52 protein-coding genes, 1 tRNA gene and 1 pseudogene (1 of these 54 cut by a window edge) are annotated in these 57,025 nt (G+C 71.5%); 13 read left to right on the top strand and 41 right to left on the bottom strand.

Annotation, left to right across the window (positions count from 1 at the left end; translation table 11 throughout):
- Window positions 1-416 precede the first annotated feature (416 nt).
- The 7 genes from IM697_RS42520 to IM697_RS42550 are packed head-to-tail and all read right to left on the bottom strand — an operon-like array spanning window position 417 to window position 5,532.
- Window positions 417-611, bottom strand: coding sequence for a (2Fe-2S)-binding protein (locus tag IM697_RS42520; protein ID WP_194042687.1), 195 nt, complete (start codon window positions 609-611; stop codon window positions 417-419).
- Window positions 598-1,272, bottom strand: coding sequence for an HAD family hydrolase (locus IM697_RS42525; RefSeq protein WP_228044391.1), 675 nt, complete (start codon window positions 1,270-1,272; stop codon window positions 598-600). Before IM697_RS42525 ends, IM697_RS42520 begins: the two co-directional genes overlap by 14 nt.
- On the bottom strand, window positions 1,269-2,255 hold the full coding sequence (locus tag IM697_RS42530; RefSeq protein ID WP_194042691.1) for a nucleoside-diphosphate kinase: 987 nt from the start codon (window positions 2,253-2,255) through the stop codon (window positions 1,269-1,271). The genes IM697_RS42525 and IM697_RS42530 overlap by 4 nt, the downstream gene beginning before the upstream one ends.
- Complete coding sequence (locus tag IM697_RS42535; protein ID WP_194042693.1) at window positions 2,252-3,025, bottom strand: alpha/beta hydrolase fold domain-containing protein; 774 nt, start codon at window positions 3,023-3,025, stop codon at window positions 2,252-2,254. The genes IM697_RS42530 and IM697_RS42535 overlap by 4 nt, the downstream gene beginning before the upstream one ends.
- A complete protein-coding gene (locus tag IM697_RS42540; RefSeq protein ID WP_228044392.1) occupies window positions 3,022-3,753 on the bottom strand; it encodes a hypothetical protein in 732 nt (243 codons plus the stop codon). Before IM697_RS42540 ends, IM697_RS42535 begins: the two co-directional genes overlap by 4 nt.
- Window positions 3,753-4,436, bottom strand: a complete 684-nt coding sequence (locus IM697_RS42545) for a hypothetical protein (protein WP_194042695.1) — start codon at window positions 4,434-4,436, stop codon at window positions 3,753-3,755. The genes IM697_RS42540 and IM697_RS42545 overlap by 1 nt, the downstream gene beginning before the upstream one ends.
- 19 nt (window positions 4,437-4,455) lie before the next feature.
- Window positions 4,456-5,532 carry a hypothetical protein gene (locus IM697_RS42550; protein ID WP_228044393.1) on the bottom strand — a complete coding sequence of 359 codons (1,077 nt, stop codon included), beginning with the start codon at window positions 5,530-5,532 and terminating at the stop codon, window positions 4,456-4,458.
- 442 nt (window positions 5,533-5,974) lie between these two features.
- Between IM697_RS42550 and asnB the strand changes: the two genes are divergently transcribed.
- From asnB to IM697_RS42570, 4 genes are read left to right on the top strand one after another with little or no spacing between them, the layout of a single operon-like run.
- Complete coding sequence (gene asnB / locus IM697_RS42555) at window positions 5,975-8,170, top strand: asparagine synthase (glutamine-hydrolyzing) (RefSeq protein ID WP_194042699.1); 2,196 nt, start codon at window positions 5,975-5,977, stop codon at window positions 8,168-8,170.
- Between the two features lie 47 nt (window positions 8,171-8,217).
- Entirely contained in the window at window positions 8,218-9,042 is an 825-nt protein-coding gene (locus IM697_RS42560) for a hypothetical protein (protein ID WP_194042701.1), read from the top strand.
- Window positions 9,043-9,330: a PqqD family protein gene (locus IM697_RS42565; protein ID WP_194042703.1), complete on the top strand. Its 288-nt coding sequence runs from the start codon at window positions 9,043-9,045 to the stop codon at window positions 9,328-9,330.
- 38 nt (window positions 9,331-9,368) lie between these two features.
- Complete coding sequence (locus IM697_RS42570) at window positions 9,369-10,451, top strand: diiron oxygenase (RefSeq protein WP_194042706.1); 1,083 nt, start codon at window positions 9,369-9,371, stop codon at window positions 10,449-10,451.
- A 30-nt stretch (window positions 10,452-10,481) separates the two neighbouring features.
- Here the strand turns inward: IM697_RS42570 and IM697_RS42575 are convergent, their stop codons facing one another.
- The 13 genes from IM697_RS42575 to IM697_RS42635 form a co-directional block, all read right to left on the bottom strand.
- Window positions 10,482-11,756 carry an ATP-grasp domain-containing protein gene (locus IM697_RS42575; protein ID WP_194042708.1) on the bottom strand — a complete coding sequence of 425 codons (1,275 nt, stop codon included), beginning with the start codon at window positions 11,754-11,756 and terminating at the stop codon, window positions 10,482-10,484.
- 72 nt (window positions 11,757-11,828) lie between these two features.
- Window positions 11,829-12,590: a PIG-L deacetylase family protein gene (locus IM697_RS42580; protein WP_194042710.1), complete on the bottom strand. Its 762-nt coding sequence runs from the start codon at window positions 12,588-12,590 to the stop codon at window positions 11,829-11,831.
- A complete protein-coding gene (locus tag IM697_RS42585; RefSeq protein WP_194042712.1) occupies window positions 12,583-13,926 on the bottom strand; it encodes an MFS transporter in 1,344 nt (447 codons plus the stop codon). The genes IM697_RS42580 and IM697_RS42585 overlap by 8 nt, the downstream gene beginning before the upstream one ends.
- Window positions 13,923-15,302, bottom strand: a complete 1,380-nt coding sequence (locus IM697_RS42590) for an ATP-grasp domain-containing protein (RefSeq protein ID WP_194042714.1) — start codon at window positions 15,300-15,302, stop codon at window positions 13,923-13,925. The genes IM697_RS42585 and IM697_RS42590 overlap by 4 nt, the downstream gene beginning before the upstream one ends.
- A complete protein-coding gene (locus tag IM697_RS42595; protein ID WP_194042716.1) occupies window positions 15,302-16,387 on the bottom strand; it encodes a pyridoxal phosphate-dependent aminotransferase in 1,086 nt (361 codons plus the stop codon). The genes IM697_RS42590 and IM697_RS42595 overlap by 1 nt, the downstream gene beginning before the upstream one ends.
- Window positions 16,384-17,250, bottom strand: a complete 867-nt coding sequence (gene dapF / locus IM697_RS42600) for a diaminopimelate epimerase (protein ID WP_194042718.1) — start codon at window positions 17,248-17,250, stop codon at window positions 16,384-16,386. The genes IM697_RS42595 and dapF overlap by 4 nt, the downstream gene beginning before the upstream one ends.
- Before the next feature lie 34 nt (window positions 17,251-17,284).
- Window positions 17,285-18,370: an iron-containing redox enzyme family protein gene (locus IM697_RS42605; RefSeq protein WP_194042720.1), complete on the bottom strand. Its 1,086-nt coding sequence runs from the start codon at window positions 18,368-18,370 to the stop codon at window positions 17,285-17,287.
- 21 nt (window positions 18,371-18,391) lie between these two features.
- Window positions 18,392-19,081: a 2OG-Fe dioxygenase family protein gene (locus IM697_RS42610; protein ID WP_194042728.1), complete on the bottom strand. Its 690-nt coding sequence runs from the start codon at window positions 19,079-19,081 to the stop codon at window positions 18,392-18,394.
- 30 nt (window positions 19,082-19,111) lie between these two features.
- Window positions 19,112-20,125: a 2,3-diaminopropionate biosynthesis protein SbnB gene (gene sbnB / locus IM697_RS42615; RefSeq protein ID WP_194042730.1), complete on the bottom strand. Its 1,014-nt coding sequence runs from the start codon at window positions 20,123-20,125 to the stop codon at window positions 19,112-19,114.
- 28 nt (window positions 20,126-20,153) lie between these two features.
- Window positions 20,154-21,131, bottom strand: coding sequence for a 2,3-diaminopropionate biosynthesis protein SbnA (gene sbnA / locus IM697_RS42620; protein ID WP_194042732.1), 978 nt, complete (start codon window positions 21,129-21,131; stop codon window positions 20,154-20,156).
- The gene (locus IM697_RS42625) at window positions 21,128-22,108 is read right to left on the bottom strand and encodes an ornithine carbamoyltransferase (protein ID WP_194042734.1); all 981 of its coding nucleotides are present in this window, start codon (window positions 22,106-22,108) and stop codon (window positions 21,128-21,130) included. The genes sbnA and IM697_RS42625 overlap by 4 nt, the downstream gene beginning before the upstream one ends.
- Window positions 22,109-22,129: 21 nt before the next feature.
- Window positions 22,130-23,047, bottom strand: coding sequence for a diiron oxygenase (locus IM697_RS42630; RefSeq protein ID WP_194042736.1), 918 nt, complete (start codon window positions 23,045-23,047; stop codon window positions 22,130-22,132).
- 17 nt (window positions 23,048-23,064) lie between these two features.
- Window positions 23,065-23,664, bottom strand: a complete 600-nt coding sequence (locus IM697_RS42635) for a LysE family translocator (RefSeq protein WP_194042738.1) — start codon at window positions 23,662-23,664, stop codon at window positions 23,065-23,067.
- Between the two features lie 419 nt (window positions 23,665-24,083).
- Between IM697_RS42635 and IM697_RS42640 the strand changes: the two genes are divergently transcribed.
- The 4 genes from IM697_RS42640 (at window position 24,084) to IM697_RS42655 (ending at window position 28,309) form a co-directional block, all read left to right on the top strand.
- Entirely contained in the window at window positions 24,084-24,926 is an 843-nt protein-coding gene (locus IM697_RS42640; protein WP_228044395.1) for a formyltransferase family protein, read from the top strand.
- The gene (locus IM697_RS42645) at window positions 24,923-26,239 is read left to right on the top strand and encodes an aminotransferase class III-fold pyridoxal phosphate-dependent enzyme (protein ID WP_194042740.1); all 1,317 of its coding nucleotides are present in this window, start codon (window positions 24,923-24,925) and stop codon (window positions 26,237-26,239) included. Before IM697_RS42640 ends, IM697_RS42645 begins: the two co-directional genes overlap by 4 nt.
- Window positions 26,239-27,402, top strand: a complete 1,164-nt coding sequence (locus IM697_RS45795; RefSeq protein WP_194042742.1) for an HAD-IA family hydrolase — start codon at window positions 26,239-26,241, stop codon at window positions 27,400-27,402. The genes IM697_RS42645 and IM697_RS45795 overlap by 1 nt, the downstream gene beginning before the upstream one ends.
- 265 nt (window positions 27,403-27,667) lie before the next feature.
- Entirely contained in the window at window positions 27,668-28,309 is a 642-nt protein-coding gene (locus IM697_RS42655; RefSeq protein WP_228044396.1) for an isocitrate/isopropylmalate family dehydrogenase, read from the top strand.
- On the opposite strand, the gene IM697_RS42660 is transcribed toward IM697_RS42655, so the two are convergent.
- Window positions 28,303-29,895, bottom strand: a complete 1,593-nt coding sequence (locus IM697_RS42660; protein ID WP_194042746.1) for an MFS transporter — start codon at window positions 29,893-29,895, stop codon at window positions 28,303-28,305. The two genes, IM697_RS42655 and IM697_RS42660, sit on opposite strands and share 7 nt — an antisense overlap.
- 131 nt (window positions 29,896-30,026) lie before the next feature.
- On the opposite strand from IM697_RS42660, the gene sigJ reads away from it, so the two are divergent.
- Complete coding sequence (sigJ, locus tag IM697_RS42665; protein ID WP_194042748.1) at window positions 30,027-30,914, top strand: RNA polymerase sigma factor SigJ; 888 nt, start codon at window positions 30,027-30,029, stop codon at window positions 30,912-30,914.
- Between the two features lie 118 nt (window positions 30,915-31,032).
- Here sigJ and IM697_RS42670 read toward each other — a convergent pair whose 3' ends face one another.
- From IM697_RS42670 to IM697_RS42680, 3 genes are read right to left on the bottom strand one after another with little or no spacing between them, the layout of a single operon-like run.
- Window positions 31,033-31,443, bottom strand: coding sequence for a cation:proton antiporter domain-containing protein (locus IM697_RS42670; RefSeq protein WP_194042751.1), 411 nt, complete (start codon window positions 31,441-31,443; stop codon window positions 31,033-31,035).
- Window positions 31,440-31,775, bottom strand: coding sequence for a hypothetical protein (locus IM697_RS42675; protein ID WP_194042753.1), 336 nt, complete (start codon window positions 31,773-31,775; stop codon window positions 31,440-31,442). Before IM697_RS42675 ends, IM697_RS42670 begins: the two co-directional genes overlap by 4 nt.
- Before the next feature lie 26 nt (window positions 31,776-31,801).
- Window positions 31,802-32,002, bottom strand: coding sequence for a hypothetical protein (locus IM697_RS42680; RefSeq protein ID WP_194042755.1), 201 nt, complete (start codon window positions 32,000-32,002; stop codon window positions 31,802-31,804).
- On the opposite strand from IM697_RS42680, the gene IM697_RS42685 reads away from it, so the two are divergent.
- From IM697_RS42685 to IM697_RS42695, 3 genes are read left to right on the top strand one after another with little or no spacing between them, the layout of a single operon-like run.
- Window positions 31,985-32,275, top strand: coding sequence for a tryptophan 2,3-dioxygenase family protein (locus tag IM697_RS42685; protein ID WP_194042757.1), 291 nt, complete (start codon window positions 31,985-31,987; stop codon window positions 32,273-32,275). The two genes, IM697_RS42680 and IM697_RS42685, sit on opposite strands and share 18 nt — an antisense overlap.
- Before the next feature lie 50 nt (window positions 32,276-32,325).
- The gene (locus IM697_RS42690; RefSeq protein WP_194042759.1) at window positions 32,326-32,553 is read left to right on the top strand and encodes an MbtH family protein; all 228 of its coding nucleotides are present in this window, start codon (window positions 32,326-32,328) and stop codon (window positions 32,551-32,553) included.
- A gap of 3 nt (window positions 32,554-32,556) precedes the next feature.
- The gene (locus tag IM697_RS42695) at window positions 32,557-33,168 is read left to right on the top strand and encodes a flavin reductase family protein (RefSeq protein WP_194042761.1); all 612 of its coding nucleotides are present in this window, start codon (window positions 32,557-32,559) and stop codon (window positions 33,166-33,168) included.
- Between the two features lie 364 nt (window positions 33,169-33,532).
- On the opposite strand, the gene IM697_RS42700 is transcribed toward IM697_RS42695, so the two are convergent.
- From IM697_RS42700 to bldG, 11 genes are all read right to left on the bottom strand, one after another.
- A tRNA-Thr gene (locus tag IM697_RS42700) sits at window positions 33,533-33,606 on the bottom strand.
- Between the two features lie 95 nt (window positions 33,607-33,701).
- A complete protein-coding gene (locus IM697_RS42705) occupies window positions 33,702-35,330 on the bottom strand; it encodes an alpha/beta hydrolase (RefSeq protein WP_194042763.1) in 1,629 nt (542 codons plus the stop codon).
- A 133-nt stretch (window positions 35,331-35,463) separates the two neighbouring features.
- Window positions 35,464-36,669, bottom strand: coding sequence for a DNA polymerase III subunit delta' (locus tag IM697_RS42710; RefSeq protein ID WP_194042765.1), 1,206 nt, complete (start codon window positions 36,667-36,669; stop codon window positions 35,464-35,466).
- Between the two features lie 218 nt (window positions 36,670-36,887).
- The gene (gene tmk / locus IM697_RS42715) at window positions 36,888-40,082 is read right to left on the bottom strand and encodes a dTMP kinase (protein ID WP_194042767.1); all 3,195 of its coding nucleotides are present in this window, start codon (window positions 40,080-40,082) and stop codon (window positions 36,888-36,890) included.
- 167 nt (window positions 40,083-40,249) lie between these two features.
- Window positions 40,250-43,087 carry a type I DNA topoisomerase gene (gene topA, locus IM697_RS42720; RefSeq protein ID WP_194042769.1) on the bottom strand — a complete coding sequence of 946 codons (2,838 nt, stop codon included), beginning with the start codon at window positions 43,085-43,087 and terminating at the stop codon, window positions 40,250-40,252.
- Window positions 43,088-43,335: 248 nt separating this feature from the next.
- A complete protein-coding gene (locus IM697_RS42725; protein WP_194042772.1) occupies window positions 43,336-43,533 on the bottom strand; it encodes a hypothetical protein in 198 nt (65 codons plus the stop codon).
- Window positions 43,534-44,109: 576 nt separating this feature from the next.
- Complete coding sequence (locus tag IM697_RS42730; RefSeq protein ID WP_194042774.1) at window positions 44,110-45,639, bottom strand: DUF7059 domain-containing protein; 1,530 nt, start codon at window positions 45,637-45,639, stop codon at window positions 44,110-44,112.
- Window positions 45,640-45,675: 36 nt separating this feature from the next.
- Window positions 45,676-46,272, bottom strand: a complete 597-nt coding sequence (locus IM697_RS42735; RefSeq protein WP_407699587.1) for a small secreted protein — start codon at window positions 46,270-46,272, stop codon at window positions 45,676-45,678.
- A 214-nt stretch (window positions 46,273-46,486) separates the two neighbouring features.
- Window positions 46,487-48,892: a sodium-translocating pyrophosphatase gene (locus IM697_RS42740; RefSeq protein ID WP_194042778.1), complete on the bottom strand. Its 2,406-nt coding sequence runs from the start codon at window positions 48,890-48,892 to the stop codon at window positions 46,487-46,489.
- Between the two features lie 334 nt (window positions 48,893-49,226).
- Window positions 49,227-49,664, bottom strand: coding sequence for an ATP-binding protein (locus IM697_RS42745; protein ID WP_194042780.1), 438 nt, complete (start codon window positions 49,662-49,664; stop codon window positions 49,227-49,229).
- A 123-nt stretch (window positions 49,665-49,787) separates the two neighbouring features.
- Window positions 49,788-50,129: an anti-sigma factor antagonist BldG gene (gene bldG, locus IM697_RS42750; protein WP_003975386.1), complete on the bottom strand. Its 342-nt coding sequence runs from the start codon at window positions 50,127-50,129 to the stop codon at window positions 49,788-49,790.
- Window positions 50,130-50,212: 83 nt separating this feature from the next.
- On the opposite strand from bldG, the gene IM697_RS42755 reads away from it, so the two are divergent.
- Window positions 50,213-52,852, top strand: a complete 2,640-nt coding sequence (locus tag IM697_RS42755) for a DEAD/DEAH box helicase (RefSeq protein ID WP_228044397.1) — start codon at window positions 50,213-50,215, stop codon at window positions 52,850-52,852.
- Between the two features lie 110 nt (window positions 52,853-52,962).
- Here IM697_RS42755 and IM697_RS42760 read toward each other — a convergent pair.
- The 6 genes and pseudogenes from IM697_RS42760 to IM697_RS42785 all read right to left on the bottom strand — a co-directional run.
- Window positions 52,963-53,427, bottom strand: a pseudogene (locus IM697_RS42760) (Rv3654c family TadE-like protein); the annotation flags it as partial.
- On the bottom strand, window positions 53,424-53,825 hold the full coding sequence (locus tag IM697_RS42765) for a TadE family type IV pilus minor pilin (RefSeq protein WP_194042782.1): 402 nt from the start codon (window positions 53,823-53,825) through the stop codon (window positions 53,424-53,426). The gene IM697_RS42765 and the pseudogene IM697_RS42760, both read right to left, overlap by 4 nt.
- Window positions 53,812-54,036 (bottom strand): DUF4244 domain-containing protein, encoded by a 225-nt coding sequence (locus IM697_RS42770; RefSeq protein WP_194042784.1) that lies wholly within the window; start codon window positions 54,034-54,036, stop codon window positions 53,812-53,814. The genes IM697_RS42765 and IM697_RS42770 overlap by 14 nt, the downstream gene beginning before the upstream one ends.
- 132 nt (window positions 54,037-54,168) lie before the next feature.
- Complete coding sequence (locus tag IM697_RS42775; protein ID WP_194042792.1) at window positions 54,169-54,978, bottom strand: type II secretion system F family protein; 810 nt, start codon at window positions 54,976-54,978, stop codon at window positions 54,169-54,171.
- Window positions 54,975-55,835: a type II secretion system F family protein gene (locus IM697_RS42780; RefSeq protein ID WP_194042802.1), complete on the bottom strand. Its 861-nt coding sequence runs from the start codon at window positions 55,833-55,835 to the stop codon at window positions 54,975-54,977. The genes IM697_RS42775 and IM697_RS42780 overlap by 4 nt, the downstream gene beginning before the upstream one ends.
- A protein-coding gene (locus tag IM697_RS42785) for a TadA family conjugal transfer-associated ATPase (RefSeq protein WP_228044398.1) crosses the window boundary here: on the bottom strand, window positions 55,828-57,025 show its 3' portion. 164 nt of this gene lie beyond the right edge of the window; the window shows 1,198 of its 1,362 coding nt (coding positions 165-1,362); its start codon lies off the right edge, out of view — the gene reads right to left on this strand; it ends in the stop codon at window positions 55,828-55,830. Before IM697_RS42785 ends, IM697_RS42780 begins: the two co-directional genes overlap by 8 nt.

The raw sequence follows: 57,025 nt of genomic DNA on the forward strand, positions 1-57,025 counted from the left end.
GCTGAGTCTGACCTGCCTCTGACGGACCGCCAGCGAATACACGCGCTCCGGATCCGCCTCGTCCTCCGACGTGGCATCAGCAACCGCTATTTGGTTTAGTGGTGAATTACTCACACAGTCCCCCTCCGCGCTGACACGCGCAACCAGATCAGCCATCGTGGCCCTCGATGAACTGATCCCTGTCTCCACACGAGGATATTGCGGACGACGGACCTGGCCACATCACAGGATCCGCGCTAAGCCCCCCGGAATTGTCGTCGCCGCTTGCCGCATTCGGACACTGCCGAATTGGGCAAGCGGAGAGTAAGCGTATGGTCCCTACAGGCACTCGGCAGTACGGTTTTGAGACACAGTTCAAGCCAGGACGACTGAATTCGGCCCTATGCCCGAGAGGGTGCGGGCAGCGGCCCGGCGGGTCAGGCGCGCGTGGCGGAATCCGTCCAGGCGATGAGGTCCTCGACTTCCACCACGCAGTCCCCGCAGCCGGATCCGGCGCCCGTCTCGTCACGCACCGCCGCCGCGTCGCGGTGGCCCGCCCGGATCGCCGCCATGATCTCGCTCTCGGGCACCCGCACGCACAGGCAGATCAGCGGATCGTCACTGCCGGACACCGTCGCCCAGTCCTTCCGCCCAGCGGACGAGTTCGGCGTCGGCGAGTGAGGCGGCCAGCCAGTCGTGGTCCAGCGCGGCGCCCGGCAGGGAGGGCACGGTGACGACGTAGAGGCCGGCCGCCCGGGCCGACGCGATGCCGGTGGCGGAGTCCTCGAAGGCGACCGAGCGGCCCGGGAGGGCGCCCAGCGCCTCGCAGGCCACCAGATAGAGGTCGGGGGCCGGCTTGGCCCTGGTCACCTCGTCGGCCGCGAAGGACACCGGGAAGTAGTCGGCGAGGCCGGAGGAGGTGAGCGCGGTGTCGAGCAGTTCCCGGGGGGAGTTGCTGGCGACCGCCACCGGAAGGGCCGCGGCGCAGCGCTTGACGAGTTCGGCGGCGCCGGGCAGCGCGTCGGCCCCCTGCGCCAGCTCCTCGCGTACCAGACCGAGCAGTTCGGCGGCGAGCTCACGGCCGGCTCCGGGCCGGCCGAAGTACTCGGCCATCGCCTCGCCCGCGCCCTGCAGCGTACGGCCGATGACCAGGGCCTTCTGCTCCGGTCCGAAGTCGTGGCCATGGGCGGCGAAGATCTTGGTCTCGGCCCTGGTCCAGCAGACCTCGGTGTCGACCAGGAGTCCGTCGCAGTCGAAGACGACGGCCTGCGGGGCGGGGGGAAGGGCGCTCACTCTTCGTTCCTCCAGTCGGCGGCCGCGACGGTGGCGAGCAGCGGCGCGACACCCGGTTCGTTGCAGTCGATCCATTCTGTCAACACCGACAGGATGTCCCAGCGGGCGGCTCCCGGGGGCAAGTCCGTGTCGCTCAGGGCCGTCAGCCAGTGCCGGACCGCGTCGCGTGTGCGGTGCTCGCGGGCGAGCGCGCCCCACCGGTCGGTGCGCCCGGCGAGCCGGCCGAGGCTCGGCTCCGCCGCCAGGTCGTGCAGCGGGACGTCCCGCTCCAGCTCGGCGACCAGGCTCCGGGCCGGGCACGGCTGCCCGTCGGCGGGCGGGCTCTGCGTGAGCGCGCTGCGCAGCCAGGCGGTCCCCGTGCGGTAGGTGAACAGCCGCAACTCCCGCACCAGGTCGGCGGGTTCGTCGGGGGTGTGGACGAAGTTGAACAGCCCGTTGACCCGGTCGAACCGGGTGCGCAGGTCACGGCCATGGGCGGAGGCGGGGTCGGCCGCTCCCTTGGCGGCGGTCAGCCGTACGCTCGCGGGGAGGCCGGATCCCGCTCTGCGCGTGTCACACAGCAGGACGAGCGCGGACGGACCGGAGCCCAGCAGGTGGTCGACCACCGCGATGCGCTGCCGTGAGGCGGCGTTGAACTGGTAGCGCCAGATCTCCCTGGTCAGCACCGGGTCGAAGTGGAACGGCCGGGCCGCGAAGGGCTTCCAGCCCTCCTCCTCCAGGATGTCCAGCACCCGCGGACCGCGCCGGCCGGCCAGGGCGTCCGGCTTGAGGACCACGAAGGTGTTCGCGTGCAGCCAGGCCCGCGCGCTGGGGGAGGCGAACAGCTCCAGTCCCTCCCGCGCGTAGGTGTCCAGGCGGTACAGGTCCCGCTTGCGCGGGTCCACGGTCAGGGAGTCGAACGCCCGCGGCAGGACGGCCGAGCGGGTCCTGCCCGGCACGTGGAGGTCCGCCGGCGCCGGGGCGGCGGTGGTCGTCGTGGTCACCTGTCCTCTTTCCTGACGGTCGCGGCACCGCCGCCGATGAGCTCCAGCACGGTCCGGCAGGCGGGGCGCTGCGGGTTCACCAGATGCATGTGGCGTGCGCCGGGCACGGACACCGTTGTCAGCCGTGGTCCGTCCTGCGGCCAGTGGTCCAGCTGGTGGCGGGTGAGTTCCGCCGGTACGGCCTGGTCCTCCTGCGCGCTCACCACCGTGACGGAGGCCGCGTCGGCCGGCGCGAGCACGGGCGTCGCCTCCCGGTGGGTCCCGCCGGCGGCGAGGTGCTCGGCCAGGAAGACCTCCACGGCTCCCTCGCCGACCCCGAGGCGGGCCGCCTCGGCGAGGTCGGTCACCGGGGCGAGCAGCACGACGCGGGCCCCGCGGGCCTGCCCCTGGAGGGCGGCGAGCAACAGGTGGGCGCCTGCGGAGTGGCCCACGAGCACGGCGCCGTCCCAGGTGCCGTCCTTCTGCCCGAGCAGGTGCAGGGCGGCCCGGCAGTCCTTGGCGGCGCCCGGCCAGGCCCCGCCGTCCCAGCTCGGCCGGTACTCCAGGACGGCGACCCGGTGGCCGAGTTCGGCCAGGGCGAACGCCAGCGGCTCCAGATCCTGCGCCGTACGGTCGTGCCGCCAGAAACCGCCGTGCACCAGCACCACCGGTGCGGCCTGCGGGGTCTCGGCGACGGGCACGTCACCGTCCTCCGGTTCCGCCGGCCCGTACAGGTCGATGCGCTGCCACCCGGAGGGTCCGTACCGGAGGTGGCCGAAGGCCGTACTCACAGGAGGCCGAACGCTTCGAGTCGCGACAGCCAGTGGTGCATGCGCTCGTCGGACATGCGCACCTCGGCCCGGCGCTCCGCGGACTCCTCGGCGGCGCCCAAGCGGTACCAGACGGTCCCGTCGTCGCGGCGGATCATGAAGGCGCGCTGCTTGCGGGCGGGGCTCTGGATCATCAGCGAGATCGTCTCCGGCTCGGTGATGGTGGTGTGCAGCTGCTCGTGGTCGAGGGTGATGCACCGGCCGGCCGGCTCCTCGCGCACGAAGTACGGCCAGAAGCGGGAGACGTCGGCGCTCTCGTCGAGCGGCTGGTCGGTCGCGTACAGGGTGTGCTGGTACGCGCCGTGCAGGATGTAGGCGGTGAAGCTGTAGCGGTGGTTGTGGACCCGCTCGTACTGGTCGGTGTTGGCGAGCCGGAGCCGGATGCGCAGGCCCTTGTCCTGGTCGTCCCAGATCACGATCTTGTCGTCGAGCGCGTGGCACTCGAACTTCTCGCGCAGCTCCGGGGTGCGCAGCGCGCGGCCCACGAGGGTGCGCAGCAGCGCCCGGTCGTCGCCGAGCCGGCGGGCGATCGCCTCGGTGATCTCCGCCGCCGCCTCCAGGTCGTCCCAACGCACCTTGGGCAGCGAGGCCATGAGCGCCTCGGCCTTGGTGACGTCCTGCTCGGAGGGCGTGTTCAGCAGGATCGACGGGGTGAGATCCAGCAGGTCATCGCCGGGGCGGGTCACCATCACAGCACCTCCATGGCCCGCAGACGGCCGGTGAGTTCGTCGAAGTAGTCCTTGCTGATGCGCTTGCTGCCGCGGCGCTCGGCCTTTTCCTTGTCCTCACCGAAGCGCCACCAGACACGGCCGGTCTCGCGCTCGGTGATGATCGAGCGCTCCTTCTCGGCGGGGCCGCGCAGGAAGAGCGAGACGGTGTCCGGGGTGGTGTACGTGGTGTGGATCTCGCTGTGGTGGAGCGTGTAGCAGTTGCCCGCCTGCTCGTGGGTGACGAACCGGGGCACCACGCGCAGGTCGGTCGGCACGGCGTCAAAGTCGTCCTGGGCGCTGCGCGGAATGTCCTCCTCCGAGAGCCGCCCGGTGAGTTCGTGCCGTACGTGCTTGTACTGGCCGCGCATGATCAGCGAGGTGAAGGTGAACCGGTGGTCGTGCGGCCGGTCGCGGTGGTCCTCGGTCGAGACGTGGACGCGGATGCGGAAGCCGCGGTCCAGGGCGTCGTAGATGACGAGCTTGTCGAGCAGCCGGTGGTGCTCGCACTTGTCGAAGAGGTCCTCCTCCTCGCGCGCCCGCTCCAGCAGCTGCGTCAGAGCCGCCTTGTCCTCGGAGAGCGCGGTGAGGATCTCCTTGGTCTGCGCGCGGGCCTTGGGGAGATCGGACCAGTCGACGACCAGCCGGTCGAGTGCGTCAAGCATGTGGGGCTCCTTCTTCGGATTACGCGACGGGGAGGCGGGCTTCCGACCGGACGGGCAGTCCGAACACCCGGTGCGCGGTGCCGGCGGCGAGGGTGCGGACGTCCTCGAGGGACAGGCCCTGCGACTGCGCGTTGGCCATCTGACGGGCCAGCGGCACGGAACCGGCCGCGACGATCCCGTCCTGCTGGTACCAGAGCGCGTTGTCCACGCGGTGGTGCAGGTCCTGGCCGCCGAGCCGTGCGGAGTCGCAGCGGTCGGTCATCATCATCGAGTTCTCCACGCCCATCAGCTGGACGGCGCGGGTCGCGATGGCCAGGTCGACGTGCTCCCCGTCGAAATTGATGCAGGCACCGATACGGCCGGCCGCCGCCTGGCGCATGATGGCCGCCGGGACCGGTCCGACGATCCGCGCCATCTGGTCGAGGGTCCAGCCGGGCAGGTCGTAGGACGCGATGACGGCGTCCCGCTCGGCGCGCGCCCGGGCACTGCGGAAGGCGTGCCGGATGAGCAGCGGCATGTCGTTGAACAGGTGGTCGGTGACGACGCGGACGCCGGTGCCGGACCACTCGCTCTGCCAGGCCATCTCGACGATCTCGTCGACCTGTTCCGCGCTGCGCAGCGGGTCGGCACGGGTGAAGTGGCCGAGCGCGGGCCGGATTCCGTGGGCCATCAGGAGCGGGATGAGCCAGTCGAAGCCCGTGTCGCGGGCGGCGGGCTCGTCGTGGAGTTCGGAGGCGGGCGAGAACGCGTCGGGCGACAGGACGGTGTACGTCAGTCCGTACGGTCCGAGGGCCGCGAGGCGTTCCCACTCGTGCCTGCTGGGGGCCCAGACCGTCGACGCGGGAGTACCGCCGTGGCTGGCCAGGAGCGGCCCTTCCAGGGCAATGCCGGCGACGTGCGGCAGCAGTCCCTCGCCCCGCATGCGGTGGTACTCGTGCACGAAGGCCTCGAACTCCGCGAGCTGCTCCCGGTGGAGGTACATCGTGGGCAGGCTCAGGACGCCCTCGCTCGCGCACCAGGCGTCGAGGCGCGCGAGGTCGACCTTGGTGAAGTCCGAGAAATCGACGTCACCGAACCCATGGCAATGGACTTCCACGGGCGGCAGCCCACTCCATGGATTCGCCATAGGCGACGTAGACCTGCTCGCTGCAGTGGATTCCACGAGACAACTCCCAATCCAATAAGTTGACCTTAGAGATTGTCGTTCACCGCACTACGCTGCTACCAGTCCGCATTGAGCTCAGCATCATGCATTGCAGGATGGTGAAGGTGCACTGATCGGCTCCGGCGGCTTAGTGTCGTTTCAGCGATCCGCCGGGCTCCTCATCACCGGGGCCTGCCGGCTCGCCTATTCCCCAGGAGAAGGAGGTGATTTCACATGAAGCAGTACACCAAGCCGGCCACCAAGAAGGTTGCCTTCGGGACCGTTCTGAAGGCGGTCGTGTGATGTGAGCGCCGGGGCGCCGAGGTTCTCTGGACCACGGCGCCCCGGCGCAAATCAGTTTTCTTGAAATACTCCGAGATCGAGTGAGGTGGATATGTGCGGCCTTGCAGGGCTGGCCCGCACCGATGGGCAGGTGCTCTCGCCGGACACTGACGGTCTGCTGCGTCGCATGGCGCGGGCCGTGGCCCATCGAGGCCCCGATGATCAGGAGTTGTTGCGTTCCGGGCCGGTCGGCCTGGCTTTCCTGCGACTGTCCCTCGTGGATCCGGCCACCGGCGGCCAGCCGATCCACAGCCCGGACGGCGACGTGGTCCTCATCGCCAACGGGGAGGTCTACAACCACCGCGAACTGGCCGCGACCCTGCCTTCCGGCGTCCGCCTTCGCACCGGTTCCGACTGCGAAGTGCTGGTCCATCTGTACCAGCAAAAGGGCCTTCGGTTCCTGGACGACGTCCGGGGCATGTTCGCTTTCGTGCTCTGGGATCGCAAGAAAAACCGCCTTCTTTTCGCGCGCGACCGGTTCGGCATCAAGCCGTTGTTCTATCACCGGAACAGCGAGCGCGTTGTCTTCGGCTCCGAGATAAAGACTCTCTTCGAAGATCCGGCCTGCCCGCGTGATCTCGACTGGGACAGCGCCCTTTCCGACCAGGCGCTCACCGGAGCGCCGGATTTCGTCGAAGGTGCACCCAATACCTGGTTCCGCGGTATCGAACTGGTGCCGGCCGCGACCATCGTCGCCATCGACCTGCGCGACGGAAGTACCGAGAATCACCGCTATTGGTCTTTCCCCCGCACCGCGGATCTGCGTGACGAGCTCTCCCCCGCCGAGTTCACCGAGCGGTACGCGCGGCTGCTCGCCGATTCGGTGCGCGAGTGCGAGACCTCGGACACCGAGCTGGGCCTGTTCCTCAGCGGTGGCGTCGACTCCGCGTCGATCGCCGCCCTCAGCAGCATCCGCCCCCGCACGTTCACCGCGCTGAACGGCAGCACCCTCGCCAACCAGGACTCCGAGTACGGGCATCGCGTCGCCCGGCACTACGGACTCGACAACCACCAGGTCCTCTTCGACGTCTCCCAGGTGCCGGCCGCGCAGGAGTGGAAGAACCTGCTGTGGCTGCTGGAGAGCCCCCAGTGCGGTCCCGAGGTCTTCTACAAGCGGGAGCTGTACCGCTTCGTCAAAGCGAGTTTCCCGGAGATCAAGGGCATGCTGCTGGGCGGCGGCAGCGACGAGTTCAACGGCGGCTACACGGCCAGCTTCGGCGACGACTGGGCGGAGTTCGCGTCCGGCGTCGACGGCATGGCGCTGCGCGACGACCACCACCGCCACCGCGGTCTCGCGGCCTGGTGGGAGCAGTCCCCGCGGCCGCTGGTGCGAGCCGAGGTGCTGCGCCGCGGGACGCCCGCCGAGGACCCCTATGAGCGCTACCTGCGCTGGAAGTACCGCGACGTCCAGCAGTACAACTGCTGGCACGAGGACCGGACGGCCGCCGGCAGCGGCATCGAGGCCCGTGTCCCCTTCCTCGACCACCGTCTCGTCGAACTCTCCGCCTGTGTCCCGCCGTCGCTGCGCTCCCGGCTCACGTGGGACAAGCGCCTGCTCCGCGACGGACTGGACGGGGTGCTCCCACCCGAGTTCGCCGAGCGGACCAAGGTCGGGTTCTTTTACGGCGATGGCATCCGCCACACCTACCGCACCTTCGCGGGCATGCTCGCGGCGGACGGCGACGCCCTGCTCGAAGAGGCCCTGTCCAGTCCGCGGGCCAAGGAGTACCTCGACGCCGACAACGCGCGTGCCACCTTGCGCGCCCTTCTGCAGGACCCCTCCTCCGGGCATGTGGAGTTCCTGCTCCGCGTGGTCAACCTCGGACTGCTGGAAGTGATGCTCCAGCAGCCGCCCACGCCGCCGGTGGAGGCCACGCCCGCTCCCGTCCCGGTCGAACTGATCATCGGGGACTGGGAATCGGAGCGTGTCGGCATCGAGGCCCGGGTGCTGCGACGGCCCGACCTGCACGATGCGCTCGTGCCCTCGCTCGACGACTCGGTTCTGCTGCTCACCGACCAGAAGGACCCGCTACTGCGCTACCTGGTCACCGACGGCGAGATCCGGTTCGTGGTCGATGGCGAGGAAATGCCGCAGTGGCAGCGGCTGCTCGACGGCATCGACGGACAGCGCACCCTCGGCGACCTCCTGGCGGCCGCGGAGTGCGAACTCTCCGACGTCGAGGAACTGCTGTTCCAGTCGGCCGAGTTCGGCCTGCTCACCCTCTCCAAACCGGCGACGGGCGAGTAACCGGGCCACCGGCCTGCCACCGGCGTGTGCGGTGGCAGGCCACCGCCATGTACAGCCCCCTCTCGACCGCGCTCCGGAAGGCCAACGCCCGCATGACTTTCGACTTCACCCGCTCCCTGGACGAACTGGCCGGGCGCGATCTGCTGCCCGACAGCCACGACTCCGCGTTCGTCGTCGGCTCCCTCGCCCGCGGCTGGGGCAACGACCTGAGCGATCTCGACATCTACCTGGTGAGCGAGAAGCCGTGGGCCGGCAGTTCCTCCGGTACGATCCGCGTCCCGCTGAGCCATCCCGACGTGCCCACGGAGTACTTCCACACCGAGGAGCGGCGCTGGGAGGTCAAGTACTGGACGGCCGGCCAGGTGGAGGAGATCCTCGCGAAGGTGTCCTGGGCGGAGTTCGACCAGGGCGGGACCATCGGCCAGATGCTCACCCGGGACGAGGAGCAGTTGCTGGAGCGGCTGCTGGTCTGCCACCCGCTGGACGGCGAGGAGTGGGTGCGCCGGCAGCAGCGGCTGATCGAGGAGTCGGCGTTCCGGGCGGCCGTGGTGACGCACTGCCTGACCAACGCCGACGACTTCGCGGAGGACGCCCTCGGGCAGCTGGCCGCGGGTGACGAGGCGAGCGCCGTGCTGTCGGTCCGCCAGGCGTTCGGACACGCGGTGGACGCCCTGGTCGCCGCGCACGGGGAGTGCGGCCGGCTGGTGAAGTGGCGGGCCCGGCGCATGAAGGCGGCCGCTCCGCAGGCGCTGTCGTACGAGCGTTATTGGGCGGTCGAGACGATGCGCGACTTCGATCCGGACGACCCGGCCACCTGGGTCCGTGACGTGATGTACCTGTGCAAGCTCCTTTCCATGAGGGTGGAGATCTGAATGTCCCTGACCACCTCGACGGCCGATGTCGTGCCCCGGCTCGGCCTGGCCGCACGCTTCCGCAGGTTCCGTGACAAGACGCTCATCGCCGTCGGGCCGAACGCCATGGAGCTGTCCGACTCCGCGGCCTTCATCCTGGCCTGCGTGGACGGGCAGCGCTCGGTGGCCGGTATCGGGGCCCTGCTCGCCGAGGAGTACGGCATCGACGTCGACGAGGCGGTCGCGGACACCGCGGACCTGATCGGCCAGCTCGCCGAAGTCAGGGTCCTGGACCTGCCGAACGCCTGACCCCTCCACCACCTTCACCAACGATTGGGAACCATGCGATGTGCGGGATTGTCGGGCTCTTCGTGGGGTGCTCCGCCCTGGCCTACTGCCCCCGCAAAGCACTCGCCCCGGCCGGCGCGACGACGGCCGCCGGTGCCGCACCGGCCGCCGGTGCCGCACCGGCCGCCGGTGCCGGGGCGGACGGGAAGCAGGCCGACGTGTCGTACAGCTCCCCCTTCGCCCGCTGGTCGGAGAGAGCGACCGTCCGCCGGTCGCCCCGGCGTGAGCTGAGCGCGCCGAACTCCGACGCCTCCCGCTACTTCTCCCCCGAGCTGGTGCCGGTCGCGCGCCACCCGCTCATCGCCGAGCTGCGCCCCGAGCTGTTCGACACGGTGCTCGTCCAGCACCTCTACCGCTACCTGGACTTCACCGCCAAGCTGGAGACGCTGGTGGTCAACCGCACCGCGCTCGGCATCGCGCAGGGCAGCGTCGGCGTCGAACTCCCCGAGGAGATGCGCTTCGACGCCTACAAGATCTACTGCGACGAGGCCTACCACGCCCTGTTCTCGGTGGACTTGATGCGCCAGGTCCGCGACACCACCGGCATCGCCCCGGTGCTGCCCGAGCAGCCCTACTTCCTGCGGCGGCTGGAGGAGATCCAGCAGGAGCTGCCGCCGCACACCCGGGCCCTGGCCGAACTGCTCTTCGTGACCGTCTCGGAGACGCTGATATCGGCCAGCCTCGCCGAGCTGCCGGTCGACAGCGAGATCGTGCCGGCCGTGCGGGAGACGATCCGCGACCACGCCGCGGACGAGGGACGCCACCACGTGTACTTCGCCGCCTTCCTGCGCTACCTGTGGGCCGCCCTCGACCCCGCGGCACGGCGGGAGGCGGCGCTGCTGGTGCCCCGGCTGATCGCGGCCTTCCTGCGGCCCGACACCGACGCCGTGCGCGCCGAGCTGCTGGGCTACGGGCTCACGCGCGACGACGCCGAGCAGGTCCTGGCCGAGGTGTACGACGAGAAGACCGTCGCCGCGCACACCCGGGCGACGGCCAAGCGGACGATCTCCTACTTCGTGGCGCTGGACGTGCTGGACGACCCGATGGTGGAGCATGAGTTCCGCACCCACGGACTGCTCTGACCCCCGTACGGCCGGATGGGGGCCGGTGGTTCAGGCGTCCAGGTCGCCGGTCATCAGCCGGATGCCGAGCGTTCCCTCCAGCCGGCCCAGCAGTTCCTCGGCCCTGCCCACCGCGGCCCGCCGGTCCCCGGCGCGCAGGATGAAGCGGGCGACGGCCTGGCCGGGGGCGACCGTCTCGCCCGGACCGGTCCGGTAGGCGTCGAACCCGATGACCTCCAGGACGTCGGCCTGCCCGTCGAGCGGCGTGAGGCAGGCCGTCGCGGACAGCCGGCCGCCGTCCCGGGGGACGACCGCGAACACGGCGGTGCAGCCGGTGATCCCGCCGGGGACGTCGACCGGTTCCCCGGTCATGAGCTGCAGCCAGGATCGGTAGATGTCCTGCCCGGTGGCGTGCCGGTAGGCGTGCGGCAGGCCGCCGCCCATGACCCGCGGATTGAACTCGACCAGGACCGGCCCGCGTTCGGTCACCATCACCTCCAGGTGGAAGACGCCCTGGTCGGCTCCGATGGCCCGGCAGACCTCCTCGGCGTAGGCGACGCAGTCGGCGCTCTCCTGCGGCGACAGCCCCGCCGGGACGCACGAGCCCAGTTCGACCACCTCGTTCTCCGGTGAGCGGAACCGGCCGGTGACGCAGAACGGGAAGAACTCGCCCCGCCGGGCGCCGATCTCCACCGAGACCAGCCTGCCCGTGAGCTTCTCCTCCACCAGGACGCCCCGCGCGAACTGGGTCCGCCAGTGCGCGGGGACCCCGTCCGTGCCGGTCAGCACGTTCCGGCAGGCGGCCGCCGCCTCCTGCGGATCGTCGGCCACGTGCGAGAGCAGGCTGGCGCTGCCGGACGGCGGCTTGATCACGACGGGGTAGCCGATCCGCCCGGCCGCGGCCAGCGCCTCGTCCACGTCGAGCGCGCGGGCCCAGCGGGCGGACGCCAGCCCCGCTTCCTCGAGCGCCGCCCGGCAGCGGTCCTTGCGCCGGGCGGTGAACACCGCGTCGGGCGCGGTGCCGCGCAGCCCGAGGCTCCGGCAGGCGGCGGCCACCGCTTCGGCGGCCAGCTCCTGGAACGTCACCGCCACGTCGATCGGCGACTCGGCGTGGCATTTCTCCAGCGCTTCGAGTACGGCGGCGGGGTCCGTCGTGTCGATCCCGTCGATCAGCCGGTCCACCGCCCGTACGGCCTTCAGGGTCTCGCCCGTGAGCGCGTACTGCGTCAGCGCGGGCTGCAGGAACGTCACCCGGTGGCCCGCCTCCTTGGCGAGCCGTACGGCCCGCACCGCGGGGGGATTGACGTCGACGATGGCGATGTGCACGAGCGGTGTCCCTACGGTCGGTCCGAGACGGGGCGGGAGGGGTGAGGTGGGGCGGAGCGGGGCGGCCGGGGCTCAGCGGTAGTGGACCTCACCGCCGCGCACCCGGTAGGGGTCGCGGTGGAAGACCTCGAAGGACACCGCCGGCCGGCCGCCGAACCGCGCTCCGGCGGCGGCGAGGTTGCGGCCCAGAAAGCCCCGGACGTAGGCCTCCGGCTCCTCGTCGGTCAGCGCCTGAAGGTAGGTGGCGTGCTCCAGCACCGCCCGGACGCCGCGCTCCACCGCCCAGGTGACGTCCACGGCGTGCGTGGGGTACGGGGATCCCGCCACCGCCTGCCAGCGCACCCCCTCCCAGGGCTCCAGGCCCTCCTCGGGGAACAGGTACCGGTTGGCGGCGTCGGCCGCCGCGTCGAGGGCGGCCCGGCCGACGTTGCGGTGGTCCGGGGTGTTCCACGAGACACCGCGCCAGTGGTCGTGGTGGTTGAGCGTGAAGACCAGCTCCGGGCGGTGCCTGCGCACCGCGAGCGTGAGATCCCGGCGCAGCGCGGGGCCGTACTCGATCAGCCCGTCGGGGTGGTCGAGGAACTCCACCTGCTGCACGCCGGCGACCGCGGCGCTCTCGCGCTGCTCCCGCTCCCTGATCGGCGCCGCCTTCTCGGGGTCCAGGCCGTCGATCCCGCACTCACCCCGGCTCGCCATCAGGTACACGACCTCCTTGCCCTCGTCGACCCAGGTCGCGACGGCGGCGGCGGCCGAGTACTCGACGTCGTCGGGGTGCGCGACGATGGCCAAGGCACGCGTCCAGTCGGTGGGGAACTCCTGGAGCTGTTCAGTCATGGGTCAGTTCCTCGTCGGTCGGTCGGGGTTCCGCAAGGCGGTCGGGGCCTTGGGGTGAGGGGTGAAAGAGCAGGGCGGGCAGCACGGTGCCCGCGGCCAGGGCCAGCGCGCCTGCTGACAGGAACACCGCGGCGGTGCCGAACCGCTGCGCGACGAGACCGCCGAGCAGGGCTCCGACGGGCGAGACGCCGAGGATGATCCACCGGTAGACGGAGTTGACCCGTGCGAACAGGGCGGTCGGGATGGTGGACTGCCGGTGGGACATGCTCATCACGTTCAGCTGCACCATCAGCCCTCCGCACACGGCCAGCGCGGCGAAGGCGGCCGGCGGGGTGGGCAGGGCGATCGCGGCCACGCACAGCCCCACGGCGGGGGCGCAGAAGCCGAGCACCGTCCGCCCGCCGAAGCGCTTCAGCAGCCGCGCGGCCACCAGGCCCGCCAGCACGCCGCCCACAGCGGGGGCGGCGGCGATGACGCCCATGGCCGAACTCGGCAGTCCGAGCCGCCCCGGGGAGACCACCCACACCGGCAGCATGGTCATGGTGGCGGCGAACGCGATGTTGCCGGTGGCGGCGACGGCGGCGAGGCCGATCAGGTCGTGGCGCCGTCTGAAGTAGGCGGCGCCCTCGCGCAGGTCCCGCCACATCGACGCGATCCCGCGGCCGGCCGGCCCCGGCTCCCGGGGCGCGGCCGGGAGGGTGTGCCCCCTGAACACGCCCGGCCGGCGGTGCAGCAGGGCGAGGCCGATCAGCCCTCCCGCGTAGAGCACGGCCGCGACGGTGAAGCCCACGCCGTGCATCGAGGCGAGGACGCCGCCGAGGGCCGGGCCCGCGAACTGCGCCGCGAGGGTCTGGCCGGACTGCAGATTGGCGTTGGCCCTGGGAAGCAGCTCCGGGGCGACCAGACGCGGCAGGAGCGACTGGGCGGCGAGGTCCACGAAGGTTCCCATCGCCGCGATCAGGAACGCGCCGGCCACCAGCGCCCACACCGGCAGCATCCCCGCCCAGGCGAGCAGGCCGAGCACGGCGACCAGCGGGAAGCGGCACTTCGACGCCCAGTTCATGACGGCCATCGGCGCGCAGCGGTCCACGACCACTCCCGCGGGCAGGATCAGCAGCAGCCACGGCGCCCGCATGGCGACGCCCACGGCGCTGACCACCAGCGCCGAGCCGCTCAGGGAGAGGGCCAGCAGCGGCAGCGTGACCAGGTAGACGCCGTCCGCCAGGTTCGAGCCCAGGACGGATGCCTGGAAGATCCGGAACGGGGCGCCGAGGCTCCGGTCCGCCGGTGCGGACGGGGCGAGCTGCTTCGGGAAGACACGCACGGGCCGTCTCACGCCCCCACCAGCAGAACGCTGTTCATGACGGCGCCCGCGCCGGCGTTGAGCACGGGCCCCGCCGAGGGAGTGCCGTGCCGCACCAGCATCCCGGACGCGCGCAGTCCGTACAGGAAGGGGCCGAGGACGTAGGGGACCTCGGCGTCGGTGACCTCGCCGCTGGAGGTGTGGACGAAGCCGAGGCGGACCCGGTCCGGTTCGACGCGCTCCTGGAGGACGTGGCCGCCCTGGCGCGCCGCTCGCTCCACCTCGGCGTGCCAGGTGTCGTCGGACACCGCGGCCCCGATGACGACGCCGCGGCCCCCGAAGCCGTCCGCGGGCTTGAGGACGAGGCGAGAGCGGCCGGTCAGGGCCTCGCGCGGGGCGGCTCCGCCCGCGGTCGGCTCCAGCCGGACCGTCCTCGGGATATGCGCGGTGACGAACTCGCGCTCCCGCGGCGGCAGTCGGTCCAGGTCCTCCCAGAGCCAGGCCAGTGTCTTCTTGTTGGTGAGCAGCATGGTGGCCTCCGGCGTGAACATCCCCACGGCGCCCGTGGACACGGCACGGGCCAGCGCCGTGAGGCCCGGGCTCGCGCCCTGGCTGTGGCTGACGAACGAGCGGAACACGCCGTCCACCGGGAGGCCACCGGCCCTGAGGCGGCCGTCCCGGTCGGTGGTGAGGTTCTCCAGCGGGTGGCTGAACAGCTCGATGCCGTGGCGCCGGGCGCTGCGGAAGACGGGCGCGAGCCACGCGGCGAACCGGGCGGGGTCCTCGGCCAGCCCCGGCAGGTTGCCCACCCGGAAGTGCGGGAGGAGGACGGCGGCGCCCGACGGCAGCGCGAGGAAGGACCGCAGGGCCTCGGCCCGGGCCTCGACCGCCGACGGCGGTGCGGTGAGCGCGGGCCCGCCGGGCAGCGGCGCACAACGGTAGCGCCGCAGGAAGCGGTCCGTGACCAGGTCGGCCTGGAGCACGCCGCCCAGGGCGCTGTCGACGTTGAGTTCGACGAACCGGGGCGTGCCGCGCTCCATCAGGATGTCCGGGCGGATCGCGGCCAGCAGGTGCCCGCCGAGCAGGGCGTCATGGTCGAGCAGGGGGAACGCCTCGGGCCGGGAGCCGAGCGCCGCCAGCAGCTCGCCGGCGGTCCGGGCCCGGCGCAGGACGGCGTCCAGCATCAGCCGGGCGGCGCGGGCGGACAGGTCCGCCGTCCTGCGGTAGTCGTCGGCGGGCAGCAGCAGGGGACGTACCGGCCGCCACGGGCCGTCGGCGCCGTGAATGCCGTCGAACAGCGCGGCGGCCGCGCGGGCGTCCTCGGCGTCGCCGGACGGCTCCGTTGCCGGGGCCGCGGCCTCGGCCGGGCCGGCCGTGTCCGTCCGGCAAGCCCATCCCACGGCTCCCATCAGCCGCTCCGGTCGTCGAGCAGCGCGCCGAGCCGGTCCAGGCCCTCGCGCAGCACGGACTCCTCGCGCGCGAAGGTGACCCGCACGCCCTGTTCGCTGTCGAAGACCTCGGCGGGCATGAGCAGGACGCGGCCCCGGTCCAGGACGCGCCGGCACAGCGAGAGCGACGTCTCGCCGGTGTGCAGCGAGAGCCAGGCGAACGGCGTCCCCTCGGGTGCCATGACGCGCACCGCGCCCTCGTGCCCGGCCGCCCAGTCGCGCAGGGCCCGGTATCCGTCCGAGGTCAGACTCCGGTACCGCTCCAGATAGTGCTCCCGGCGCTCCAGCACCTCGGCGGCCAGCCGCTCGGTGAGCACCGAGTTGGAGATGGTGGTGAGGTGCTTGACGTCCATCGCGGCCCGCACCAGTTCCGGGGGACCGCACATCCAGCCCGTGCGCAGCCCGGGAAACCCGTAGACCTTGGAGAGGCTGGAGACGGAGACCGCCCGCTCGAAGCGGCCGAGCAGGGAATCGGCGGCGAGGTCGGCCACGTACTCCTCGTCCAGCAGCAGGTGCCCGCCGTGCCTGCGCAGGGCGGCCAGCAGCGGTTCCGTCTCGTCGTCGGCGAGTCGTCGTCCGCTCGGATTGCAGGGCGAGTTGAGCACGACCGCCCTGGTCCGCGGTCCGATCAGCTCGGTGGCGGCGACCACGTCGGGGCGTCCGTCGGCCGTCAGCCCCACGCACGAGACCTCGCACCCGAGCGCCTGCGGCACCACGCGGGCCTGCTGCCAGCCCGGGGTGAAGACCACGACGTGGTCACCGGGCCGCAGCAGCGCCTGGAAGAGGAGGTACAGGGCCTCCTGGGCCCCGTGGGTGATGCCCACGTGGTCGACGCCCCGGCCGTAGCCGTCCGCGACGAGCGAGCGGAGCCGGTCGCCGCCCGCGTCGGTGCCGTAGTCCAGGACCAGGTCGGCCGGCCACGGCAGGTCGCCGACCGTGGAGCAGTCCACGTGGCTGTCGCCGAGGTCGATGTCGTAACGGCCCCTGGCGTCCTCGAAGACCCAGCGGCGCATCGGGTACCCGGTGCCCGGGCGGGCCCGCCTCATGCGAGCGCCCCCTCGGCCAGCCGCTGCCCGATGCCCGCCGCCCAGCGGCCGCGCAGCACCGGGCGGACCACTCCGGTGAGGGTGACGGTGCCGTCCTCGCCGATGCCGACCTCGACCTCTCCCCCGGGCATGCGGACCGTGACCCTTGAGCCGGTGAGGCCCAGGGCGTGCGTGGCGACGGCCGCCGCGCAGGCGCTGCTGCCGGAGGCGAGGGTGTACCCGGCGCCCCGCTCGAAGATCTCGATCCGGAGGGTCTCCCGGTCGATCACGTCGAGGAGTTCGACGTTGATCCGGTCCAGGAACATCGCGTGGTCGCGCACGGCCGCGCCGACCGTACGGGCCAGGGCCTCGTCAGCGATCCGGCCCGCCACGGGGATCACGCAGTGCGGGCCGCCGAGCTGCACACAGGTGACCTCCCACGGTTCACCGGCGGCGAGCAGGGGCTCGCGCAGCAGGGTGCGGGCGGGGCCGGCCGCACCGACGGCGCGGCTGTCCAGCGAGGCCGTGCCGAGGGCGGCGCTCACCGTGCCGGAGTCGAGGTCGACGACACGGACCGTGGCGGGGCCGGCGGACGAGTGCAGCGTGAAGGCGTCCGCGTCCGTGTGACCGGACTCGCGCAGGTACCGGGCGAAGATCCGCAGACCGTTGCCGCTCTGCGGGCACTCGGAGCCGTCCGCGTTGAAGGTGAGCAGCCGGAAGCCCTCCTCGGCCGGCAGCGGACCGTACAGCAGACCGTCCCCGCCCAGGCCGTGGTGGCGGTCGCACGCCAACCGGACGTTTTCGGGCAGCGGCACGAAGCCCGTGATGCTCGGGTCGATGACGATGTAGTCGTTGCCCAGCGCCTCGTACTTGGCGAAGTCCATGGCCGGAAAGGCTCCCCCGTTCACCGTCGCCCTCTCAGACCCCGGTCGGGACCGGGGCCCCGGCACGCATGCGTTCCAGCAGCGCGTCGAGGTAGTCCCGGGAGGTGTTGAGCCGGATCATCGCGCCGAGGGCGATGTCCCGCCCCGCTGCCGGATCGGCGCTCACCAGCGGTCCGATCACGTTCTTGAACCAGCCCGCGGCGTGCCCGGCGTCCACCCCGATGTGCAGGTCGTGGTAGACGATGCCGACCTCGTCCAGGTCGTGGCGCCGCCAGGCGTCGACCACGCAGCGGAACCGGCGCGGCGCCAGGTACTCGGTGACGCCGAAGTAGCCGACGGCCTTGTGGTAGTGGCGGCGGGAGAGGGCCAGGCAGGCCGAGATGTTGCCGGAGATCCCCGCCTCCAGCAGGAACTCGCGGCGTATGTACTCCGGGTCGGCGCCGATCGCCTCCAGCGCCCGCGAGAAGAGGGTGGTGTGCACCCCGGCGTGCTCGCCGTTGCCCATCTCGTCCCAGTAGTTGGCGGCGATCTCCATCTTCTCGACGCCGTGCCGGCCGATCTGGAGGAGGGCCAGGATGTCGTCGAAGCGCGGGTCGAGGCTGGTCTCCTGGGCGAGCAGCAGCCGCAGGTCCTCCGTGCTGCCGTGCTCGGCGAGATGCCGGTGGTAGAGGGGGTGCCAGCCGGCCGGGTGATCGCTGATCACCGCCTTCAGCCAGCGGACGTACTCCGGACCGGACTCGGGGTGGCCGGCGACGCTCGCCTCCGGGATCCGCCGCAGCTCGTGGCCGAGGACGGCCCGCTCCAGGACGGCCGCCACGTCCCGCAGGATCGGCTCGCGTTCGTGGTCCGACTCCTGGACGGGGCGGGCGGAGAACTCGCGGTCGTAGATCAGCGACAGCGCGCCGTGGACCTCCTCCAGGGCCGCCCGGTCGCCGTCGTCGTAGGCGCGGCTCGTCAGCGCGCGGCACGCCGCGGCGAGGTCACCGCGGAAGCCGTAGTCGTCGGACATCCGGAGCAACTCGTCGGCGGAGCGGTGCTCCAGGTCGCGCAGGAGCTCCGACACGCCCCCGGCGAGCACGTCTCTTCCGTCGGTACAGCTGTGCTGGGATGCCGTGTACATGTGGAATGCCGTCCCGTCCTGTCAGTTCTCGTCGTCGAGCGCTGCGGCGTCGTGCTCGTCGCCGTACCACTTCTCGCTCCAGCGCGAGAAGGCGACGATGAAGATGTCGCGGTGGCCGGGCCGCTCCCCGGCGGACACGATGTCCGTCACGTCGTGGGCGAGCCGCCGGTCGTCGAGGAGCACGGCCTGGCCGGGCTCCAACGTGCCGTTCCAGAAGGGCTTCTCGTCCCCGGGGTGCCACAGCCGCGTCTCGCCGCCGGCGACCCCGTCCCGGCGCAGGACGCCGATCATGACGAACTCGTGCCCGTCGTGGTGCACCCCCTCCGGCGTGAGCGGTCCCGGCCGGCCCCGCTCCGCACGGCTGCGGTTCTGGTGCACGTTGATCTGCCAGTCCTCGTCCCGGTCCAGCCCGATCTCCCGGGCGCCCACGGCGATGAGGGGGGTGAAGTCCGCGTCGAGCGGCGGATACGTGCGGCGCATGCCGCCGCCGACCGGGTTGAACTTCTTGAACGCGGTGTAGTCCCGGTGCGGCAGCAACCCGAAGCTCCACCCGCCGTCGGCCGCCGCCGTCAGCCGGTACTGCGAGAACTTCTTGTAACGGGTTCGGTGCCCCATGTAGGGGTCGACCGGCAGCTCGTCGTACGTCGCCAGCAACTCCGGCGGGACCGGCGGCAGTTCGATCAGGGAGAAACCTTCAGCGCCGAGCGGCATGACACTCCTTCGCGTCGTCGGGGAGGTGGGTCACTTCTGCCACCGCTCGGTCTCCGCGAAGAACCCGTCGATGCCCGTCGTACGGCCCGACTCCACCGCGTTGCGGTAGACGAAGGAGCCCACGGCCAGGTCGAGCACGCCGAGGCCGAAGGGGGAGAAGATGCGCGGCTTGCCGTCGCCCGGCCGGACCTTCCCCTCGATCACCTGGGCCAGGGTCCCGTCGACGAACCCGCGGTGTCCGCAGCTCTGTTCCGCCAGGTGCACGGAGGTGTTGGCGGTCAGGCAGTGGTCGATGTCGTCGACCACGTTGTGCGCGCCCAGGATGATCTCGGGCGCGATGTCGCGCAGGGAGATGTTCAGCACCACCTGGCCCGGCTCGAAGAGGTGCGGGTCGGTGATGTAGGGAGTGCCGGCCGTCGTCGCCAGCACCACCAGGTCCGCGCCCTTCACGGCGGATTCCAGGCTGTCCGTGCGCTCCGCCTCGGTGCCCAGCGTCTCGCGGGCGTACGACACCAGCGCGTCGGCGTAGCCGGGCACCTGGTCGTACAGGGCGAACTGCCCGATGTCCCAGCCGTCCGCGACGAAGAAGTCGAGGATGTTACGGGCGATGACGCCCGCCCCGACGACGGCGATCCGCGCCGCGCGGCAGGATCCGTGCAGCTGCGCGGCGCCGAGCACGCACGACGCCGCGGTGCGCGCGGCGCTGATCTGGGACGCCTCCAGGCAGGCGAAGGGATATCCCGTGGCGTAGTCGTTCAGCAGCAGGACGGCGGACGCCCGCGGGACGTTGCGCTCGACGTTCTCGGGGAAGCTCGCGATCCATTTGATGCCGGCCACGTCGTAGCCGTCACCGAGGTAGGCGGGCAGCGCGATGATCCGCGCCGAGGGCTTCTCAGGAAAGCGGAGGAAATAGCTGTTCGGGTTCACCGAGTCCCCGCCCTCATGGGCCAGATAGGCGTCCCGGACAATACCGATCACTTCTTTCCGCGATTCGGAGATCACCTCGCGGGCGACCGTACCGCTGACTACATCGAATCCGAGCATGAGGTTCCCCCACGGAGTTCACGGAGTTTCATCGGCCCATCACGGCCGGAAGCTGGGAAACGGGGTCGGCGCCGAATCTCGCGGCGACCCAGTTGTCGTCGTACACGGTGCCGAGGTAGCGCTCGCCCATGTCGGGCGCTATGGCCACCACCCGGGAACCGGCGGGGATGTCGAGGGCCCGGCTCTGGACCGCCGAGAACACCGATCCGCTGGAGCCGCCCACCAGCAGGCCGTGCCGCCGGGCGAGCATCCGGCAGGCCTTCACCGCCTCCGCCTCCTCCACCAGCATGACCTCGTCGATCAGGTCGGTGCGGCTGATCTCCGGTACGTGGCTGGTGCCGAGGCCGGGCAGATGGCGCGGGCCGGGCCGGGCGCCGAAGGTGACCGAGCCGACGCTGTCGACGGCGATGATCCGGGTGCGGGGCGAGGCCTCACGGAAGTGGGAGGCGCATCCGGTCAGGGTGCCCGTCGTGCCGGCGCCGACGAACAGGTAGTCCACCCTGCCGAGTTCGGCGAGGATGGACACGGCCGTGTGCGTGGCGTGGGCACGCGGGTTGGCGGGGTTGGCGTACTGGTTGAGCCACACCAGCGCCGGGTCCTCGGCCAGCATCCGCCGGATCAGCGCGATGCGCGTCCCGAGGAAGCCGCCGTTGGCGTCCCGCTCGTCGACCAGGACGACGTTCGCGTGCAGGGCCCGCATCAGCGCGACGCTGTGCGGTGAGGCGTTGACGTCGGTGACGCAGGTGAAGTCGTAGCCCTTGGCGGCGCAGACCACCGCCAGGGCGACACCGAGGTTGCCCGAAGAGGACTCCACCACCTGTCCCCCGGTGTCGAGCAGCCCGCGCCGCTCGGCGTCCTCGATCAGCCCGACCGCGGTCTTGAGCTTCACCGAGCCCGCCGGGTTCAGCCCCTCCAGCTTCAGGAAAAGCTCGCTGCCGGGCAGGACGTCGGGGAACCGCAGGAACACGTCGTCGGTGACGACGTCGTACACACAGTCCTTGATCATGCGCTGTCCCGGCGCGCGGTCGCCAGCGACTCGAGAACCGCCATGGCGCTGGTCAGCTTCATCTCCGCCTGCGTCCAGGCGAGGGTGCGCTCGCCCTCCAGCACGCCCGCGGAGATCTCGTCGCCCCGGTGCGCCGGCAGGTCGTGCATGAGGACGGCCCCGGGCCGGCGGCTCATGAACGCCTCGTCGATGTAGTAGGGACGGAAGAGTTCCCGCCAGTCGGCGTCCGGCTTCGAGGTGCCCGTCGTCTGCCAGCGCGTCGTGTACACCACGTCGACGGCGTCCGGCGCCTCGTCCGGGGAATGCGTCTGGCGCAGTACGGAGCCGTTGGCCTCGGCCCTGCTCCGGGCCGCGGCCAGCTCGTGCTCGGGCACGCCGTAGCCGGGCGGGGTGAGCAGGGTCAGCTCCGTGCCTGGGTAGTGCGCCAGGCCGTGCGCCAGCGCCACGGCACTGTTGTTGCCCTCGCCGACGTACAGCACCTTGACGCCCTCGACGGCGCCGAAGCGCAGGTTGATGGTGGCCAGGTCGCAGACGCCCTGGGTGGGGTGCTCCTCCTGTCCCATGGCGTTGACCACGGGGATCCCGCCGTACCGGGACAGGGTGCGCAGTTGCTCGACGGGGCCCGCGGTCCGCGCGACCAGCAGGTCCAGCATCCGCCCGAAGACCCGGCCGGTGTCCTCCAGGGACTCACCGGTCTCCAGCTGGAGGTCGTGCGGGCCGTAGCTGATGATCTGGGCGCCCAGCCGGAGCGCGGCGGTCGTGAAGGCCGTGCGGGTCCGGGTGGAGGTCTTGGTGAACAGGATCCCCGCGATGGTGTCCCGCAACGGGTGGTCGTGGTCGCTGCGGTCGGCGAAGAAGTCGCAGGACCGGCGCACCAGGGCGTCGAGGTGTTTGCTGTCCAGCTCGGACAGCGAGAAGACGCCCGTCTCGGGGACGCTCTCGGGCGTTCCCAGGAGGGAACGGGTCTCTGTAGTCATTTTCTTGTCCCGTGTCCGTCGTCAGAGCAACCCGGCGGACATGAAGGAGTCCCGTGCACCCGGCACGTCCAACACGCCTACGGATTCGAACAGTTGAAAGGTGTGCCGGGCACTGGCCCGGATGCCGTCCCGGGTCCTGTCCGGGGCGTAGACGTCGGCGAGGACCTCGCTCACGGACGCCTCGTCCAGTCCCGCCAGCCGGAGGGAGCCGCGCACCGGCACCAGGTCGGGCGTCAGGCTGCGGCTGACCAGTTCCGGCAGGCAGCGCGAGGCCCGCTCCCGCAGGGCGGGGCTCAGGTCGTGCCAGAGTTCCTTGAAGAACGCCGCAAAGTACGCGTGGTGGCGTCCCTCGTCCTGGGCGTGGTCCCGCACGACCTCCCGCACGGTGCCGACCACCGTCTGGTCCTTGGGGATGTCCTTCAGGATCGAGGTGACCAGCGTCTCGAAGACGACCACCTGGAGCAGCTGGACGAGAATCGTCTCACCGGGCATGACCGAGGCCCCGAGGCCGTCGAGACGGTCGAGGAACGGGGCGAAGTCGTAGGCGGGCACCTCGACGCCGGTGGCATCGCTCACCTGCTCCACCACGTCCAGGCTGTACAGGGCGTGGTAGGCCTCGTCGCAGTAGATCTTGTACGCGTCCAGCCGCGTCGCCGCCGGCAGCGGCAGGCCCGACGTGCCGTTCGCGATGCGCTCGGCCGCCCGGTTCACCACACTCGTCTCGAAGTGCATCGTGAACTGCATGTACTGGTACAGATGACGTGCGGTGATCCGGTACCGCTCCTCGGGCTCCAGGGCGGCCACGAGGGGATGGTCCAGGTACGGGATGAGCTTGTGCGGGAAGAGGGTCTTGCCCTCCTCCAGTTCCCGCGCCATGACCCGCCGCGGGTCGGTCCGCACCCCAGCCTTGTCGTACCAGCCGTCCAGCGGCGACTTCATCTCAGCTCTCCTGATGTCTAGATTCCCGTGACCGCGGAGACCATCAGCCACAGTCCGACGGCGACCAGGGCCGCCCCCGCGACCGTCTCCAGGACGCGGCGCCATCCGTCCTTGCGGAACACGTCTCCCATGCGGGCGACGATCGCCGCGTACGCGAGCAGGGAGAGGAAACTCAGGGCGACGTGAATGGCCGCCAGCAGCAGCGAGGAGGAAAGGGACGACCCGTCCGCCGGAATGAACTGCGGCAGCAGGGAGGTGTAGAAGACACCGACCTTCGGGTTTCCCAGACTGGTCAGGGCGCCTTGGCGCCAGTCCCTTCCGGAGCGCGCGGGCGCCTCTTCCCGCCCGGCCTGACGGGCCGCGTCCGGTGTCCCGGTCCGGCGTGCCGCCACGAGCGCCTGCACGCCCAGATACACCAGATAGGCGGCCCCGGCGGCTCTGAGCAGGTTGAACAGCGTCGGCGACGCGGCCAGGGCGGTCGCGAGCCCGATGGACGACATCAGGGCCCAGGCGACCAGCCCCGCGCACACACCGACGGTGGTGCGGACCGCGCTCCTGAAGTCACCGCTCAGCGTGTTGCGCACCACGACGAGCGTGTCGGCTCCAGGAATGATCACCAAGAGACCTGCGACTGCCACGTACCCTGAAATGTCAATCAATGGGATCCACTGCCAGGTAGGCCGAATTCAGCAGGCAGGCCGGGAGAGAAATCAGTCCCAACGAATGTCGGACGCCTGCCCACAACGCTCGAGAGAGAACATGTCACGAATGAGCGAGAACATTTTCGGTCTCCTGCTTTCTGGGATTGCCAGTTGGTACGGGATTTCCGGGTAATACAGGCTCGGTAGCCCGGTTTCGAGCATCACCTATCACCGTTCAACAACTCCAGCCCCGCGGCCATCATCTCCCTGCAGTGCAGGGACATGAGCCGCATCTGCCGTGGACGGGTCGGCCGGCGGGCTCCCACAGTGGAGCGAGCCATGTCACAACCGCCGCGAACGTCTTCGTGGCCCGAGACAACAGAGACGGAGTGCTCTTGTCCGCACCCACTCCGGCCGGCGCCGCCCTGACGCCCCTGGCCCGCCGTTCGGCGGCCGGGCCGCTGCGCATCGGCGTCCTGGTCTCCGCCACCGGCGCCAACCTCACCACGCTGCTGGACCTGCAACGGACACGGCCCGAGGAGTTCCGGGTCTGCCTCGTCGCCTCGCACGCGGAGCGGGTCAAGGCCCTGGACGTGGCACGGCAGGCCGGGGTCGAGGCGTGGCCGGGCGACTTCGACCGCGTCTGCGGAACGGCGTCGGCCGCCGTCGGCCGGGCGGGCCGCGAGGCCTACCGGGACCGGGCCCGGCGATGGCACGACGCGCTGGACGGACGGATCGCCGACTGGGAGCGGGACAACGGCGAGCTGGACCTGATCGTCCTCGCCTACCACCGCTGGATCGACGGCCGGCTGCTCGAACGCTACCGGGGACGCATGATCAACCAGCACCCGGCCGATCTGTCGGTCCTTGACGAAGAGGGCCACCGGCGGTTCACGGGCAAGGACCCCGTCCGCCTCGCGATGGCGGCGGGCCGTGAGACGACCCGCACCTCCTGCTTCCTCGTGGACGGCACCCGGGACGGCGGCGCGATCCTCGCGATGGGGCCGGAGGTGCCCGTCGAGGGACGACGGCCCACCGCCGAGGACGCCCAGGCGCAGGAGATGAAGCAGAAGAGCCTCAGCGACCGGCCCTGTCTGCGGTGGTCGGTGGAGGCATTCGCGGCGGGGCGGCTCGCCCTGTCGGACCAGCGACACCGCGACAGCAGCCGGGTCGTGGTGGTGGACGGAGAGCCGACCGAGCTCGGCGGACGGCGACTGACCGGGGAGCCCCTGACATGACCGACCTCGCCGACGAGCGAATCCCTTCCTTCGCCGGGGCGGGCAACCTGGTCTACCGCGAACCGGACGTCCCCCGGTTCGTCTCCGGCTCGGGCAGCTGGCTGACCGCGCACGACGGGCGCCGGTACCTCGACGCGGAGGCCGCCAACGGCACCGTCGCCTTCGGCTACGACGCCACCCTGCTTCAGGAGGCGATGCGGCGCTGCGAACAGCTGCCCGCCCTGCCCTCCTTCGCCGAGTCGGAGCTGCGGCTCAAGGTGCTCTCCCGGCTGGAACCGCTCGTGTCCGACGTGCTGGGCACGCCCGGCCGGGTGGAGCTGGACCTCGGCGGAGCACAGGCCATGGAGACGGCCCTGCGCATCGCCTTCGCCGCGAACGGCCCGGGCACGATCGTCGTCTTCGAGGGCGCCTTCCACGGCCGCTCCGGCGTGACCAGCATGCTCAGTTCCAGCCCGCGCTACCGGGAGTTGCTCGCCGCGTGGGGGCTGGAGGTGGTCCGGCTCCCGAGCCCGGACTCGCAGCGGTGCCCGCACGCCGTGGCGGGAGCCGGCTGCGGGCCGGGCTGCCGTGCGGCCGTCACCCGGTGGGGATCCGAGCTGAGCGGCGTCGGGGGACGAGACTTCGGCCGGAAGGTGTCGGCGTTCGTCTTCGAGTCCGTCCAGAACGTGGGCGGCATGGTGGAACCCGACCACGAACTGCTGCGCGCCGCCGTGGATCACGCCCGGGAGCAGGGGGCGGTGGTCATCGCGGACGAGATCTTCACCGGCATGCACCGGGTGGGGCCGCGCTGGGGGTTCCAGCGCTCCGGGGTGACCCCGGACATCGTCGTCACCAGCAAGGGCCTGGCCAACGGCGGTGCGGCGCTGAGCATGGTGTGGTCCCGCGAGCCGCTCGGCAGCCCCGAGCGGTACCGGCCCGGCAGCCACTCCTCCACGTACATCGGCATCCCGAGCGCCCTCGCCGTCGTGGACACGGTGCTGGACCGCTGGGAGCGGTGGAGCACGGTCGACAAGGACGTCCTGCGGCTGGAGGAGGCCATGCGCGACCGGCTCACCGAGGTCGCCGCGCGACATCCGGACCTCGTACGGGACGTGGACTCGATGGGCGGCACCGCGCGCATCGTCCTCACCGGACCGCACGCCGGCCGGATGCGGCAGCTGTTCCGGTCCGGGCACCCGGACGCCGGTGTCCTCGTCGCGACGACCGGTATGGCGCCGGACGTCATCAACGTGCACCCCCCGCTCGTCATCGGGGAACGCGAACTGGACTTCTTCGCGGAGGCCTTCGAGACGGCGCTGAACGGCATCGCCTGATGGGGGTGGAGACGGAGCGGAAGTTCCTCGTCGGCCGCGGCTGGCGCGAGACGGTGGTGCGGACCCGGGAGGTCCGCCAGGGGTACATGTCCGCCGAACCCGAGCGCGCGGTGCGGGTGCGGATCACCGACGGCGCCGAGGCGGTCCTCACCGTCAAGGGCCCCCGCGACGGAGCGCGCAGGGCCGAGTTCGAGTACCCGGTGCCGCTGGCGGACGCCGAGGAGATCCTCGCGCGGCTGTGTCCGCAGCCGCTGGTGCAGAAGAAGCGGCACTATCTGGGCGGGCGCTTCGACGGCTGGACCGTGGACGAGTTCTACGGCTCCAACGCCGGTCTGGTGCTGGCGGAGCTGGATGCCGAGGACGCGGCGGACGTGGTCGACCTGCCCGAGTGGGTCACCGAGGAGGTCACCACCGACCCGCGGTACGACAACGCCTCCCTGCACGGCCGTCCGTACCCCACCTGGGCGGCGGGGACGGCACCCGCGCCGCGACCGCTGCGGGACCCCGCCGACGCGGATCTGGTGATCTTCGACAACGACGGCGTGCTCGTCGACTCCGAGCCGATCGCCAACCGCGTGCTGGCGGCGCTGCTCACGGAGGCCGGGTTCCCCACCTCGTACGAGGACAGCGTGCGCCGCTACATGGGCGGCACCCTGGACCGCGTCCGGGCCATGCTCAGGGCCGAGACCGGGCGGGAGCTGCCGACGGGGTTCACCGCACACTACCGGGCCCGGCTGATCGAGGCCTTCGAGCGGGACCTGCGTCCGGTCGCCGGCATGGCGGAGGTCCTGCGGGCCCTGACCCGGCGCGGCACCCCGTTCTGCGTCGCGTCGAGTTCGCCCCGGGACCGGCTCGCCCTCGGCCTGCGCGTCACAGGGCTGGCGTCGTTCTTCGAGGGCCGGGTGTACTGCGCGGACGACGTCACCCGGGGCAAGCCGGCGCCGGATCTCTTCCTGCACGCGGCGGTCCGGATGGGAGTCGACCGCGCCCACGCGGTGGTGGTCGAGGACAGCGTGCCCGGAGTCGACGCCGCGATGGCCGCGGGCATGACCAGCATCGGCTACGCGGCCCTGACCCCGGCCGACCGCCTGTCCGCCGCGACCCGCGTGGTGCGGGACACCGCGGGCTTGGCGGTGGAGTTGGGGCTGACGATTCCCGGGTGAGGATCCCGACTCGGCCCGGGGACGGCCGCGCGAAAGAACCCAGGTCAAAGCCTTGACCTGGGTTCTTTATGGAGCCGCCTTCGGGATTCGAACCCGAGACCTGCGCATGACGAGGCCGGTAGGAGTTGCGCACCCCCGCCCTCTAGCGGAGCGGCTTCCGGCCAGGGGCTGAATGAACCTTGACAGAACCCGAAGAGCGGCGAACGACAGGTGTCTAGCCTGGCCAAGCGCCAGACCGACGTCCGACTCCTGGAAAGGTGACCCGTTGGATTCCATCACCGTCATCCCCGGCGACGGCATCGGTCCCGAGGTCGTCGAATGCGCGCTTCAAGTCGTGGACACGCTGGGCATCGGGCTGTCCGTCGATGTCCTCGACCACGTCGGCGCGGACAGGTACCGCCGCGACGGCGTGGCGCTGAGCGAGGCCGACCTGGCCCGCGTGTCCGCGAGTTCCGCCGTCCTGCTGGGGGCCATCGGACAGCCCGACCTGGAGGACACCGAATATGTGCGCGGTGTTCTGCTGCCTCTGCGGCACAGCTTCGACCTGTACGCCAACTGCCGACCGGTCCGGCTGTGGCACGACCGGCTCAGCCCGCTGAGGGACCCTGAGCGCCGCATGCTCGACTGCGTGATCGTCCGTGAGAACACCGAGGGGCTCTACAGCGGCATCGGCGGGAACCTCCGTACGTCCACGCCCCAGGAGGTGGCCATCGACGCCGACGTCAACACCTGGCACGGCGTCGCCCGGATCATGGACTTCGCGTTCTCCACGGCCCGCCACGAGGTGTGCCTCGTGGACAAGGCCAACGCGGTCCGGGCAGGCGGACGGCTGTGGCAGGAGTGCTGGCGCAGGACCGCTGAGCGCCCCCGAGGCCAGGCCTCGGGGCACCCGTATGTGGATCACTGACTCCGTCGGCCGGGGCCGTCCCCGGTCACCGTGGCCTCGCGTGCCTGGGCGGGCGAGGCCGGCCGCTCCGCGGCCCGCGGCCGGGCCGACCGCTGCCTGAACCCCGTCCAGGCGAGCACTGCCGCCACGGCGGTGCAGGCCGCGGCGATCCCGACGGCCAGCTGGTAGCCGTGCAGGAAGGCATCGACGGCGGGCCGGCGCAACGATGACCCGAGCTCCTGCACCACCGTGTACACGCGTCCGCCGCCCACGTGGTGTGACTGCGCGAGGGCCGCGGCACGGCGCGTGCCGTCCAGTTCGGACACCTTGTCCCGCCAGGCCGAGACGGTCGCGTTGACGCCCACGGTGCCGAGCACCGCGAGGCACACCGAGGAGCCGATCTGCCGTGACGCGTTCAGGACGCCGGAAGCGGCGCCGGAGACGCCGGGGGGCACGTCGCGCATCGCCACATGGGTCACCGCGGGCACGAACGTGCCGAATCCTCCGCCGTACAGCACGTACCCGAGGGCACTGACCGCGAAGGAGGTGGTCCCCGCCGCACCGAGCAGGAGCACGCCGACCGCGGCCACCAGGATCCCCCAGGTCGCCACCGCCGAGGCCCGGAACCGGGAGTCGAGCCGCCCGCCGAACTGCGCCATGGTCAGGAACGGGATGTTCATGAACAGCCACGACAGCCCCGTGCGCAGAACCGACCAGCCCGCCACGTTCTGGAAGTACAGGGTGACCCAGAACAGCGCGCCGCTCATCCCGCCGTAAGCGAGCATGTAGATGCCCGAGGCACTCACGAAGCTCCGTGCCCGCAGCAGCGCCGGCGGCAGCATGGCGTGCGGGGCACGGCGCTCCCACCAGAAGAACGCGAGCAGCAGGGCCGCCCCGGCCGCCAGGGGCACGGCCACGAGGGGCGCACCCCAGGGGCGGTCGGACGACTCGACGAACCCGAACGTGAGGCAGACCAGCCCCAGCGAGCTGAGCGACATCCCCGCTACGTCGAGCCTGCGCGCCTGCGGATTGCGCGACTCCCGGACCGCCACGACCGTGCACACGATGCCCAGGGCGGCGAAGGGCAGGTTGATCCAGAACACGGACGGCCAGCCGAAGAAGGTGAGCAGGATGCCCCCGCCGACGGGACCGGCGCCGAACCCGGTGCCGCCGATGGCCGCCCAGGCCCCGATCGCGCCGGCCCGCCGCTCCTGCGGATAGGTCTCCGTGAGGATCGACAGTCCCAGGGCGAGCATCGCCGCGCCGCCGACGCCCTGCACGGCGCGGAAGGCGACGAGCGAGGCCGCGTTCCACGCGACGGCGCAGGCGATCACACCGATCACGAAGACGACCATCCCGCTCAGGAAGACCCGCCTTCGGCCGTACCGGTCACCGAGCGCCCCGCTGGCCGGGATGATCGCGGCCAGGCTCAGCGAATAGGCGCTGATCACCCACTCCAGCTCGGCCGCGCTCATGTGCAGTTCGCTCTGCATCGAGGGCAGCGCCACGTTCACGATGGTCAGGTCGAGCGAGGTCATGAACGTCGCCATGCACATCGCGAACAAGGTCAGACGCCGACGCCAGGATTCGGTGAGAGAGCTCTTCATGTCACCTCCTCCCCGAGGTACGTGTGATATGCAATGAAAAAGTGATCATTCGTGCTCCTAGTCGGGTCCGCACTCGTGGGGTCGGCTAGCCGCCCACTAGTGATGACCCGTGGCAACCGAGGAGTGTGACTGTGCAGGAACACGATCGGCTGGCGGAGCGGTTCGAACACTTACGGCCGCATCTGAGGACCGTCGCCTACCGGATGCTCGGCTCGCACGCCGAGGCGGAGGACGCTGTTCAGGACACCTGGATCAGACTCAGCCGCAGCGACGCGGACGAGGTGGAGAACCTCCCCGCCTGGCTGACCACCGTGGTCAGCAGGGTCTGCCTGAACGTCCTCCGGTCACGCGCCGCACGCCCGGAAGATCCGGTCGGCGTGCACCTGCCGGATCCCGTCGTCGGACGCGAACCGTCCCACGGCCCCGAGGACGAGGCGGTGCTGAGCGACTCGGTCAGCCTCGCGCTGCTGATCGTGCTGGACACACTCGCCCCCGCCGAGCGGGTGGCCTTCGTGCTGCACGACATGTTCCATCTGACCTTCGACGAGATCGCGGCCGTCGTCGGGCGTACGACGGTGGCGACCCGCCAGCTGGCCAGCCGAGCGCGCCGCCGGGTGCAGGGCGCCCACGAGACGGACTCCGGCGGCGACCACTCGACTCGGCGTGTGCTGGTCGACGCCTTCCTCGCCGCGGCGCGAGGCGGCGATCTCGACGGGCTGGTGGCCGTGCTGGACCCGGATGTCGAACTCCGCGCGGACGGCGGACCCGCGCTCGTCTCCGCCTCGGCCGTGCTCCACGGCGCCGGCCCTGTGGCGGAGCGGGCCGCGCTGTTCCGCCAGCCCGGTGTGACGGTGACCCCCGTCCTCGTCAACGGCGCCCCCGGCGTCCTCGTCGACCGGGACGGCGTCCCGGTGTCCGTCATGGGCTTCGCCGTACGGCGGGACCGGATCTCGCAGATCCAGATCCTGCTGGACCCGGGGCGCCTGGCCGCGATCGACTTCGGCGCCTTCAAGACGTAGGCCGGACCGGGCGTCTCCTCAGGAGGCGCCCGCCAGTCCCGCTCCCGCCGGAGCCGGGCCCGCTCCTCGTCGTTGACCTCGATGCGCGGCACGGCGCGGCGGAGCACCGGCGGCGCCATCAGCGAGGTGGCGACCGCGACCAGCACCACGATGGTGTACGACGCGTGTTCAGCACGCCCAGCCGCAGACCGATCCCGACCACGATGATCTGGATGACTGCGCGCGCGTTCGTCCCGGCACCGAGCACGAGGCCGCGGTGGCGATCGAGACCCGCGACGCGGGCGCCGAGCATCGCCCCGGCGAACTTGCCCGCGGTCGCCACGACGAGCGCCCCCAGCGCCGCCAGGCCGATCACCGCGGTGTCCAGCGCCAGCAGATTCATCCGCAGGCCCGCCTCGGCGAAGTAGAGCGGCGCGAGAACCGAGAGCGTGACGGAGCGCAGAGGCGCCAGCCCCTTATTCGTCTGTGCCCCGGCCGCTCCTGCCAGCAGGCCCCCGACGAGGGCGCCGAACGACGCTTCCATGCTCATGCCTGGGTGGCCGCCGCACATCCGACGATCACCACAGTCGCGGTGCCCATGACCGCCTGCGGGGACCGCGCCCTGGCCATCAGCCACCGGACCACCGGCCGGCCGAGGAGTACGGCGCAGAACCTGATCAGCAGCATCCAGCCGGTGACATCGTCCACCACACCGACCAGCCCCAGAGGGATCAGCAGGCCGAAGGCCCCCACCGTGAGCGACGTCCGCCGGGTGCGGCGCACCAGGGCGAGGCCGATCTCCAGCGCGGTCGTCCCCACCAGGAGGATCACCCCGAACTGGCCGACCGCGTCCAGCAGATGAGCCTGGGAGGCCTCTGTCATCTGGAGCCAGTGCTGGAACGCCCTGCCTAGGCGTCGCTCTCCTGCTCCTGCCGGACGGTGATCGCCCGCGAGGGACAGACGCGGGGCGCCACTTCGTCCAGTTCCGCCCCTACCTCGGCACCGCGAGCGGGGCGCAGTCGCAGCAGTTCCGGGTACTCGGCCGACTGCTGGGGGACGGCAAGAGGGAGGGTGAGCTGTACGAGGCCTTCGTGGCGAACGCCGCCCACCAGCGCTGCACCGTGGCCGATGTCTGCCGCCTCGGAATCGCCGGCGGCGGTCTGTACCGGGTCGCCGAGGCACTGCTGGATGTGGGCAACGGCTACTGGCGCTGGAAGGTGGCCCACCTGGGCCTGATGTCGAAGATGGTCGGCGGGCAGCAGGGCACCGCGGGAACGTCCGGGGAGGAGTTCCTGATGCGTCGGATCACACTCCCCTTCCCCGAGTTGCGGCGGTTGCGCGGCGCTCTGCATGTGGAGGAACTCGCCCCCAGCCCCGCGTGAGACCGACCGGACCAGAATCCCATCTCCTCACGAGACAGAAGAGGGACTCCATGACAGCAGACGACACCGGCCGGTTCCATCATGTCGTGATCAACCACGAGCGACAGTACTCGGTCTGGCCTGCGGACAGCACGATCCCGGCGGGCTGGTCCCCCGTCGGCTTCACCAGCACGCTGGACGACTGTCTCGCCCACGTCGACCAGGTCTGGACGGATCTGCGCCCGCAGAGCTTGCGCAATCCCTGCCCCGGCCGGCCCTACGGCACCGGGAGCAGTTGATCCATGCTGGACATAGACGTGGCGGACATGACCGTACGGCAGCGCGAGCGGCTGCTGTTGTGGAGCGTGGTCCCGCGGCCGATCGCCATGGTGAGCACGGTCTCCCCGAGCGGAGCGGTCAACTTGGCGCCTTTCTCTTACTACACGGCGGTGGGGTACTCCCCCATGGCCCTGCTCTTCTGTGCGGGCCGGCGGGCCGACGGCACCGAGAAGGACTCGTGCCGCAACGCCCGTGGGGCGGCCGAAGGGGGCACAGGAGAGTTCACCGTCAACGTCCTGATCGAGAAACACGCCGAGGCGGCCACCACCTCGGCGAAACCCCTGCCTCACGGTGAGTCGGAGTACGAACTGGCCGGACTGCGGCCGCTGCCCGGGCGGAGGGTCCGCTCCCCGCGCATCGACGGTTCCCCCATCGCCTTCGAATGCCGGACGTCCGCGGTGGTGCCGGTCGGTGACCACTTCATCGTCATCGGTGAGGTCGTCCACGTCACTGTGGACAAGGGGTTGATCCATGAAGCGGACTTCCACGTCGACCTCGACAGACTGGGGTCGGTCGGTCGCATGGGCGCCGCGGACTACGTCCGGACCCTGGACCGCTACGTCGTCGACGGGTGACGCCCCCACCCGTGATCAGGTGCTCGAGCGCTGCCCTCGGCCGTGTCAGGGATCGAACACCGACGACCTGCACGGCAGGGCTACCGAGCCCCTTGTGGATCTCCAACAGGAATTCTGAATCTCCAGGACCAGCGACCGGGGAAGACCTTCCGCCATCGTGCGCCGCTCCCACCAGGATGCGATGCGCGGGCTTCTCGTTCCCCCCACCTCCCCACCGGCCCCGCACCGCCGACACGCCCGGACGTCACAAGCCCTGAACGACGAAGCGAGCATCCACGGCAAAAGTCCTGGTCAGGACCATGGATCCTTACATCCCAACGCGCAAAAGACCAGGTCAGAGTACATCTGACCTGGTCTCAGGTAGAGCCGCCTTCGGGATTCGAACCCGAGACCTACGCATTACGAGTGCGTTGCTCTGGCCATCTGAGCTAAGGCGGCGCGCCGTCCGCACTATGGTGCGATCGGCAACGTCGGTAAGTCTACACAGTTTCCGGGGTGCTCCGTACCAGCCCCTTCGGTGTTCGTGATCAAGGCTATGAGCAGCGCTTTCCCTCGGTTGGCGGAGTGCCTCGGAGGAGGTATGCGTTGATCGTGTTGTCGATGCAGGAGCTGCCCCGGCCGTACGCGGTGTGGCCGTCGCCGTCGTAGGTGAGGAGGCGGGCGGACGAGAGCTGGGCGGCGAGGGCCCTGGCCCAGCGGTAGGGGGTCGCGGGGTCGCGGGTCGTGCCGACCACGACGATCGGGGACGCGCCCTTGGCCTCGATGCGGTGGGGCTCACCAGTGGGGGCGACCGGCCAGTACGCGCAGTTCAGGGTGGCCCAGGCCAGGCCCCTGCCGAAGACGGGGGACGCCTTTGCGAAGTCGGGCAGGGACTTGCGGACCTCGTCGGGGGTCGAGAACGCCGGTGGAAGGTCGACGCAGTTGACCGCCGCGTTGGCGAACATCAGGTTCGTGTAGCGGCCGTCGGCGTCGCGTTCGTAGTAGCTGTCGGAGAGGACGAGGAGGCCCGCTCCGTCGTTCTCCCGCATCGCCGAGTTCAGCGCGTCACGCAACTGCGGCCAGGCCCCCTCGTCGTACATCGCCGCGATCACGCCGGTGGTGGCGAGGGATTCGCCCAGCTCACGGCCGTCCGCGTCGCCGGTCGGGATGGGCCGTGCGTCGAGCTTTTCGAAGAAGGCCTTGAGGTTGCGGCCGACGTCGGTCGCCTTGGTGCCGAGGGGGCAGTCCCGCTGCCGTACGCAGTCCCTCGCGAACGCCTGGAACGCCGTCTCGAATCCCGCCGTCTGGTCGAGGTTCAGCCGGCGGGCGGGCAGGGAGGGGTCCATCGCGCCGTCCAGGACCAGCCGGCCCACCCGGTCGGGGAACAGCCCGGCGTACGTCGCGCCGAGGAAGGTGCCGTACGACGCCCCCACATACGTCAGCTTCTCGTCGCCCAGCAGCGCCCGCAGGATGTCCATGTCCCGGGCCGCCTCGGCGGTGGAGACATGGCGCAGCAGGCCCGGCGCGTCCGCCCCGCAGCCCTCCGCGAACTTCTTGTGCGCCGCGATCAGCCTGCCCGTCTCCTCGGTGTCGTCGGGCGTGAAGTCCGTCTGCGTGTACGCGTCCATCTCCCGCCCGTCGAGGCATTCGACGGGCTGACTGCGGGCGACTCCGCGTGGGTCGACCGCGACCATGTCGTAGCGGGCGCGGACGTCGGCCGGGTAGCCGATCCCCGCGTACTGCTGGAGGTAGCCGATCGCCGAGCCGCCGGGACCGCCCGGGTTCACCAGCAGCGACCCGAGCCGCTTGCCCGGTCCCGTCGCCTTCTTGCGGGCCACGGCGAGCCGGGTCTCCCCGGCCTGCGGCTTCGCATAGTCGAGCGGCGCCCGCATCGTGGTGCACTGGAATCCGGGCACCCCGCAGCTGCGCCAGGTCAGCTTCTGCCCGTAGTACGGCGTCAGCGCGGCCGGCGTCGACTGCGGCAGCGCCGCCAGCGCTGCCTCGGCCGCCGGGCTCCCCGAGTGCGTCGACCCGCCGGAGGTGCAGGCGGAGGCCAGCAGCGCGCCCACGGCGAGGAGGGTGCCGAGCGTGCCGGCTCGCCTGCGGTGCGGGCGGCGGTTGCGTGCGCCGGGCCCGGCCGGGCTCGGGACTGGGCTGACTGGAGAGCTGCGCCTGGTGTACATCAGGCGAGCGTAACTCTGTGCAGCGAGTTGGATGCCCTGCGTGCACGGCGCGGCTCGTACGGGTTACATGGTCAACCTCCTGTTGATCACCGGGGGATGGGGTGGTGGGCGGCCGGTTCGTGCGGTGCGGCCTTCAGCCCGCTCTGAGTGCCATCGTCATCGCCTCCACCGCCAGCAGCGGCGCCACATTGCTGTCGAGGGCGTCGCGGCAGGCGGCGATCGCCTCGATGCGGCGGAGCGTGGACTCCGGGGCGCTGTCGCGAGCCAGGCGCTCCAGGGCGTCCTCGGCGTCCATGTTGGCGAGGGCGACACGTGAGCCGAGCTGGAGGGCGAGGACGTCGCGGTAGAAGGCGGTGAGGTCGGTCAGGGCGAGGTCGAGGCTGTCGCGCTGCGTGCGCGTACGGCGCCGCTTCTGCTTGTCCTCCAGCTCCTTCATCACGCCGGCCGTGCCGCGCGGCATCCGGCCGCCCTGGGCCGCACCCAGCGCCGCTTTCAGCTCCTCGGTCTCCTTGGCGTCGATCTCCTCGGCGAGCTGCTTGGCGTCCTCGGAGGCGGCGTCCACCAGCTCCTGGGCGGCCTTGAGGCAGGCGCCGACCTCGCCGAGGCGCAGCGGCAGTCTGAGGACGGAGGCCCGGCGTTCGCGGGCTGCCGGGTCGGTGGCCAGGCGGCGGGCCCGGTCGACATGGCCCTGGGTGGCGCGGGCGGCGGCCGCGGCCACGTCGGGCTCGATGCCCTCCCGCCGTACGAGCATGTCGGCGACGGCGTCGACCGAGGGCGTGCTCAGGTTCAGGTGGCGGCAGCGGGAGCGGATGGTGGGCAGGACGTCCTCGATGGAGGGGGCGCAGAGCAGCCAGACCGTGCGGGGGGCGGGCTCCTCCACTGCCTTCAGGACGGCGTTGGCGGACTTCTCGTTCAGCCGCTCGGCGTCCTCGACGAGGATGATCTGCCAGCGGCCGTTCGCCGGGGACGTGAACGACTTGCGGACGGTGTCCCTCATGTCGTCGGCGAGGATCTGGGTGCCGACGGCGGCGACGGTGGTGACGTCGGCATGCGTGCCGACCAGGGCCGTATGGCATCCGTCGCAGAAGCCGCAGCCGGGGGTGCCGCCGAGTGCCCGGTCGGGGCTGACGCACTGCAACGCGGCCGCGAAGGCCCGCGCCGCCTGGTTCCGGCCCGCGCCGGGCGGCCCGGTGAACAGCCAGGCGTGCGTCATCTTGGACGCCTCGGGGGGCGGCGCGTCGGCGGCCGCGGCGGTGACGAGCGCGTCGGCGTCCCGAGCGGCAGCGCCCAGCTGCTCACTGACCCGCTCCTGGCCGACCAGGTCGTCCCACACGGTCATGGGTCACGCCCGCCTTTCGTCACACCTCACGTTGCACGGTCCATTGTGCGGGGCGGCACTGACAACGGGGGCCGGGCGGGCGGACGGCACCGCGTGCGGGGCGAGCCGGCGCGGGTGTGCGGCGCACACCGACAGAGCACGGCGCCTCAGCGGCACCCAGCGCCCGGCACCAGGCACCGCCAGGCACCAGGCAAGCCCTCAACCGAGCCGCAACGCCCTCAGCGCCGCCGACCCCGGCCCCGGCCGCCCCCGTCCTCGTCGTACTCGTCCTCATGCGGACCCAACAGCTCGTCCGCCAACGTCGGCAGATCGTCCAGCGGCGTCTCCTCGGCCCAGTCGGACCGAGCTCTGCGTCGCGACGCGCCCGCCTCGTCGACCTGGGGCATCTCGCGCGTACGTTCCTCATCGCGGAAGTACCCGGGCGGAACCCGGTCCCCGGACTCGTCCTCCGACACGGGAGGCAGCACGGCCGTTTCGTCCGCGGCACCGGGCGGGACCGGCGGCAGGACGGCCGTCTCATCGGCCGCACCCGGCGCAACCGGCGGCAGCACCGTCGTCTCGTCCGCCTCCGAAGGCACCGGCGGCTGCGGCAGCTTCGCCGTCACCTCGGACTCGGACTCGCCCGAAGGACGGTCACCGGCAGCCGGCTCGTCGCCCGTCTCCCGCTGCTCCTCGTCACGCACCGGCCGCAGCACGGTCGTCTCGTCCGACGCCCCGCCCGGCGTCACCACAGGCGTGGGCACCGTCACCGCATCCCCGAAGCCGGCCCCGGCCGCAGGCCCCGTCGGCTTCGGACCCGCCTGAGCCGCGGACGCCGCCTGCTCGGCCCGTCGCCGGGCCTCCTCGGCCCGCAGCAGGGCCTCCTCAGCCTTGCGCTGCTTCTCCAGGCGGAGGGCCTCCGCCTCGGCGCGCAGCCGGGCCTCTTCCTCGGCCTGCTTGCGGCGCCGCTCCTCCTCGGCCTTGCGGCGCGCCTCCTCCTCGGCGCGTGCCTTCTCCTCCGCGAGCAGCCTCTGACGCTCCTCCTCGGCCCGTCGACGCGCTTCCTCGGCCCGCTGCCGGGCCTCCTCCGCCTGCCGTTCGGCCTCGCGGCGTTGCGCCTCCTCCAGCTCGCGCCGCTTGCGCTCCTCCTCCTCGGCGCGCAGCCGGGCGAGCTGCTCCTGGCGCTCGCGCTCCAGGCGCTCCTCCTCGGCCTTGCGGGCGGCCTCTTCCTCGGCCTTGCGCCGGGCCTCCTCCTCGGCCTTGCGGCGCGCTTCCTCCTGCGCCTGGATCTCGGCCTCGGACAGCGGCAGCATCTGGTCGAGCCGGTGCCGGACGACCGTCGTCACGGCTTCCGGCTCCTGGCCCGCGTCCACCACCAGATAGCGGCCGGGGTCGGCCGCGGCCAGCGTGAGGAAACCGGAGCGCACGCGCGCGTGGAACTCCGTGGGCTCCGACTCCAGCCGGTCCGGTGCCTCGGTGAACCGCTCGCGGGCGCTCTCCGGCGAGATGTCCAGCAGCACGGTCAGATGCGGTGCGAGTCCGTTGGTCGCCCAGCGGTTGATGCGGGCGATCTCCGTCGGGGACAGGTCGCGGCCCGCGCCCTGGTAGGCGACGGAGGAGTCGACGTAGCGGTCCGAGATCACGACCGCGCCGCGCTCCAGGGCCGGACGGACCACGGTGTCCACGTGCTCCGCGCGGTCGGCGGCGTACAGCAGCGCCTCCGCGCGGTGCGACAGGCCGGCGCTCGACACGTCCAGCAGGATCGACCGCAGCCGCTTGCCGACCGGCGTCGCGCCCGGCTCGCGCGTGACGACGACCTCGTGGCCCTTGCCGCGGATCCACTCGGCGAGCGCCTCGGCCTGGGTGGACTTGCCGGCGCCGTCGCCGCCCTCCAGGGCGATGAAGAAGCCGGATGTCGCGGGCACCTGCTCCGGGTCGTCCCCGCCGAGCAGCGCGTCCCGCAGGTCCTGCCGCAGCGGCACGCCGGAGCGGTCGTCGACCTTGGCCAGCACCAGCGCGGCCACCGGCAGCAGCAGCGCGCCGACCAGCATCAGCGTGAACGCCGCACCGCCGTGCGCGAAGACGAACTTGCCGCTCTCCAGCCGGTGCGGCCCGATGAGCGCGGCCACCAGCGGCGCGATCACCGCGCCGAGCGCCACACAGACCCGTACGACCGCGTGCAGATGCTCCGTCGTGCGCGGACGGCGGAACTCCTCGGCCTCCTGGTCGATCAGCGTGTGGCCGGTGTTGGCGGCCATGCCCGCGCCGATTCCGGCCAGCGCGATGATCAGCAGGACGGTGGTGACGTCCGGGACGAGGCCCGCGGCCAGCAGCGCGATCCCGGTGAAGGCGATGGCGAGCGCCAGCAGGCGGCGCCGTGACAGGGCGGGCAGCACGGAGGGGGCCGTACGGATGCCGACGACCACGGCGCCGGTCAGCGCGAGCACCAGCAGGCCGTACAGCACCGGACCGCCGCCCAGGTCCTTGGCGTGCAGCACCGCGACGGCGACCGCCGCGGACACCGCTCCGGCGACCGCCGCGCACGCCGTCACCAGCAGCGCGATCACGCCGGTGCGGCCCTTGTCGACGCCGGATCCGGTCTTCGGGCGGCGCAGCCCCTCCAGCGGCGAGCGCGCGCGGGGGGTGCGCGTGCCGGGCAGTTCCAGGAAGGTCAGCACGGACAGGGACGCGGCGAACAGGCCGGCCGCGACATACGACGCGAGGGCCGCCTGGTGCTGCTCGAACCAGTCGAGCCCGGCGCCGAGCAGGTTGTTCAGCAGGGCGGCGACGACGAGCGCGGCGGCTGCCAGCGGGACCGACACGAAGCTGGTGCGCAGCGACAGACGGCGCAGGGCGTCCAGGTGGTCCGGCAGCGGCCGTACCGTCGCGCCCTCCGGCGGCGGGGCCGGCAACAGGGCGGGCGCCGCGCTCTCCCGGCACACCGTCCAGAAGCGCTCGGCGACGCCGGTCACGAAGACCGTGACCAGCAGCAGCGCCAGCGCGTTGTCCGGCATCCAGTCGATCCACAGGGGTGCGACGATCAGCAGGGCGGCGCGCAGTCCGTCGGCGCCGACCATGGTCCAGCGCCGGTCGAGCGGGCCTTCCTGGGAGGTCAGCGATGTCAGCGGGCCGAGGAGTACGGCGCCGAAGAGCAGGGTGGCCAGGATGCGCACGCCGAAGACGGTCGCCACTGCGAACGCCACGCCCCGGTAGCCACCGCCGAAGGACCCTTCGGCGATCGCCGCCTGAAGGGCCAGCAGCACCAGCACCAGGAGGGCGAGGATGTCGCCGACACCACCCACCAACTGCGCGCTCCACAGCCTCTTGAGCTGCGGTCGGCGCAGCAGGGCGCGGACGGCGCGCTCGCGGGAGTCCGCCGCGAGGGTGTCGTCGGGGGCCGTGTTGGGGGCCGTTGGCTGCTCGGCTCGCGTCATGCTTTCAGCCTATCGGGAGCCACCGACAGCCCGGCCCGCGCGCCCGAACGTACGGCCGCCCCGACACCAAACTGATGCCGAGGCGTTCGTTTTGCGAACCGTAAGTGAAGAACCGGGCCGCCAACCGGCCCTCATTGGGGCCCGGTTGGTCCCGAAGCGAGGGCGGCTCAGTCCTCCGCCGACGACTTGGAGGCGGTCGCCTTCTTGGCGGCCGTCTTCTTCGCCGTCGTCTTCTTCGCGGCCGTGGTCGTCTTCTTCGCCGCGGTCTTCTTGGCGGCCGTCTTCTTGGCCGGGGCGGCCTTCTTGGCGGTCGTCTTCTTCGCGGCGGCCTTCTTCGCCGTCTTCTTGGCGGGCCCCTTGGCGCGCTTCTCGGCGAGCAGCTCGAAGCCGCGCTCCGGGGTGATCGTCTCGACGCTGTCGCCGGAGCGCAGGGTCGCGTTGGTCTCCCCGTCGGTGACGTACGGCCCGAAGCGGCCGTCCTTGACGACGACCGGCTTCTCGCTGACCGGGTCGGTGCCCAGCTCCTTCAGCGGCGGCTTGGCGGCGGCGCGGCCCCGCTGCTTGGGCTGGGCGTAGATCGCCAGCGCCTCTTCGAGGGTGATCGTGAAGAGCTGCTCCTCGGACTGCAGCGAGCGCGAGTCGGTGCCCTTCTTCAGGTACGGCCCGTAGCGGCCGTTCTGCGCGGTGATCTCCACGCCTTCCGCGTCGGTGCCGACGACCCGGGGCAGGGACATCAGCTTGAGCGCGTCCTGAAGGGTCACCGTGTCGAGCGACATCGACTTGAACAGCGAGGCCGTGCGCGGCTTGACGGCGTTCTTGCCGGTCTTCGGGGTGCCCTCGGGGAGCACCTCGGTGACGTACGGGCCGTAGCGGCCGTCCTTGGCGACGATCGCGTGACCGGTCTTCGGGTCGGTGCCCAGCTCGAAGTCGCCGCTGGGCTTGGCCAGCAGTTCCTCGGCCAGCTCGACGGACAGCTCGTCCGGCGCGAGGTCGTCCGGGATGTCGGCGCGCTGGTGCTGCTCGGTGTCCTTCTCGCCGCGCTCGATGTACGGGCCGTAGCGGCCGACCCGCAGCACGATGTCGTTGCCCACCGGGAACGACGACACCTCGCGCGCGTCGATCGCGCCCAGGTCGGTCACCAGCTCCTTGAGGCCGCCGAGGTGGTCCCCGTCGCCGTTGCCCGCGTCGGCCGCGTCGCCGTTGTGGGTGCCCTCGCCGAAGTAGAACCGCTTCAGCCACGGCACGGACTGGGCCTCGCCGCGGGCGATGCGGTCGAGGTCGTCCTCCATCCTGGCGGTGAAGTCGTAGTCGACCAGCCGCCCGAAGTGCTTCTCCAGGAGGTTGACCACGGCGAAGGACAGGAAGGACGGGACGAGCGCCGTGCCCTTCTTGAACACATAGCCGCGGTCGAGGATCGTGCCGATGATCGACGCGTACGTCGACGGGCGGCCGATCTCGCGCTCTTCCAGCTCCTTGACCAGGGATGCCTCGGTGTAGCGGGCCGGGGGCTTGGTGGCGTGCCCGTCTACCGTGATCTCCTCGGCGCTCAGCGCGTCGCCCTCGCTGACCTGGGGCAGCCGGCGCTCGCGGTCGTCCAGCTCGGCGTTCGGGTCGTCGGCGCCCTCGACGTAGGCCTTGAGGAAGCCGTGGAAGGTGATCGTCTTGCCGGACGCGCTGAACTCGACGTCGCGCCCGTCGGCCGCCGTGCCGCCGATCTTGACGGTGACGGAGTTACCGGTCGCGTCCTTCATCTGCGAGGCCACGGTCCGCTTCCAGATCAGCTCGTAGAGCTTGAACTGGTCACCGGTCAGCCCGGTCTCGGCAGGCGTGCGGAAGCGGTCGCCGGAGGGGCGGATCGCCTCGTGCGCCTCCTGGGCGTTCTTGACCTTGCCGGCGTACGTCCGCGGGGCGGACGGCAGGTAGTCGGCGCCGTACAGCTGCGTGACCTGGGCGCGGGCGGCCGCCACGGCGGTGTCGCTCAGCGTCGTGGAGTCCGTACGCATGTACGTGATGTAGCCGTTCTCGTACAGCTTCTGCGCGATCTGCATCGTGGCCTTCGCGCCGAAGCCGAGCTTGCGGCTGGCCTCCTGCTGCATGGTCGTCGTACGGAACGGGGCGTACGGCGAGCGGCGGTAGGGCTTGGACTCCACGGACCGGACGGCGAACCGCGTCTGCTCCAGGGCGGCGGCGAGGGCGCGGGCGTTCGCCTCGTCGAGGTGGAGGGTGTTCGCGCTCTTGAGTTGTCCCAGGGAGTCGAAGTCGCGGCCCTGCGCGACCCGCCTGCCGTCGACGGTCTGGAGGCGGGCGACCAGCGACGACGGGTCCGACGAGTCCCCGGCGCGGCCGGTCGCGAAGGTGCCCGTCAGGTCCCAGTACTCGGCAGAACGAAACGCGATCCGCTCGCGTTCCCGCTCCACCACGAGTCGGGTGGCCACCGACTGCACCCGGCCCGCCGACAGCCGCGGCATGACCTTCTTCCACAGGACCGGCGAGACCTCGTAGCCGTAGAGGCGGTCGAGGATGCGGCGGGTCTCCTGGGCGTCGACCAGCTTCTGGTTGAGCTGGCGCGGGTTGGCGACGGCGGCCTGGATCGCGGCCTTGGTGATCTCGTGGAAGACCATCCGCTTGACCGGAACCTTGGGCTTGAGGACCTCCTGGAGGTGCCAGGCGATGGCCTCGCCCTCGCGGTCCTCATCGGTGGCGAGGTAGAGCTCGTCGGACTCCTTCAGCAGGTCCTTGAGCTTCTTGACCTGCTGCCGCTTGTCGGCGTTGACGACATAGATCGGCTCGAAGTCGTGTTCGACGTCCACGCCGAGGCGGCGGACCTCGCCGGTGTACTTCTCGGGCACCTCCGCGGCGCCGTTCGGGAGGTCGCGGATGTGCCCGACGCTCGCCTCGACAACGTATCCGGGGCCGAGGTAGCCCTTGATCGTCTTCGCCTTGGCAGGCGACTCGACGATGACGAGTCGGCGGCCGCCCTGTGCGGTCTCGCTGGTCGGGGACAACTTCGCTCTTCTCTCCGGTCGACGCTGGGCCTCCCCGGCCCCGCTCGGGTTCCGGGGTCGGGTGGTGGTGACGCTGCGGAGTGTGACGGTACATCCCGCCCTGTTGTCAAACGGGAAAAGCCCGCAACGGCCACTCGAACGGTAACCCGACTTCCGCCATTCCTGCCGCCCGGAGTGCCCACAGGTCTTTTCGAGCCTTTCCGGAAGACGGCCTGCCAATTACCGGCCGCCCAGCTCGTGGGCCGTTCTCAGAGGCGGGAGAAGCACCATGTTCCGACGATCAAAGCGATCACCGAGACCAGGCTCGCGAGGGTCGCCGATGCGACGGGGCTCACACCGTGGGCGACGGGCCGACGCTGTCGCACCCGGGCCGCGGTCCACACCAGCAGCCCGCCTCCGAACAGGGCGAACACCGCACCCGCGAAGATCGCCGGTCCCCTTTCCATGGTTCCGCTTGCCCCTTTTCTCCCGTCCGCGAACGCTCAGCCCGGCGAGGCTGACACGCGCGGACGGCGCACAGGCGAACCTCAGGTGAACGCGGGACCGACGCGGCCGTGGACCGGCGAACCCTCCGGTCCCGATCGCCACAACAGCCCCACAAGATCCTCCACCCTCGTCGACCTCACCCGCCTCAGACCGCGCCGGGGGGCGGGTGTCTTTCCGGTCGTCCAGGGGTTGTCGGCCCGGCGACCGTGCGCATGATCTTGTGAGCCCGGCGCCAGATCGACTCGAATTTGTTCCCGCGCGGCTTGTCGGCGTTGTCGGCTCCGGTTCTTGCGCGTCTTTTCACCGGGTGCCCGAACAGTGCTTATGACCTGATCGGTGCGGGGTTTGGCACAGTCGACCAAGAGGACCGGTTCCCGCGGCAGTACGGCGCCCGAACGCAGTCCCCGGCCTTCGGCCGACATGAGCCGTCCGAACGGGCGCCAGCGGCCCGAAATCCGTCCGACGGCCCGGAGAGATCCACCGCGTCCGGCACGCCCCCAGGACGGCCCGCGGCAGGCGCGAGCCCCCTCGCAGGGTCACCGCGCCGGCTCGAGGAACCCCTGCCCCACCAGCAGCCGGATCTGCGCGGGCGTGCGGTCACGCAGCAACACCGGGTCTTCGCCCATCAGTTGGGCGATCGCGTCCAGGATGCGGCCCGCGCTCAGCGAGCCGTCGCACACGCCGGCGAAGCCCGCGCCGACCGTGTCCACCTGGGTGGCCCGGCGCATGCCGCGGTGCTGGCGCAGCACCACGTGCTCCGGATCCTCGGCACCGGGCAGCCCGACCTGCTCCTGCACGACCTCGGCGACGAGCCGGAAGTGGTCCGCCAGCAGTCCCGCGTCGTCCCGCGCGCGCAGGTAGTCGAGCCGGTCGAAGTGCGCCCGCACCGTGTCGCCGAGCGGCTGCTCGACCGGATGCGGCCACTCCTCCACCGTGATCGAGGGCACGGCGGCCGACGTCCGGCGCAGGGTGATCCAGCCGAAGCCCACGGCCTTGACCTTGCGCGCCTCGAACTCGTCCAGCCACGCGTCGTACCGCGCCTGGTAGTCGGCGGCGTCGCCCCGGTGGTCACCGGCGTCCCTGAGCCACAGCTCGGCGTACTGCGTGATGTCCTGGACCTCGCGCTGCACGATCCACGCGTCGCATCCGCGCGGCACCCAGGACCTGAGCCTGTCCTGCCACTCCTCCCCCTCCACGTGCTGCCAGTTGGCGAGGAACTGCGCGAACCCGCCCTCGTTCAGCCGCTCCCCCGCTCCCTGAACGATCGACCGGCACAGATCGTCCCCGCCCATTCCGCCGTCGCGGTACGTCAGCCGCGCGCTGGGCGAGATCACGAAGGGCGGGTTGGACACGATGAGGTCGTACGTCTCGCCGTTCCTGAGCGGCTCGAACAGCGAGCCCTCCCTCAGGTCCGCGGCCGGGGCGCCGGACAGCGCGAGCGTGAGCGCGGTGATGTGCAACGCGCGCGGGTTGAGGTCGGTCGCCGTCACGCGCGTGGCGTGCTGCGCGGCGTGCAGCGCCTGGATGCCGGAGCCGGTGCCGAGGTCGAGAGCGCAGGACACGGGCGTACGGACGGTGATGCCGGCGAGAGTCGTGGAGGCGCCGCCGACGCCGAGGACGACACCTTCGTCCTTGCTGCCGATCCCGCCCGCTCCGCCGACCGCGCATCCCAGGTCGGACACGATGAACCAGTCCTCGCCCGCGGGGCCGCCGTACGGCCGTACGTCCACGGTCGCGCGGACGTCGTCGCCGGACTCGCCGCCGACCCGGACCAGCCAGCCGCTCTCCAGGCACGCGTCGACGGGCAGCACGTCCGCCACGCGCGCGTACGGCACGGGCTGCTGCAGCAGGAACAGCCGTACGAGGGCCTCCAGCGGCGTGTCTCCCCGGGTGGCCCGGAGTGCGGGCACGGTCTCGCTCCGGGCGAGCGCCGCGTACGCGGGCGCGCCCAGCAGTTCGAGCAACCCGTCGGCAGTGAAGGAGGCCCTCAGCAGGGCCTCCCGCAGCCTGGCGGCGACATCGGGGTGGTCGGAAGTGGGCAGGGCGGGCAGCGTGGAGTCACTCACGCCCTCATTGTCACCCGCGCCCGCCCCTCGGGCGGCTCAGCCGGTGGCGGTCCCGGCCGACGCGGACGCCACGGCGGCCTGCTTGCAGCCCTCCTGCGAGGTGAGCGCCTTCTTGGTGTCGCCCGACTCCAGCTTCTTCAGCGCCTTGACCGCGCTCTGGCGCTGGGTCTCGACCTGCTTCATCTCGGCCGACACGTCCTTCAGGCCGGACGCGAACTTCCCCTGGTCCTTGGTGTCCAGACCGTCGACCTGCTTCTTCAGGTCGGCGTAGGCCGCGGAGAGGGCGGTGAGCTTGGTGATGACGTCCTTCTGGATCGTCGCCCCGTTGTCGACGCCCGGAGGCGCCCCGGCGCTGCTGATCAGGCTCGCGCGCGCCTTGTAGCCGTCGGCGAGGTCCTGGAAGGCCTTGGAGTCGGCCTGCTGGAGTTCCTTGGGCGTGCTCTTGGTGTCCTTGGCCGCCTTGGTGATCGCGACGTAGGCAGCCGAGATCTTCGCGTTCTGCGCCGGCACGGCGTCGCAGACCTTCTTGGCCCAGGCGTCGAGCTCCTTGTTGCCCTCGTCGCCCGAGCATCCCGTCAGCGCCAGTGTCAGTACCGCACCGCCGGACAGTGCGGCCGCCAGCTTCTTGTTCACCGGTTTGGTCCCTTCCACGGCTCTCGGCCACGGGACCCTACACGCCGCAAGGGGAACGGGAGTGCACCGAATGCCACATATGTACGGATTTCTCGCTCTTTACACCATGCGAGAGAAGCGTCACGGCAAGGGCGTGAACAAGCGCGAAGCGGGCGGGCGGCGCATCAATTCGCGCCGCCCGCCCGCCTCTTGAGCTGGGCCGTCGTAAGACCGCCTACGAAACCACCGCGGGGTCCGCCGGGTTGGGCACTCGTTCGGCGTTGCCTTCGTCACCCATGGCGATGCCGCGCCGCTTGGAGACGTAGACCGCGCCGACGATCACCAGGAGCGAGAGCACGGCGATCGTGATCCTCACGCCGACGCTCTTGTCCTCGCCGTAGCTGAACTGGATGACCGCGGGCGCGATGAGCAGCGACACGAGGTTCATCACCTTCAGCAGCGGGTTGATCGCCGGGCCGGCGGTGTCCTTGAAGGGGTCGCCGACCGTGTCGCCGATCACCGTGGCGGCGTGGGCCTCGCTGCCCTTGCCGCCGTGGTGGCCGTCCTCGACGAGCTTCTTGGCGTTGTCCCAGGCACCGCCGGAGTTGGCGAGGAACACCGCCATCAGCGTGCCGGCGCCGATCGCCCCCGCCAGGAACGCTCCCAGGGCGCCGACCCCGAGCGTGAACCCGATGAAGATGGGCGCCATCACGGCGAGCAGACCCGGCGTGGCGAGCTCGCGCAGGGCATCCCGGGTGCAGATGTCGACGACCTTGCCGTACTCCGGCTTCTCCGTGTAGTCCATGATCCCGGGCCGCTCACGGAACTGCCGCCGCACCTCGTACACCACGGAACCCGCCGACCGCGACACCGCGTTGATGGCGAGACCCGAGAAGAGGAAGACGACCGCCGCGCCCGCGATCAGGCCGACGAGGTTGTTGGGCTGCGAGATGTCCATCATCAGGCTCATCGGCGCGCCTTCGCCGCTGAGCTTCTCGCCGACGTCCCGGGCGCCGGTGGTGATGGCGTCGCGGTACGACCCGAAGAGCGCCGCCGCCGCCAGGACGGCGGTGGCGATGGCGATGCCCTTGGTGATGGCCTTGGTGGTGTTGCCGACCGCGTCCAGGTTGGTGAGCACCTGGGCGCCGGCGCCCTCGACGTCGCCGGACATCTCGGCGATGCCCTGCGCGTTGTCGGAGACCGGGCCGAAGGTGTCCATGGCGACGATCACGCCGACCGTGGTGAGCAGGCCGGTGCCGGCCAGCGCCACCGCGAACAGCGCCAGCATGATCGACGTGCCGCCGAGCAGGAACGCCCCGTACACGCCGAGACCGATCAGCAGAGCGGTGTAGACGGCCGACTCCAGGCCGACCGAGATGCCGGCGAGGACGACGGTGGCGGGACCGGTCAGCGAGGTCTTGCCGATGTCCATGACCGGACGTCGGTTGGTCTCGGTGAAGTAGCCGGTCAGCTGCTGGATGACGGCGGCGAGCAGGATGCCGATCGCCACGGCGACGAGGGCGAGGATCCGCGGATCGCCGTCCTTGGCCGCGATCGCCTCGTCGGTGATGCCGTCGAGGTCGGCGTACGACGACGGCAGGTAGATGAACACGGCGGCCGCGACGAGTGCGATCGAGATCACCGCGGAGATGAAGAACCCGCGGTTGATCGCCGTCATGCCGCTGCGGTCGCTGCGGCGCGGGGCCACGGCGAAGATGCCGATCATCGCGGTGATCACGCCGATCGCGGGCACGATCAGCGGGAAGGCGAGCCCGGAGTCACCGAACGCCGCCGATCCTAGGATCAGCGCGGCGACCAGGGTCACGGCGTACGACTCGAAGAGGTCGGCCGCCATGCCCGCGCAGTCGCCGACGTTGTCGCCCACGTTGTCGGCGATGGTCGCGGCATTGCGCGGGTCGTCCTCCGGAATGCCTTGCTCGACCTTGCCGACCAGGTCGGCGCCGACGTCGGCGGCCTTGGTGAAGATGCCGCCGCCGACACGCATGAACATCGCGATCAGCGCGGCACCGAGACCGAATCCTTCGAGCACCTTCGGCGCGTCGGCCGCGTACACCAACACCACACAGGAGGCGCCCAGCAGACCGAGCCCCACCGTGAACATGCCGACGACGCCGCCCGTGCGGAAAGCGATCTTCATGGCTTTGTGCGAGACGGCGGTGAGATCCTTTTCCGGCTCTCCCGGCGCCGGGGTCGCTTCCCGTGCCGCCGCGGCGACACGCACATTGCTGCGGACGGCAAGCCACATGCCGATATAACCGGTGGCCGCCGAGAACGCGGCGCCGATCAAGAAGAACACCGATCGGCCGATGCGCTGATTCCAGTCGTCCGCGGGCAGCAGCATGAGCAGGAAGAACACGACGACGGCGAATACACCGAGCGTGCGCAACTGACGGGCCAGATAGGCGTTGGCGCCCTCCTGGACCGCTGCCGCGATCTTCTTCATGCTGTCGGTGCCCTCGCCCGCCGCGAGCACCTGGCGCACGAGGACGCCGGCGACCACGAGTGCGGCCAGCGCGACGACGCCGATGATCGTGATGATGATCCGGTTGTCGTCGGTCAGCACTGCCGCTGCGAGGGTTGTGGGGTGGTCTAGCTGATGAGGGGTAGAAAGCCCCGCCATTCGTCCTCCTTGACGCTTGGGCTGAGCTCAAGATGTGGACGGATTCTAGGTACCGGAACCTGATCAAAACAGATGGCGGTAAACGGAATTGGCCTTCACATGCCGTTCAGCAAATGATCGACCATCGATCACCGAACCCGAAAGTGGTAATGCCTCAAAGGCATTGACGCGGCCATTTACTTGATCAAATGATCACGCGATTGATCGTGAAGGAATTCACGAAATGTGTCGCACGGGCTGGAACAGGGACCACTGTAGGCCGGACCACCGCGCCCCCGACATGCCGAAGGGCCCTACTCAGTAGGGCCCTTCGGTACAGAACAGAGGGTGGGACTCAGGAGAGCACCGCGGCCGGCGGTGTGGTCGGCCAGGTCATACGGATCAGCCCACCATGCTCCCCTGCGGAGACCTCCACGTCGTCGACGAGGCCGCTGATGACCGCGAGGCCCATCTCGTCCTCCTCGGCCTCGACGTCGCCGTCGACGCCCGCGACACCGGGCACCCGCTCACCGGGAGCGGTGCGTGGTGCCTCGTCGCCGACCTCGATGGAGAACTGCTTCTCCTCCTCGATCAGCGACACCTTCACCGGCGCCGTGATGCCGACGCTCTGGTGCAGTCCGACGGCCCGGGTGCAGGCCTCGCCCACGGCGAGCCTGACCTCGTCCAGGACGGCCTCGTCCACTCCGGCCCTGCGCGCCACCGCTGCCGCCACCAGACGGGCGGTCCTGACGTGCTCGGGCAGCGCGCTGAAGCGGAGTTCAACGGTGGCCATGCATCCCCCTCGGAACTTCGGGCGTGCCGTGCCGGGGACCGGGCTGCCGAAAGCCCGGTCCACCGCCTCTCTTTCAACTTCTGCCGCCCCGGGCCCGCACTACGGCGGGCCCGGGTCCGGTGGTCAGTCGGTCGCCGCCACCGCTTCCTCGACCGAGGTGTGGATCGGGAACACCTTGGTGAGGCCGGTGATGCGGAAGATCTTGAGAATGCGCTCCTGGTTGCAGACCAGGCGCAGGGAGCCCTCATGGGCGCGCACCCGCTTCAAGCCGCCGACCAGCACGCCGAGCCCGGTGGAGTCGAGGAAGTCCACGCCCTCCATGTCGACGACGAGGTGGAAACTCCCGTCGTTCACCAGCTCGACCAACTGCTCGCGCAGCTTGGGCGCGGTATATACGTCGATTTCGCCACCGACCTCGACGACCGTACGATCGCCGACGGTACGGGTCGACAGGGACAGGTCCACGGATCCTCCAGCACCTTGCTATCGAGCGGTCGTCCCTCGGGACACCTTCGGCTTGCAGCCCCCAGGACGGTTCGCCAGCCGCGATGGCATTCAATCACTTACCGGCAGGCGTGCACGACGCCTTGGTCCCATTGTCCGTCACGCCAGTGACACACTCGGTGCCGATGGCCAAGAATCACCGATCCGATCGATCCCCGACGGGCCCCGTCTCCCGGGTGGACCCGAGCACGGTGCTGGGCCGACTCGCCTCGGGGCCGAGCCGGGCTTCGCGCATCACTCATACGGAGCATGTGCCCCCGCGCGAGGGCCGCCATGCCGTCTGGCCCGACCGGATCCGCGCCGAAGTCATCGCCGCGGTGCAGACGGCCGGAATCGAACATCCCTGGGCCCACCAGGCACAAGCCGCCGAGCACGCCCTCGACGGCGACTCGGTGGTCGTCGCCACGGGCACCGCGTCCGGCAAGTCCCTGGCCTACCTCGTGCCGGTCCTCTCGACACTTCTGGACGGCTCAGAGGCTCCCAACGGCCGCGGCGCCACCGCCCTCTACCTGGCCCCCACCAAGGCTCTTGCGGCGGACCAGTGCCGTTCGGTGAAGGAACTTTCACATCCGCTGGGCAATTCCGTCCGACCTGCTGTGTATGACGGCGATACTCCGTTCGAGGAACGGGAGTGGATCCGCCAGTACGCCAACTACGTCCTGACCAACCCCGACATGCTGCACCGCGGCATACTCCCGTCCCACCCGCGCTGGTCCTCCTTCCTGAAGGCGCTGAAGTACGTCGTCATCGACGAGTGCCACACCTACCGCGGTGTCTTCGGCTCCCACGTCGCCCAGGTCCTGCGCCGGCTGCGCCGCCTGTGCGCCCGCTACGGCGCCTCTCCCGTCTTCCTGCTCGCCTCCGCGACCGCCGCCGAGCCCGCGGTCGCCGCCCGCCGCCTCACCGGCCTCCCCGTCGTGGAGGTCGCCGACGACGCCTCCCCGCGCGGCGAGCTGGTCTTCGCCCTCTGGGAGCCCCCGCTCACCGAGCTCCAGGGCGAGAAGGGCGCCCCCGTCCGGCGTACGGCCACCGCCGAGACGGCGGACCTGCTGACCGACCTCGCCGTCCAGGGCGTCCGCTCGGTCGCCTTCGTACGCTCCCGGCGCGGCGCCGAGCTGATCTCGGTGATCGCCCAGGAACGCCTCGCCGAAGTCGACCGCTCCCTCCCCCGGCGTGTCGCGGCCTACCGGGGCGGCTACCTCCCCGAGGAACGCCGCGCCCTGGAGCAGGCCCTCCACTCCGGCGAACTCCTCGGCCTGTCCGCCACCACCGCCCTGGAACTCGGCATCGACGTCTCCGGCCTGGACGCCGTCCTGATCGCCGGTTACCCGGGCACGCGCGCCTCCCTGTGGCAGCAGGCGGGCCGCGCCGGCCGCGCCGGGCAGGGGGCGCTGGCCGTCCTGGTCGCCCGCGACGACCCGCTGGACACCTATCTCGTCCACCACCCCGAGGCCTTGTTCGACCGTCCGGTGGAATCGACGGTCCTGGACCCGGACAACCCGTACGTCCTCGCCCCGCACCTGTGCGCGGCGGCGGCGGAGATCCCCCTGACGGACGAGGACCTGGCGCTGTTCGGCCCCGAGGCCGAGGGGTTGCTGCCGCAACTGGAGGCCGCGAAGCTGCTGCGCCGCCGCACCAAGGCCTGGCACTGGACACGCCGGGAGCGTGCCGCCGACCTGACCGACATCCGCGGTGAGGGCGGCCGCCCGGTCCAGGTCGTCGAGTCCGGGACGGGCCGGCTGCTCGGCACGGTCGACGCGGGCGCCGCGCACAGCACGGTGCACGAGGGCGCGGTGCACCTGCACCAGGGCCGCACCTACCTCGTCCGCTCCCTGGACCTGGAGGACTCCGTCGCCCTGGTCGAGGAGGCCGCGCCACCGTATTCGACGGTCGCCCGGGACACGACGGCCATCTCCGTCCTGGAGACCGACATCGAGGTCCCCTGGGGCGACGGCCGCCTGTGCTACGGCTCCGTCGAGGTCACCAACCAAGTGGTCTCCTTCCTGCGCCGCCGACTGATCACCGGCGAGGTACTGGGCGAGACGAAACTCAACCTCCCTCCTCGTACGCTGCGCACACGCGCGGTGTGGTGGACGGTCACCGAGGACCAGCTGGACGAGGCCCGGATCAACCCGGAGATCCTCGGCGGCGCCCTGCACGCCGCCGAGCACGCCTCCATCGGCCTGCTGCCCCTCTTCGCGACCTGCGACCGCTGGGACATCGGCGGCGTCTCGATCCCGCTCCACCCGGACACGCTCCTCCCAACGGTCTTCGTCTACGACGGCCACCCCGGCGGCGCGGGCTTCGCGGAACGCGCCTTCCACACCGCCCGCTCCTGGCTCACGGCCACCCGCGAGGCCATCGCCTCCTGCGACTGCGACGCCGGCTGCCCGTCCTGCATCCAGTCCCCCAAGTGCGGCAACGGGAACGATCCGCTGCACAAGAGGGGGGCGGTGCGGTTGCTCGGCGTGCTGTTGAAGGGGGCGGTGGAGGGGGAGGCCGGGGAACGGAGGGCTGGGGAGCGGGGGGATGGGGCGGAGGACGCCGGGGACCGGAAGTCCGGGGAGCAGGACGCCGGGGAGAGGGAGGGCACGATGTCCGCGTTGGTCGGGGAGGGGCACGGTGTCGGGGCCGCGGGGTCAGGTCTTGGAGGTTCCGTCGGTCCCGAAGAGGCGCGCGGCTGAGGCTTCGTCGACGCGGGCGGGTCTGCGGGCTCCGTCGGCCCTGGAGGGGCGGGTGGCGAAGGCCCCATCGGCACAGACACCCCCACAGGGTCCCTCGACCCCTCGGTCGCAGGGCCCGGCGGTGAAGTCCCCGTCGGCACAGGCGCCCCCGCAGGCCCCGCTCGTGCCCTGACCTCCGCCGCGAACGGGCCCCTGCCCGACGCCGCCGTCACGTCCGAGACCTCGCCCACCAGCACGCACCGCACGAGCCGCGCACCCTGGGCCCGGGCCACCTCTTCCGCCCGGCCGCAGGCCGCCGTAGCGCCCTCCGCCCAGTGGTCGGCCGCCGCCAGCGCCGCGAGGTCCGCGCCGCCGGCCGCGCGATGCCGGGTCACGACGGCTTGGCCCAGGGCGAGTGCGATGCCGAAGACGACACAGAGCACGGTGATGACGCCGAGGCTCCACACGGTGGCGGAACCCCGATCGGAGCGCAGACCGGCCGCAGGCTTCCGGGCCGTGCGCCGACCGTCGGCCGCGTCATGCCCGAAGCCGCGCCCGGGAACAGCCCTCCGGATGGTTGCGGAACCTCCTCTCATGTCCCCGCCCCCACCGTCTCCTCCGCCGACGCCACGGCCTCCTCCCGCACCTCGAACGGGAGCCCGCTCAGCAGCGGCGGCTTGGCGACGACGACCACGCGGACCTGGTCCCCCTCCCGGCCGACGGTGATCGTCGATCCGCGCGGTGCCGCCTCACGGGCCACCTCGACCACCGCATCGTGCGGATCCTGCCGAGCCGCCGCACGGGCTCCCGTCCGGGCCGCGTCCACGCACTGGATCTGCGCCGCCATCACCAGCAGCCCCCACACCAGTGCCATCGCGAACATGACCAGCACCGGCAGTACGACGGCCGACTCCGCCGTCACGAACCCCCGGTCCGAGCCCCAGCCCGGCCTCCGGACCGATCCCGGCTCCCTCTCCCCCTCACATCCGCGCATCGAGCGCCTGCTTCACGATGGCCTGCAACTCCGCGCTGACCTGACCGCTCGTCACGACCTTGTAGAGCACCACGGCGAACGCCACCGCCGCGACGATCCCCATCGCGTACTCGGAGGTGACCATCCCCGCGTCCCCCCGCACCCCCCGCGCGGCCCGCAGCCTGACCTTGCACACCAGCGCGCGCATCCGTGCCCATACCGCCTTGTACATCACAACCCCCGTAAGGTTCGGCCCCGTTGAAACCGGTTGTTGGAACCAGTCGTTGAAGTTCTGCCGTCGAATCTCTGTCGTTGCATCCGTGCCCGGCATGTCCGCCGTGGCGTGTCTGCCGTCCTCACCCAGTCATCCGCTGCCTCCTCCCAGCACCCCGCCCGCAAGCCCGATGACGACCGGCGCCACGCCCACCGCGATGAACGCGGGCAGGAAGCACAGCCCCACCGGCGCGCTGACCATGACGGCCGCCCGTCTGGCCCGTTCCGTCGCGTTCCGCGTCCAGTCGGCGCGGGCCTCCGCGGCGAGCCGTGCCACCGGTCCGGCCGCCGGAAGCCCCGTGACATCGGCCCGTTCCAGCAACCGCGCCAGCGCCCCGGCCCCGGGCATCGAGGCCAGCCGCTGCCACGCCTCGCCCGGTTCACCACCGAGCCGCACCTCTGCCGCGCCTCGCGCCAGCCCGTCCCCTACGGGACCGCCCAGGGCGTCACCCACGGCCTGCGCCGCGATCACCGGTCCGGCTCCCGCCGCGATGCAGGCCGCGAGCAGATCGGCGGCGAGCGGAAGCCGGCGTGCCACCTCACCGGCGTCGCATTCCTCGGTGGCCACACCAACGGCTCCCTGCCGACGCCGCCACAGCCACAGCCCGCCCGCGACGACCAGCCCCACCGCCGGCCCGGCGATCCCACCGACCAGTGCCCAACCGGCGCCCACGACCGCCACCAAGGGCAGCCACTGCCGCATGCCCTGCCGAACGTCGAACCGTCTGCGAGCCGACGCCCCGTCGCCGGACGCCATCACGCCCGCCAGCCGTATCACCCCGGCCAGGCGTCGCCGGACCTTCCGCTCGCAGCGGATCTCCGCCGACCACCGCAACAGCCACCAGCCGACCAACACCGCACCCACGACCATCCCCAGCCTGTGGACAAACTCCGCGCTCACACCGCCTCCGCTCCCCGCACGATCCGCGTCGCCCACCACATCCCCAGCCCTTCCAGCACTCCGCCGACGACCAGGCACCCGAACCCCGCCCCGGTGTGCAGCAGCACATACAGCGGGTCGGCCCCCATGGCGGCCCCGAGCAGCAGCCCCAGCACCGGCAACCCGGCGAGCATCACCACCGTCGATCTGGCGCCGGCCAACTGAGCGCGCAGGTCGGCGCGTTGGTCCCGCTCGGCCCGCAACGCCCCCTCCAGCCGGTCGAGGCCGGCCGCGAGCCCCGCGCCCTGGTCCACGGCCACCCGCCAGCACGCCGCCAGGCCCAGCAGGCCCTCCGCGCCCGGCTGCCGTGCCGCGGAGGCGAGCGCACCCGGCACATCCCCGCCGAACTTCGCCGCCGCCAACACCGCGGACTGCGCCTCACCGAGCCCGCCGGAATCCCGTGCCGCCAGCAGCAACGCCTCACCGGGCTGCCGCCCGGCCCGCACCTCCCCGGCGAGTCCCGCGCACAGCGCGATCACCGCGGCCCCGCGACGCTCCCGCGCCCGCCGCGCTTCTCGGGCCAGCCGCACCCGCCGCAGCAACGGCACCCCGGCCGCCCCCGCGACGACCGGTAACACCGACGCCCCCAGTACGCCCAGCACCAGCCCGACGGCAAGCGCCCACCACTCGGCACGCACCCGCGCCCGCAGCCGCCGCAGTCCCCCGGCCAACCGCCGCCAGTCGTCCGGTCCGGCACCCACCGCCCCGCCGCCCGCCAGCAGCAACTGCGCTCGCCGCGCCCCGGAGTTCGGCCCGCCCAGCAAACAGACGGCCGCACCCAGGCACAGCACGGCCGCGCCCGCCGACAGCTCACCCACTCAGATCACCGAACCCTTCACGATCACCACGCCCTTCCACCACGACTCGCGCGGCCTCAGGAGCCCGACGGCTGTCCAGTCCGCCGACACCCGCACCCGCCCGAGCCGGGCTCCTGTCATCGCCCTCACCCCGAAGCAGCTCCCGCAGCCGCTCCCAGCCCCGCTCGCGCACGAACGCCTCCTCGCCCCACCGCAAAGCAGGCACCGTCCGCACCAACCCCGACGGATCCCGCTCCAGCACATGCACCTCGGCGATCCGCCGGCGCCCGGTCCGGTCGCGTGCGAGATGGAGTACGACCGACAGCGCGGCCGCCAACTGGCTGTGCAGCGCGGCCCGGTCGAGCCCTGCCGCCGTGCCGAGTGCCTCCAGCCGGGCCGGCACATCGGCCGCCGCGTTCGCATGGACGGTCCCGCAGCCTCCCTCGTGGCCGGTGTTCAACGCGGCCAGCAGATGGACGACTTCGCCTCCGCGCACCTCGCCCACGACCAGTCGGTCCGGCCGCATCCGCAGCGCCTGCCGCACCAGGTCCTCGAGGGTGACCAGTCCGGCGCCCTCCTGGTTGGCGGGTCTGCTCTCCAGCCGTACGACATGCGGATGCTCCGGCCTGAGCTCCGCGGAGTCCTCGGCGAGCACGATCCGCTCGCCCGGCCCGACCAGCCCGAGCAACGCGCTGAGCAGCGTGGTCTTGCCGCTCCCCGTGCCGCCGCTGATGAGGAACGACAGCCGCGCATCGAGCAGCGCGCGCAGCACCCGGTCCCCACCCGGCGGCACCGTGCCCGCCGCGACCAGTTCGTCCAGCGTGAACGCCCGCGGCCGTACGACCCGCAGTGACAAGCAGGCGCAGCCGACGGCGACCGGTGGCAGCACCGCGTGCAGCCGGGTCCCGTCGGGCAGCCGGGCGTCCACCCAGGGCCGCGCGTCGTCCAGTCGCCGCCCGGCCACCGCGGCGAGGCGCTGCGCGAGACGTCGTACGGCTGTCGCGTCCGGGAAGGACACGGACGTCAGCTCCAGGCCGCCGCCCCGGTCCACCCAGACCCGGTCCGGCGCCGACACCAGCACGTCCGTCACCGACGGATCGGCGAGCAGCGCTTCCAGTGGCCCACTTCCGACCAGCTCCGAGCGCAACTGCTGCGCCGCCCCGAGGACTTCGGCGTCTCCCAGCACCCTGCCCTGCTCCCGCAGGGCCTGA

The organism is Streptomyces ferrugineus (assembly GCF_015160855.1).
Lineage (GTDB): Bacteria > Actinomycetota > Actinomycetes > Streptomycetales > Streptomycetaceae > Streptomyces > Streptomyces ferrugineus.

Bases quoted from the DNA above. Each gene is read 5' to 3' on its own strand.
- sbnB (WP_194042730.1), bottom strand. From the start codon at position 20,125: ATGCTCGGATTCGATGTAGTCAGCGGTACGGTCGCCCGCGAGGTGATC.
- IM697_RS42570 (WP_194042706.1), top strand. From the start codon at position 9,369: ATGTGCGGGATTGTCGGGCTCTTCGTGGGGTGCTCCGCCCTGGCCTAC.
- IM697_RS42725 (WP_194042772.1), bottom strand. From the start codon at position 43,533: ATGGAAAGGGGACCGGCGATCTTCGCGGGTGCGGTGTTCGCCCTGTTC.
- IM697_RS42565 (WP_194042703.1), top strand. From the start codon at position 9,043: ATGTCCCTGACCACCTCGACGGCCGATGTCGTGCCCCGGCTCGGCCTG.
- IM697_RS42595 (WP_194042716.1), bottom strand. From the start codon at position 16,387: ATGAGGCGGGCCCGCCCGGGCACCGGGTACCCGATGCGCCGCTGGGTC.
- IM697_RS42670 (WP_194042751.1), bottom strand. From the start codon at position 31,443: ATGAGCATGGAAGCGTCGTTCGGCGCCCTCGTCGGGGGCCTGCTGGCA.
- IM697_RS42770 (WP_194042784.1), bottom strand. From the start codon at position 54,036: ATGTACAAGGCGGTATGGGCACGGATGCGCGCGCTGGTGTGCAAGGTC.
- IM697_RS42560 (WP_194042701.1), top strand. From the start codon at position 8,218: ATGTACAGCCCCCTCTCGACCGCGCTCCGGAAGGCCAACGCCCGCATG.
- dapF (WP_194042718.1), bottom strand. From the start codon at position 17,250: ATGGACTTCGCCAAGTACGAGGCGCTGGGCAACGACTACATCGTCATC.
- IM697_RS42695 (WP_194042761.1), top strand. From the start codon at position 32,557: ATGCTGGACATAGACGTGGCGGACATGACCGTACGGCAGCGCGAGCGG.
- IM697_RS42590 (WP_194042714.1), bottom strand. From the start codon at position 15,302: ATGGGAGCCGTGGGATGGGCTTGCCGGACGGACACGGCCGGCCCGGCC.
- IM697_RS42540 (WP_228044392.1), bottom strand. From the start codon at position 3,753: ATGGTGACCCGCCCCGGCGATGACCTGCTGGATCTCACCCCGTCGATC.
- tmk (WP_194042767.1), bottom strand. From the start codon at position 40,082: ATGACGCGAGCCGAGCAGCCAACGGCCCCCAACACGGCCCCCGACGAC.
- IM697_RS42705 (WP_194042763.1), bottom strand. From the start codon at position 35,330: ATGTACACCAGGCGCAGCTCTCCAGTCAGCCCAGTCCCGAGCCCGGCC.
- IM697_RS42765 (WP_194042782.1), bottom strand. From the start codon at position 53,825: ATGCGCGGATGTGAGGGGGAGAGGGAGCCGGGATCGGTCCGGAGGCCG.
- IM697_RS42660 (WP_194042746.1), bottom strand. From the start codon at position 29,895: ATGAAGAGCTCTCTCACCGAATCCTGGCGTCGGCGTCTGACCTTGTTC.
- IM697_RS42580 (WP_194042710.1), bottom strand. From the start codon at position 12,590: ATGACTGAACAGCTCCAGGAGTTCCCCACCGACTGGACGCGTGCCTTG.
- IM697_RS42690 (WP_194042759.1), top strand. From the start codon at position 32,326: ATGACAGCAGACGACACCGGCCGGTTCCATCATGTCGTGATCAACCAC.
- IM697_RS42710 (WP_194042765.1), bottom strand. From the start codon at position 36,669: ATGACCGTGTGGGACGACCTGGTCGGCCAGGAGCGGGTCAGTGAGCAG.
- IM697_RS45795 (WP_194042742.1), top strand. From the start codon at position 26,239: ATGGGGGTGGAGACGGAGCGGAAGTTCCTCGTCGGCCGCGGCTGGCGC.
- IM697_RS42740 (WP_194042778.1), bottom strand. From the start codon at position 48,892: ATGGCGGGGCTTTCTACCCCTCATCAGCTAGACCACCCCACAACCCTC.
- IM697_RS42645 (WP_194042740.1), top strand. From the start codon at position 24,923: ATGACCGACCTCGCCGACGAGCGAATCCCTTCCTTCGCCGGGGCGGGC.
- IM697_RS42675 (WP_194042753.1), bottom strand. From the start codon at position 31,775: ATGACAGAGGCCTCCCAGGCTCATCTGCTGGACGCGGTCGGCCAGTTC.
- IM697_RS42745 (WP_194042780.1), bottom strand. From the start codon at position 49,664: ATGGCCACCGTTGAACTCCGCTTCAGCGCGCTGCCCGAGCACGTCAGG.
- IM697_RS42625 (WP_194042734.1), bottom strand. From the start codon at position 22,108: ATGACTACAGAGACCCGTTCCCTCCTGGGAACGCCCGAGAGCGTCCCC.
- IM697_RS42755 (WP_228044397.1), top strand. From the start codon at position 50,213: ATGGCATTCAATCACTTACCGGCAGGCGTGCACGACGCCTTGGTCCCA.
- IM697_RS42630 (WP_194042736.1), bottom strand. From the start codon at position 23,047: ATGAAGTCGCCGCTGGACGGCTGGTACGACAAGGCTGGGGTGCGGACC.
- IM697_RS42610 (WP_194042728.1), bottom strand. From the start codon at position 19,081: ATGCCGCTCGGCGCTGAAGGTTTCTCCCTGATCGAACTGCCGCCGGTC.
- sbnA (WP_194042732.1), bottom strand. From the start codon at position 21,131: ATGATCAAGGACTGTGTGTACGACGTCGTCACCGACGACGTGTTCCTG.
- IM697_RS42605 (WP_194042720.1), bottom strand. From the start codon at position 18,370: ATGTACACGGCATCCCAGCACAGCTGTACCGACGGAAGAGACGTGCTC.
- asnB (WP_194042699.1), top strand. From the start codon at position 5,975: ATGTGCGGCCTTGCAGGGCTGGCCCGCACCGATGGGCAGGTGCTCTCG.
- IM697_RS42545 (WP_194042695.1), bottom strand. From the start codon at position 4,436: ATGCTTGACGCACTCGACCGGCTGGTCGTCGACTGGTCCGATCTCCCC.